Source organism: Enterobacter sp. 01-M-02-SI-ECC (assembly GCF_047530595.1).
Classification (GTDB): Bacteria; Pseudomonadota; Gammaproteobacteria; order Enterobacterales; family Enterobacteriaceae; genus Enterobacter; species Enterobacter cloacae_M.
The window spans coordinates 115,344-173,014 of record NZ_JBLKCZ010000003.1 but is presented as its reverse complement, the minus strand read 5'-3'; the positions used below and the strand labels follow the sequence as shown (position 1 = coordinate 173,014).

Genomic DNA, 57,671 nt, shown 5'->3' with positions numbered 1-57,671 from the left:
ATGGCCTGCGATGAGGTGCCGTCCGGGTATACCGTGCGGGTGATGCGGTCGGTCAGGCGATGCCAGTGATACTCCGTGCGGCGGCCCGCCGGGTCCGTCTCGCTGGTCATGCGGCCGTATTTGTCCCACGTGCTGCGGCGCATCGCACCGCCGGGCAGGATGACGTCGCAGAGCTCGCCGTCGCAGTAGAAAAACGTCGTCTGGTGGCCGTCGTAATCCGTGAAGCGCGCGACGTTGTCGTCGTCATCCACCAGCCAGTGCGCCTGCGCGCCGTCTTCGCGGGTCGCGCGGCGGGTGCCGTTATCAAAATCGTATTCGAACGTCAGCTGTTCGCCGCCGCTGTGGCGGAAGCCGACCACGCGCGGCAGGCCGTCAATCTCTCGCCAGCGGTATTCGCTCAGCAGGCCGTTGGCGTCCTCGTGGGCGCTCATCAGCCCGTCCTGCCAGCGGAAGCGTCGGCGCACGCTACCGCCCCGGCCGGTCACACAGACCAGCTGGCGCTGTTCATCATAAGCGTAACTGACCAGGCAGATCTCGTCATCCAGCCAGGCGCCGGTGAGCCTGTCGCGGTCATAGCGGCAGACCACGCGCTGGCCCGCGCCGTCGGTCAGGGCATGCAGGGTATTATCCGCGTTCCACTCGAAGAGGATATCGTTGCCGCAGGGTTCAGAGATGCGCTGGAGCAGCGACGGGGCGTCATCCCGCAGCGGCGCATAGTGCCAGCGCTCGCCGCTGACGTCATACACCGACCAGCTGTCGTCCTGGTGATGTTCAAGCCAGTTCTTTTCGCTTTCGCAGTAGGTGCGCAGCCCTTTCGGGACCTTCGGGAAGGCGACGTAATCGCCGGACGGCGCGCGCCACACCAGGCCGTCCTGATAAGGCTCCAGGCGGCTTTCCCAGAACAGGCTCCAGCTGCGGCCCAGCACGCTGTCGCCGGGGTTGCCGCTGCGCCAGTAGCGCTGCCAGCGCACCGGAAGACGGGAAGGCAGGACGAAGTCCAGCTCATCATCCCCGCTGAGAAACTTCTGTCCGCTGACGATATCCACCGGGCGGGCGATGATCCCCGCGGCCGCCACGCCGGTCATCAGCGTGCCGGCGCGACAGGCGATACGGGCCAGCTTGTTGATACCGGGGATTTTGCCCAGCAGCTTAGAGAGCGCCCCGACTTTGCCAGCGGCCCCGCCCCAGCCGCCGATAAGCCCGGCGAACAGCAGGGTAAGATCGGAGACTTTGTAGAGCCACTCGGGCACTTCAGACTGAATGGGCAGGGTTTGCTGCGGGTCGCCGCCGATAATGACGTTGTTCGAACCGGTCATCACCTTTGCGTCGCAGGTGGTGCGATCCCCGATGCGGGAGGCTGGCTGGCTGTTAATGGAGACGCGCTTAGAGCCTTCGGCCATCTGCTGCGAGCCGTCGTCAGAACAGTCGACGATGCTATCGGTGGCAAGCGCGGCGGGTTTACCGTTGATAAACACGTTCGGCGAGCCGGAGGTGATGACGCCTTTCTTCGTCATGCTGGATGCCCCGGCGTCCGCGATGCTGTCCCGGGCGGCGGTCGCCAGCTCCCCGGTATAATACCCCACGGCCAGGCTGGCGCCGACGAGCAGGACGCCCACGCCAAGACAGGATGCGCCGAGACCGGCAATAAACATGGCCCCTGCCAGAATGCCCCCGGCGGCGGCAATCAGGCCACCGACAATCGTTCCGGCAATCATCCCGGCCAGCGCACCGGAGTGGCCGATATCATCACCAACGCGTGCTGCTTCAAACATAACAACGGTCCCTGGTGTTAATGGTGGAAGCGGAAGCTCCTGAGAAGTTCGCCAAACAGCGCGCCGTCAGCATCGCCCGGCGCGCGGGTGCAGGTCATGGTGAAGACCAGGACTTTATCGCTGTTGGTATTAAAGACGGCCTGCTGCTGCCAGATGCGTTTCCCGTCGCGCAGGTAGCTGGCATGGACAATTTCACCCTGTGAAAGGTTGTCGCCAAGCGTAGCGGCGCTGCGCTCACCCTGCTTCCAGGCCTTGATGTGTTTTGCCATCAGGGCGAGCTGGCGATCGATATACGCGGCAAGCGCTTCGCCGGGATTGAGGGCATCGCGGGAGATGTTGAACGCCGGCGAATCCGCTGCAGGCGGCGCGAATACGTTGACGGTACGATCCTGATAACCCTCAGGAAAGGTGATCTGTCCTTCACTGAACAGGCACTGCGAATGTTGTTCTGACATTGAGCGGGTCCCACCACATTTTTTCAGAAGCGGTAAGTTTCGCATATGTGTTTAAGGCTGACTATCCCCAGATTATTGCCCCACCGCCACGCTCGCCGACAGCCCCGCCACCAGCTCAACGCCCTCCGGCAGCCTGTCGATATGAATGCGCACCGGTACGCGCTGCGCCAGCCGCACCCAGCTAAAGGTGGGCTCGACGTCGGGCAGGCCCAGCCCGCCCGCCTCATCGTTGCTGTCCCCGATCCCATGCCCGATGCTCTCCACGTGACCCGTGATGACCGGCTCGTAGCCCATCAGCACCACCTGCGCGGCATCCCCGACGCGAATATGGCGCAGCTTGGTCTCCTCAAAGTACCCCACCACCCAGAAGCTGTGCGCATCGACGATGGCGACCTTCGTCTCCCCCGCCGTCGCGTAGTCTCCGGGGCGAAGCCGCAGGTGCGTGACGTACCCCGAGACCGGCGCGCGCACGGTGGCGTGCGCCAGATTCAGCTCTGCCAGATCCAGCGCGGCCAGCGCGCCGTGATAATTGGCCGCCGCGACGTTCGCCGCGCTGCCGGTTTGCTGCAAATCCTCGCTCGAGATGGCGTTTTTAATCAGCGTGCGGCGATGGGCCGCGTCCTGGCGCATCAGCATCTCATGGCGTTTCGATTCCACATCAGCCTGCGCGCTGACCACCGCCAGCTTAAGCCAGCGCGGATCGATGGTGTAAAGCACATCGCCCCGGTTCACCCACTGGTTGTCCCGCACGGCTACGCTGATGACCGGCCCGGAGACGTCCGGCGCAATCTGCACCACGTCCGCCCGCACGCGGCCGTCGCGGGTCCACGGCGTTTGCGCGTAGTGTTTCCACATCATAAAGGCCAGAAGCGTGGCCGCCGCGACGACGCTCAACGTCAGCGCATAGCGAGCCAGTAAAGAGAGCAGTGATTTCATGACAATAACCCCAACGCGGTCAGGCCCTGCATCAGCAGGAAAAAGGTGACAATCCAGGTTGAAACATCCATCAGCGGGCGAAACGGCAAGCGCCGGTAGAGCCTGCTGAGAGAGAAAAGCGCGACGAGGCCCAGCGTGCAGACCAGCGCCGCGAGGGCGACCATCAGCAGCCCCGGAATAAAAACCCCGCCGAGATTGAGATCGTTAACCATGGTCTGGCCCCCGTAATGCACAGTGCAGATCCACCAGCCTGAAGACCAACTGGCGCGTATGCTCATCTGCCGCAGGCAGATTGCGCGCGATAAGGGCGGCAATGCGTTCGCGCAAGGCGTGGCGGTCCGCGGCGTTTATCCGATGAAAAAGCGCGTCAACCTCCCTGCCGGGCGGTGCGTCACTGCGGCGTAAATGCATGACAGACAGCCCCAGGCGCAGCGCGTGCAGCAGCCGATCGAGCGCCTGCTCCGGCGCGCGCGCGCTGCGCTGCAGGCGCGGCAGCAACAGGGCGGTTCGGTCCATCATCAGGTTGATCCAGTGCGTTTCATCAACCCGCAGCGTGCCCTTCACGCTGCGCCGAATGTCGCGCTGGCAGAGGTTCAGCAGACGCGTGATGGCGCCATCCGCCTGCACGGTTTGCAGCAGGCTCATGCTGATGACGGCAAAGCCGGTCGCGGCAAAGAGCGCAATGGCAGTGTTGGCCGCAACGGCGAAGTCTCCGCTGTAGTGCGCCCCCAGCTCGCACAGAATGGGCAGCGTCAGGGTGATCCCCATCGCCATAAACGTGGTGGGCGGGCGCGCCTGAAGCGACCCGGCCAGCAGATACGCCGGGGCAAGCACCGCCACCAGCACCGGGAAATCGCTCACCAGCGGGAGCAGCGCAAAGCTGTAGAACAGGCTAATGACCACGCCCCAGAACGAGCCAATGATGTATTTCACGATGTGCGGCGCCGGGGTATCGAAGCTGCCAAACAGCGTGCAGCAGACCCCCAGAATAGACACCGCCGTGCCGCCATCCGGCCACGCCGAGAAGATCCAGACCAGACAGCCGCTCAGGATGATGGCAAAAGCCCCCATCGCCGTGCGGGCGGCGGTAAGAGGATCGCGGTGGAAAACGTACCCTTTCGCCGCGCGGGTTTGCATCTCCCCAAATACGGGTTTTGCATGGTGGATGGCCCCGGAAAGACGTTCGCACTGCTGCAGAAGCGCGACCGCCTCCGAGAGGTAGCGGATAAAGCTGACCTGCAGCGCGTCGTCAAACGTCTGCGCCTGCGCGGCATACCGATCGATGAGAAGCGCACAGCGGAGCCGCAGCGCGTCTGCCGTACTGCTGGCATCAGCGCCTTCAGCGGCCAGCCAGGCCTGAACGTCGCCCAGCAATGCCAGCACGTCGGCGGGCAGGGTTTCGATCGCTGGCAGGCGATCGCGCAGTTCACAGTTGACGATAACCAGCCGCGCCAGCCGATCGTGAATCGCTTTTCTGGCCTGCCGCACCGGGGCTGAAAGGGCAAAATCATACGGAATATGGTGGCTGATGCCCTGCAGGAACTGCAGCGCCAGAGCCAGATGCAGGGGGCCGGAAGCCGCGTCGGGTTTGCCCGCTAAGGTGTCCGCCACCCGCCCTCGCGCGGCCTGTAGCGTCTGGGATAATTTAGTGTTGAACTGGCCTGATACGCGCGCGGGCAGCACGTAGCGGTGGATCAGCGCGGCGCAGAAAATCCCAATCGCGATCTCCTGCACGCGGACGATGGCGACGTTAAAAATGCCGCCGGGATCGGACACCGCCGGAAAACCAATCAGGCTCGCGGTGTAGCCCGCCAGCACAAAGGCGTACGCCCGGGGCGTGCGTTCCAGCAGGGATAGCCACAGGCAGAATACGATCCAGCCCGTCAGCACCACGCTGCACAGGACTGGCGTATTCGCGAAGGCAGGCACAATCACAACGGTCGCGCTGGCACCCGCCACGGTACCGGCCAGCCGGTAGAGGCTTCTGCTCAGCGATGCTCCGACCGACGTCTGCGACACGATGTAAACCGTAATAATGGCCCACGAGGGACGCTCAAGACCGATCGACAGCGCGAGGTAATAAGCCAGCATCGCCGCGGCAAAACTCTTCGCGGAATAGATCAGCGCGCCCGCATCGTTTCGCAGCGCGGCGGGGATGTGCACGTGAAGTGAGAAGATTTTATTCATGCCGGGATTATTACCGGCTTGCAGACCCGCTTAAATACTCTATTCTGTCAAAAAATACCTAAATGTTGCCATAATCGTGAAGCCTCAACCTGCTACTACGCTGTATGACCCCGACTCTACCGCCAGCCCGGCGGTGGCGCGTCATCTGGACTTCATGGACTACGCCGCGGAAGTGCCGGTGCATACCCACCGCAAGGGGCAGCTGATTATTGCCCGATACGGTGCGGTCAGCTGTTACGCGGAGAATGATATCTGGATTGTGCCGCCGGACTGCGCCGTCTGGATCCCCGGCGGGATCCCGCACAGCGCCAAAGCAACCTGGAACGCGCATCTCAACTATCTGTTTATTGAGCCCGGCGCGGCGGCGCTGCCGGAAAAATGCTGCACGCTGGCGATCTCGCCGCTGATTAAGGAGCTGGTCGATCGTCTGACGCGCGAAAGCGTGGATTATCCCGCCGACGGCCACGTCGCGAGGCTGACCCGGGTCACGCTTGACGAGCTCGCCAGCATGCCGCAGCAGAAGCTAAGCCTGCCGGTCTCAACCGATCCGAAAATTCGCGCCATGGCGGACGCGCTGGTCAGCTGCCCTGAGCACAGAAGCACCCTGAAGGAGTGGGCGAAACGGCTCGCCCTCAGCGAGCGCTCGTTTGCCCGCCTGATGCAGCGCGAAACCGGGCTGAGCTTCGGTCGATGGCGCCAGCAGCTGCATTTGATTATTGCCCTGCGGGAGCTGGCAAGCGGCGTGCCCGTCCAGAACGTGGCGACAACGCTCGGGTACGAATCGGTGAACGCGTTTATCACCATGTTCAGAAAAGCGATGGGCAGCACGCCCGCCCATTACTTTGCCGAACGGAAAAACAGTAACCGTTAACCCGGCCCCTCGCTCCCCGCCGCCAGCAGCGGTACCACCACGTCGCTGATGGGCACCGCAATGCCGTGTTTGCGGCCGTAGCGCTGGATGACGCCGTTGCGGATATCCCACTCCATCGGGCGATCCGCCTGACGGTCAGCCAGAATCGACGTACCCAGGTCCACGGGCGCGCGCTGAAAGTTCGCCAGAATCTCCTGCGCCACATCATCGTTCAGCTTCGCCCCTTCGGCGCGGGCGACGGCCAGCCCCTCGCGCAGGTAGGCCAGCGAAAGTTCGCTAATATCCTCGCGCCTGAACATTCCGGCGCGGCGATTGGCGAGCACCATCAGCCCGGCGACCGCGTTTTGCAGCAGCTTGCGCCAGGCGACGGTAGGGAAATCTGCCGAGAGCTCAACTTCACAGCGCGTTCCGTGAAGCGCCTGCACCACCCGCTGCGCCTGCGGTACGTCCGGCAGCGTCAGGCGCGGTTTGGCGCGCAGCCACACTGAGGCATCCGGCTCGCGCTGCGCCGGGAACCAGACTACCGACGGCAGCACCGTTGCGCCACTGACCAAAGGCTCAAGCTGCGCCTTCTGCTCTACGCCATTTTGCAGGGCGCAGACCACCGTATTTTCATCGCACAGCGCGCGCAGCCACCCGGCGCTGTCGGCGTTTTGCGTCGTTTTCACTGCGATAAACACGAGATCAACGGGACGCGTAATGGCCGTCGGGTCGGTTAGTACCGGACCGGGCACCACCGTTTCACCCTCATCGTGACGCAGGCGTAATTCCGGATGCGCGGTGCGTCCGCAGAGTAGCGGCGTGCGGCCAGCGTCATGCAGTACCGCGGCAACGGTGGTGCCAATCGCACCGGGACCAATCAGCGCAATGGTTGGATAGTCAGACATGAGTCACTCCCCTTTTGCTAAGCCTGCTATCAGTTATACCACCCTGAGACGAGTGCGCCACACCCGTTGTCTATACTCAACATTCACAGACAACGGAGTGCGCCATGCCTTTACCCGATTTTAAATCCTCTGAACCGTTCACCCTTGGCATCGAGCTCGAACTGCAGGTGGTTAACCCGCCGGGGTACGATCTCAGCCAGGACTCCTCCGCGCTCATCGCCGCCGTCAAAGACGACATCAAAGGCGGTGAAGTCAAACACGACATCACCGAAAGCATGCTCGAAATCGCCACCGGCGTGTGTCAGACCATCGATCAGGCGGCGGCACAGTTCTCAGTGATGCAGCAGAGCATCCTGCGCGCGGCGGCGGAGCAGCACATTCAGATCTGCGGCGGCGGGACGCATCCGTTCCAGAAGTGGCAGCGCCAGGAGGTGTGCGACGACGAGCGCTATAACGTCACGCTGGAGCGCTTTGGCTATCTGATTTTGCAGGCGACGGTGTTCGGTCAGCACGTTCACGTCGGCTGCCGGACCGGGGATGATGCCATTTACCTCCTTCACGGCCTGTCGCGCTTTGTGCCGCACTTTATTGCCCTGGCGGCCGCCTCGCCTTACATGCAGGGCACCGACACAAAGTTCTCCTCGTCGCGGCTCAATATCTTCTCCGGGTTCCCGGATAACGGACAGATGCCGTGGGTCAACAGCTGGCAGGAGTTCGAGGGGCTGTTCCGCCGCCTGAGTTCCACCAGCATGATCGACAGCATTAAGGATCTGCACTGGGACATCCGCCCCAGCCCGCACTTCGGCACCGTCGAGGTGAGGGTGATGGATACGCCGCTGACGCTCGGCCACGCCATTAACATCGCCGGGCTTATCCAGGCGACCTCGCACTGGCTGCTGACCGCGCGGCCCTATAAGCATCAGGAAAAAGATTTTCTGCTGTACCGCTTTAACCGTTTTCAGGCCTGTCGCTACGGGCTGGAGGGGATCCTGACGGACGTGCACACCGGCGAGCACAAAACCGTGGCGGAAGACATTGCGTGGCTGCTGGAGCAGGTTGCGCCGTCGGCCGAGAAGCTCGGCGCAACGAGCGCAATCAATGAAATTGCCCTGCTGTTAAAGCAGGGCAAGAGCGAGGCGCAGCGCATGCGGGAGTTTATCGCCGACGGTGGCTCGCTGATTTCTCTGGTTCAGAAGCACTGCGAGCTGTGGGCGACGAGTCCGTAAGTCCGTGGCCCCACTCGCGCAGGCGCTGGAACAGCACGAACAGCGCGGGGATAAACAGGATCCCCACCACGGTCGCCACCAGCATGCCGCTGAACACCGTGGTGCCGATGATGCGGCGGCTCTGGGCACCCGCCCCGGTCGCCAGCATCATGGGCAATACGCCGATAATGAACGACACGGCGGTCATCATCACCGCGCGGAAGCGGCGCGATGCCCCTTCCCGCGCGGCATCGACAATCGCCATTCCGTCCATGCGCCGCGCGCGGGCGAACTCCACGATCAGGATCGCGTTCTTGGCGGCAAGGGCTATCAACAGCACCAGACCAATCTGCACGTACACGTCGTTGGCGTAGCCCGCCAACCACAGCCAGACCAGCGCCCCGCCGATGGCGAAAAGCACCGAGAGCATCACGCTCGCCGGGAGCGTCCAGCTCTCGTACTGGGCAACGAGGAACAGCCACGCCATCACCACCGCCGCCAGCACAATCCATATCGCCTGATTGCCGGTCTGCTGCTCCTGATACGACATTCCGCTCCAGGCATAGTCGTACCCGGCTGGCAAGTTTTCCGCCAGAATCTCGCCCATCGCCGCCATCGCGGTGCTGCTGCTCACTCCTTCCGCCGCCGAGCCGCTCACCGACACGGACGGGAACTGGTTGTACTGCTGCAGGAACGGCGCGCCGACGGTCGGCGTAATGGTGACGAGGTTGCTCAGGCGCACCCGCTCGCCGCTGTTGCTGCGCACGAACAGCTCGCCGATCTGCTCGGCGCGCTCGCGCCACTGCATCTCGTTCTGCATCACTACGTGGTAGACGCGGTTGTTGACGCTGAAATCCCCGGCGCGCGTGCCGCCAAAGGCGGTTTGCAGGCTGCTGAAGATGCGCGACACCGGCACGTCGAGGCGCGCGGCGCGCTCGCGGTCAACGGTCAGCGTCAGCTGCGGCACGTTGCTGCTCCAGGTGGTGAACACGCGGCTCAGCTGCGGATGCTGGTTGGCTTTCGCCAGCACTTCACGCGTCACGCGCTCCAGCTCTGCCGGGCTCTGCCCCGCCTGCGCCTGGATGCGCAGGTCGAAGCCGGAGGCGTTGCCCAGCCCCGGCAGCGTCGGCGGCGCGAAGGTCATGATGGTCGCTTCCGGCAGGGCCAGCAGCTGGCGCTGCAGGGTACCCATCACCTCATCCAGCGGCGGACGCTCGCTCCAGTCTTTGAGCATGATGGAGATAAACCCGCCGTTGGAGGCGCTGGTGCCGTTGAGAATGTTAAATCCGGAGACCTGAATCACGTCTTCAACCGCCGGATTTTTAGCGATGAGTTCGCGTGCCGTGTTCATCACCGCTTCGGTGCGCTCCAGCGAGGCCGCCTCCGGCAGCTGAACGCTGGCAAAGAAGTAGCCCTGATCCTCCTGCGGCAGGAAGCTTTTAGGCATCGACGTAAAGCTGAACGCCACCACGGCCGCCGCGCCTGCGGTGGCCAGCAGCGCCAGCCACGGGCGAAGGTTGAAGATAGTCACGATGCGGGTGTAGACGCCACGCGTGGCCTCCAGCCCCCGGTTGAACCCACGGAAAATCGCCGCGGGCTGCGCCGGGCGCTGACGCAGCAGCATCGCGCACAGGGCGGGCGTCAGGGTCAGCGCCACCAGGCTTGAGAGCGTCACGGCCGTCGAGAGCGTCACCGCAAACTGGCGGTACAGCTCGCCGACAATCCCCGGCAGGAGCGCTACCGGCACAAACACCGCCAGCAGCACCAGCGTCGTGGCGATGACCGGCCCGGCGATCTGGCGCAGCGCCAGCGCGGTCGCCGCCGTGCGGCTCTGCCCTTCCGCCATCAGCGTTTCGACGCTCTCCACCACCACGATGGCGTCATCCACCACCATGGTCAGCGCCAGAATAATGGCAAACAGGCTGAGGGTGTTGGCGGAGTAGCCGAGCGTGTAGAGCACAGCGAAGGTGCCCACCAGCGATACCGGAATGGCGAGCGCGACAATCAGCGTCGCGCGCCAGCTTTGCAGGAACAGGGAAACGACCACCACAACCGCCAGCAGGGTGAGCGCCAGCGAGACGCCGATCTCTTTAATCGTGGCCGCAACAAATGAGGTGGTGTCGAATTTCACCTCGTAGACCAGGTCGTCCGGGAAGCGCGTCGAGAGGCGTTCCAGCTCCGCGCGCACCGCGTCGGCCGCGCGCAGCGCGTTGGCGGACGGCGTCGGGTAGATGCCGAGATAGGCGGAGTCGTGCCCGTTCAGCTGCGCGCCGGAGCTGTAGCTGCGCGAGCCGAGCTCGATGGTGGCGACGTCCTTCAGGCGCACCAGCTGGCCCATCTCGCCCGCGCGGATGATGATGTCGGCAAAGTCTTCGGCCTGGCTTAAGCGCCCCAGGCCGTTGATGGTCAGGGTCTGCTGCTGGCCGTTAAACACCGGCGGCGTGCCGACCTGGCCTGCCGCCCCCTGCACGTTCTGCTCGCGCAGCGCCTGCGCCACGTCGTCGGTGGTGACGTTCAGGGCGTTCATGCGGTCCGGACGCAGCCAGATGCGCATGCTGTAGTCGCGCGCGCCAAACATCTGAACCTGCCCGACGCCCGGCAGGCGGGACAGCGCCTCGCGCACCTGGGTGCTGGCGAAGTTGCTGACGAACAGCGGCGTATGGGTGTTGTTCGGTGAGTAAAGACTTACCCCCATCATCAGGTTGGTGGCGCGCTTGCGCACCTGCACGCCGTTTTGCTGCGCTTCGGTCGGGAGCTGCGCCACAGCCTGCGAGACGCGGTTCTGCACGTCGATGGCGGCGAGGTCCGGATTGGTGCCCGCCGCAAAGGTAATGTTCAGGCTGTACGAGCCTTCGTCCGAGCTGGTGGACTCCATGTAGAGCATGTGATCCACGCCGTTCAGCTGGGTCTCCAGCGGCGTGGCGATAGCCTCCGCCACGTCAGCCGAGCTGGCGCCTGGCCAGCTGGCAGACACATTCACCACCGGCGGCGCGATCTGCGGGTACTGCTCCACCGGGATAATCCTCAGCGCAATGGCCCCCACCAGGGAGATGACCAGCGCAGTCACCATCGCGAAGCGCGGGCGTTTGATGAAAAACGTCAGCATGATGGCTCCTTAATTCAGTATCTGGACGGCCGCGCCTGGCTGCACGCGCTGCGCGCCGTCAGTAATCGCTCGCTCACCGGACTTCACGCCGGAGGTAATCCGGAACTGCTGGCCGATCTGTCCGGCGATCTTCAGCGGCCGCATTTCGGCTTTTCCGTCGGCGTTAACCACCCAGGCAAAGAACCCGTCGCCGTTCTGCTGGACCGCGGCGGCGGGCAGGGTCAGAACCGGCTGCTCGCTGGCCGGGCGCAGCGTCACGTTCACGCTGCCGCCGGGCAACAGCTGATGGCGCGGGTTGGCAAACTCGGCGCGCAGCATCACGCTGGCGGTGCGCGGATCGATGCGGTTGTCCACTGAGGTGAGCTCGCCGCTGACGCGCTGGCCGTTGCTGTCAATGAACGCCTGCCAGGCCTGCTTCATGGCGCTGATATCCGCATGCCGTCCGGCTTTGGTGGCAAACGCCCCCTCTTCCAGCGCAAAGGCGATGCGGATGGGATCGAGCTGCACCACCTCCACCAGCACGCCGCTGGCAGGGCTGACCAGGCTGCCGACGTGGAACCGGCTGTGCCCCACGCGACCGTCGATCGGCGAGGTGATGCGGGTGTAGTTCAGAGTGACATTACGGGTTTCGAGCCGGGCTTTGGCCTGCTCCAGCGCGGCGCTCGCCACGTCCCGCTGCATGCGGGCGTTGTCCACGTCGTGACGGCTGATGGCGTTGCTGCTGCCCAGGCTTTCAAAGCGGGAAAGCTGCTGCTGCGCCTGGCGCAGCGTGGCTTCGGCGCTTCTTACCTCGGCCTGCGCCAGGCGCAGGGCGGCGCGCGGCTCGGCGTCGTCCAGCTCGAACAGCAGGTCGCCTTTTTTCACGTACTGCCCGTCGCGGAAGTGGATTTTGGCGATCGCGCCTTCGGTACGCGCGCGCAGCTCAACGGTGTGGATGGCTTCGATGCGGCCAGGGATCTGGCGCTCGGCGGCGTGGGCGGTCTGCTCCACGGTGGCGACGCGAACGGGGATGGCGGCGGCGAATACGGGTTGCAGGGTGCAGGCGAGAAGTGCGAACAGGAGTGGGAGTTTCATGGGAGTACCTCAGCGTTGTTTCTCCCCTCACCCCGGCCCTCTCCCACAGGGAGAGGGAGGGAACAGTCCCCTCTCCCTGTGGGAGAGGGTTAGGGTGAGGGCAAAAGGTTATGCAGCCTGACGGAACCTGCGGGTCAGTCGCTTCTCGACTTCGACGACGAAGAACATCACGCCCGCCACCGCCAGAGTCACAAACCAGTAGCGCAGCGGCAGCGCTTCGGTGCCGAACAACATCTGCATCAACGGCAGGTAGATAATCGCCGCCTGGAGCAGGAACAGCACGCCCGTCACCAGCCAGATCCCTTTATTCGCCAGCAGGCCGCGGTTCAGGGAGAACCCTTCGGTGTTGCGGCAGTTAATCATGTACACCCACTGGGCGCAGACCAGCATCTGCAGCAGCACGGTGCGGATGAACTCCGCGCTGTGGCCGCGCGGGGCCAGCCAGGCCTCCAGCGCAAAGGCGGCGATGGCAATCATGGTGCCGACGAAGGCCACGCGCCATACGGCGTAGGCGTCCATCACGTGCTGCCCGGTCTGACGCGGCGGACGGCGCATGATGTTGCGCTCGGCGGCCTCAAAGGCCAGGCCGAAGGAGAGCGTGGCGGAGGTGGCCATGTTCATCCACAGAATCAGCACCGGCGTCAGCGGAATGATGTTCCCCGCCAGCAGCGCAATCACAATCAGCAGACCCTGCGCGAGGTTGGTCGGCATGATGAACAGGATGGTCTTCTTCAGGTTGTCGTAAACGCGACGCCCCTCTTTCACCGCGCTGGCGATGGTGGCGAAGTTATCGTCCGTCAGGACCATGTCCGCCGCCTCTTTGGTCACTTCCGTGCCCTTGATGCCCATCGCGATGCCGACGTCAGCCTGACGCAGCGCCGGGGCATCGTTCACGCCGTCACCGGTCATGCCGACGATTTCGCCCTTGTCCTGCAGCGCTTTCACCAGGCGCAGCTTATGCTCCGGGCTGGTACGGGCGAAGATGTCATACTTCACCGCCGCTTCCGCCAGCGCGGCGTCGTCCATTTTCTCCAGCTCGTAGCCGGTGACCGCCTGCTCGCTGTTGGTGATCCCCAGCATCTGGCCGATGCTCATCGCCGTCTGCGGGTGATCCCCGGTGATCATCTTCACGCGGATCCCCGCCTGCTGGCAGGCGTTAATCGCATCAATGGCTTCCGGACGCGGCGGATCCATCATCCCGGCGATACCGAGGAAGATCAGGCCGTGGCTCAGGTCGTCGTGCGTAAGTTCCTGCTCACCGTTCGCCGGCTTGAACGCCGCGGCGACCATGCGCAGCCCCTGACGCGCATAGCGCTCCATCTCGCTTTCCCAGTACGCGCGGTTGAATGCTTCCACGCCATTGCGGGTCTGCTGCTCGGTGCACAGGGAGAAAATCACGTCCGGCGCGCCGGTGATAAGGATCTGCTCCTCACCGCCAATCTGGTAGTGGGTGCTCATGTACTTGTACTGCGAGTCGAACGGGATCTTGTTAACCAGCGTGGTCATGACCGGCTCAAGGCTGGCCTTCGCCGCCAGCACCTTCAGCGCGCCCTCGGTCGGCCCACCGGTGATGCCCCACAGGCCGCGCTCGTCCTGGATCAGCTGGCTGTCGTTACACAGGTCGATGGTGCGCAGGTACTGCTCCAGCACGGTGCCCGGCTGGATGTGGACCGGCTCATCGCTGCCTTCCAGGTAGATATTGCCTACCGGCTCGTAGCTGTTGCCGTCCACGCGGTAGCAGGCGTCAGCGGTGATAATGGCTTTGACCGTCATCTCGTTCATGGTCAGGGTGCCGGTTTTATCCGAGCAGACCACGGTCATCGCGCCCAGGGTTTCAACCGTCGGCAGCTTGCGGATAATTGCCCGCTTGCGCGCCATCGCCTGCACGCCCAGGGAGAGGATGATGGAGATAATCGCCGGCAGGCCTTCCGGCACGGAGGCCACCGCCAGGCTAATCAGGGAGAGCAGCAGCTCACCCATCGGGATCTCGCGGAACGCCAGGCTGAAGACAAACAGCGCGGCCATCATCGCCAGGATAATGGCGAAGATCGCTTTACCCAGCTTGTCCATCTGCACCAGCAGCGGCGTGCGGTGCTTTTCGATGCCCGCCATCATCTGGTTGATATGGCCAAGCTCCGTATCCTTACCGGTCGCGGTGACCACGCCTACGCCGCCGCCCGCGCTTACGGTCGTCCCGGAGAAGACCATATTGGTCCGATCGCCCAGCGGCAGTTCACCGCTCAGCGGATTAACGTGTTTATCCACCACGGTGGATTCACCGGTCAGAATCGCCTCTTCCACGCGTAAATTATGCGCTTCGATTAAACGCATATCCGCCGGAATACGATTTCCCGCGCGTAATACAATAATATCGCCCGGAACTATTTCAGTTGTGGGTATCGTTTCGTGGTTGCCGTTACGAATAACGCGCGCCTCGCTGGAGAGCATATTGCGAATACTCTTCAGGGATTTTTCCGCGTTGCTTTCCTGGATATGACCAATTAAGGCATTGATTACCGCCACGCCCAGAATAACCAGCGTATCAACCCAGTGGCCCATGATTGCCGTTAATACGGCGGCGGCCAGCAGGACATAAATCAGGACATCATTAAAATGGGCCAAAAAACGCAGCCAGGCAGGCTTGCCTTTTTTCTCCGGCAGCGCATTGGGGCCATGTTTTTGCAGACGCGCCTGCGCCTCTGCACGGTCCAGACCGCTGGCCTGGCTCTTCATGTGAGCAAGCACCTGCTCTGTGGTCTGCTGATATGCCAGCCCGCCGGAAGGCGGCACGTTTGGGGATAATTTTTTCTCGGTCATCGTATTTTTCCTTCAATATCCGGTGAAAAGAAGCCTGAATTCCTTTCGGGCATAAATAAATTCATTTTAAAGTCTTGCGGGTAAAATTGATCTACCGCAATATAATGACTTCTCGGTTATTCAAAACTGCTTAAAACTATTTTGATGAGCCAATTTTTACAAAATATTTCTAAACCAAATCTAAACGAGGAGGATCCATGTTTGGTATTTATCGCGGGCGTCGCCTGGCGTTATACATTATCGCAGCCATTGTTATTGCCACGTTAATTGGTTATAGCACTTATACATTTGTAAAATTATTTTCCTGATAAAGACGTTTATTTACATAACGCGATATTAATATAAATGCCGGGTCGTATTTTGTTATTTATTCGCTAAATAATATCTTCGTTTTATTCAATAACGCCTGAATCGCTGATATTGCTTTACGTTACAGGATGCCGGACAATGACATTTTTAACTGACGATTAACATTACGATGAAACACCCGTTAGAATCGCTGCTTACGGCAGGCGGCATTTTATTGCTGGCCCTGCTCTCCTGCCTGCTGTTACCCGCGCCGTCGCTGGGTCTGGTGCTGGCGCAGAAGCTGGTTCAGACCTTTCACATGGTCGATCTGAACCAGCTTTACACCATTCTGTTCTGCGTGTGGTTTTTACTGCTGGGTGCCATCGAATTCTTCGTCCTGCGTTTCGTCTGGCGCCGCTGGTTTTCACTGGCGTCGTAAGCCAATAAAAAAGCCGGGTGGCGACTTCGCCTTACCCGGCCTGTGATGGCAATTTTCCTGACCCGCCAGGGCGGAAAACAGCTCAGTGCGGCTGACTGTGGTTCTCCTTGCGGTACGCACCAGGCGGCTGGTTGAACGTCCGGGTGAAGATACGGGTAAACGTCTGCTGCGAGTCAAACCCGTAACGCAGGCAGATGTCGTACACCCGAGCGTCGGATTCACGCAGATCGCGCGCCGCCAGCAGCAGCTTGCGTTCACGGATATAGCGCCCCAGACTCTCCCCTTTGTACTGCATAAACAGCCGCTGCAGGTGCCACTTCGAGTAGCCCGCGTGGCGGGCAATCTCTTCTATACGTAATGGCTGGTGCAGATTGTCGTCGATCCATTCGACGATAGTGTCGATGACTTGAGCGGAAATGGTCATGCTGCTGTCCCCCTCTGCTTCTCGCTTAAACATTATTCCCACCACGCGCGAAAGGTTTGCGCGGTGTCACTCACCCGCACGGGCTCACCCAGTTCCGGCGTCAGCAGCCGATAATTTTTGTCCTTGCTGGCGCGCGCCAGCTGGATCAGCGGATCGTTCCAGGCGTGTTTCGCCAGCACGAAGCGTCCGTTATGCCCGGGCACCACGGCTTTCGCGTTCAGATCCACCGAGGCCTGCGCCGTTTCCTCCGGAAGCATGTGAATGTACTTCCAGTCCTGGTCGTACTGGCCGTTTTCCATGATGGCTAAGTCCACCTCGCCAAACTGCTCGCCGATGGCCTTAAAGTGCGGGCCGTAGCCGGAATCCCCGCTGTAATAAACCTTCTGCTCTGGCGTGACGAACATAAAGCTGCCCCACAGGGTTCGATCGCGCTTGATGCCGCGCCCGGAGAAGTGGCGCGCCGGCAGAACATGCACCGTCAGTTCATCGCTGATGCGCACCGACTGGTTCCAGTCGCGCTCGGCAATAATCTCTGGCTTCATCCCCCAGTAGCGAAGATGGGATCCCACGCCCAGCGGCGTCACCACGCGCTTCACCTTCGGCAGTAGCGCCCGGATGGTGGCGTAATCCAGATGATCGTAGTGATCGTGCGAGATAATCAGCAGGTCGATTTCCGGCATGCTTTCAGCGCGCCACGGATACTCCCCGGCAAAGGCTTTATTCAGAAACGAGAACGGCGCGGCATAGTTGCTGAGCACCGGGTCAATCAGGATGCGTTTGCCCGCGAGCTGCAGGTACCACGAGGAGTGGCCGAGCCACACCAGGGTGTCCTGCTCCAGCGGCAGGCTCGCAAGATCGGTTTTCACCAGCGGCAGCGGCTGGGCCGGTCGCGCGTTTTCGGTTTTTTTGGTCAGAAAATCCCACGTCGCGACCAGCATATTTTTGTCGCCGTTATAGCCCGGCGTCGGCAGCGTATTGTGGAATTTCCCGTCGCGATACTGGGGAGAGGCCTCCACTTCAGTGAGCTGCTCACCCTGCGGTGGCTGGCCGAATCCGGCATTCAGAACAAACGGTAAACTCGCAGCTGAAGCTATGATCATGATTAACACCACGCAGATGAAGAGAGGTTTTTTCATATCCAGACCCGAAAACGCGCCCCATCCGATAGTTTGCGCGGGGTAAACTTGATTATGAGTGAGTAAGCACTCATTATAGATATGATGATAAAGTCGTCAAGACGTTTTCGATCTTTGACATTCCGCGTTGCAGCGTGTCAAAGCACGTGTTTCAATCAGGGTTTTTATAATTGACAGGGGGAAAATTTAGTGGCACGTCCGAAGAGTGAAGATAAAAAACAGGCCTTACTGGAAGCCGCAACGGTGGCGTTTGCACAGTCAGGTATTGCCGCCTCAACGGCGTTAATTGCCCGCAAGGCGGGTGTCGCCGAAGGCACCCTGTTCCGCTACTTTGCTACCAAAGACGATCTGCTGAATGCCCTCTATCTGCACCTGAAGCAGGATCTCTGCCAGGCCATGCTGGCAAACCTCGATCGCACCATCACGCTGCCAAAAGAACATACCCGCAATATCTGGAACAGCTATGTGGACTGGGGTATTCGTAACCCCGTGGCCCATGCTGCTATCCGCCAGATTGGCGTCAGTGAAAAGCTGAGCGCCGAAACGGAACAGGCGGTGAAAGAGATGTTCCCGGAGCTGCATGAGCTCTGCCGCCGCTCGGTGCGTCAGGTGTTTATGTCTGATGAATTTAAAACGTTTGGCGATGCGCTTTTCTTATCGCTGGCCGAAAGCACGATGGAATTTGCCACCCGCGATCCGTCCCGCGCCGTTGAGTTTAAAGCGCTCGGCTTTGAGGTGATGTGGCGCGGGCTTGCCCAGGAAGAGAACGATGGACAGTAAAGCATTGCAGGAGCATGCAAAACGCGTGGCGCTGGAGCTGCCGTTCACCGAACACTGCTGGCCGTTCGGCCCCGAGTACGACGTGTTTAAGGTGGGTGGGAAAATTTTTATGCTGATGGCCACCGTACGCGGACGACCGCACGTCAGCCTCAAGTCAGACCCAGAAAAATCCTTGTTAAATCAGCAAATTTATCGCGGCGTTGAGCCGGGCTATCACCTCAATAAAAAACACTGGATTTCGCTTTACGGCACTGACGACATCACACCTGAACTGGTCGCCGACCTGATAGCGGATTCGTGGAATCTGGTGGTCGATAAGCTGCCGAAAAAAGACCAGAAGTGGATCCGGCCGGTCTGATTGTTCGTCTGAGACGAACAGATTAAGCGCTCGAATTGCACTTATCTTTTTCCGCGTCCCGCTGTAATCTGCTTTCCTTTCGCGCCCGCGAGCGGGCGAATTTCATCACCAGGAGTTGTTATGGATATCATTTCTGTCGCCCTGAAACGCCACTCTACCAAGGCGTTCGACCCAGCCAAAAAACTGACCGCAGAAGAAGCGGAGAAAATCAAAACCCTGCTGCAGTACAGCCCGTCCAGCACCAACTCCCAGCCGTGGCACTTCATTGTAGCCAGCACCGAGGAAGGAAAAGCGCGCGTGGCAAAATCCGCCGCGGGCACCTATGTGTTCAACGAACGTAAAATGCTGGATGCTTCCCACGTGGTAGTGTTCTGCGCGAAAACCGCGCTGGATGACGCCTGGCTGGAGCGCGTCGTGGATCAGGAAGAGGCCGATGGCCGTTTCAACACGCCGGAAGCCAAAGCCGCAAACCACAAGGGCCGCACCTATTTCGCCGACATGCACCGCGTGGATCTGAAAGATGACGACCAGTGGATGGCGAAGCAGGTTTACCTGAACGTCGGTAATTTCCTGCTGGGCGTAGGCGCGATGGGTCTGGACGCGGTACCGATTGAAGGTTTCGACGCCGCCATTCTCGACGAAGAATTTGGCCTGAAAGAGAAAGGCTTCACCAGCCTGGTGGTGGTGCCGGTTGGGCATCACAGCGTTGAAGATTTCAACGCAACGCTGCCGAAGTCTCGCCTGCCGCTGAGCACGATTCTGACCGAGTGCTGATCTCCTCTGGCACGCTGGGCTTCGGCGTGCCTGCTTTCAATACAGCATACTCTCAGGATTCTGAACCCTTTTCGCTTTTAGTTTGAGCACGCGTCAGACCATCATGCTATTGCCATAACGCCGCCTCTCTTTGAAGCGTATCACTCAGCGTGGAACATCAATGTCCGCTACCTAAGTTAGTCTTTATGTATAGATTCACCCCGTTACAAGTCAAATAATTTGTAACACTACAGAAATACTTACATCAGAATTTTTTCATATAATTTTATAATCATAAAATGTTTCCTTCCAGTTCAGATCAATCAGTTATTAACTCACACTATCCTAATTTATAAGCCTCATAAATATACCCGCTTATTTTCCCTCGTGCTTACGCTAATTATTTCACTCTTAAACATCATTAAGTAATACGCACTTTACATGAATTGTTACATGTCTATTTCTGGAAGCGAGATTCTGCATGTTTTTATGTGTGCCCATTTCGCATGAAAGGGAATGGGAAAAATTTTTCAAGGAATTACAAGGATAGATATATGAAAAAAAAAGATGCAGTGAGCACTCATTCTAATTCAAAGGTATTGCACGCCAAACTGGCACCAACCTGCTTTGCGACTATGTTTGCACTTGGCATGATCATGCCTGCTCAGGCAGCCATCGTGGCAGGTAATACCGATAAACCGCTTATCCATACGGATGCAAGCGGCGCAACCATCGTAGATATCAACAAGGCGAGCGCTGGTGGGGTTTCCCATAACGTTTATTCCGAATTTAACGTCGACAGCAAAGGCGTGATCCTTAACAACAGCGGCACAGTAACCAACACCCAATTAGCTGGTCAGATCGATGGCAACGCTAATATGGCCAGCGGCAGCGCTAAGGTGATCCTAAACGAAGTGCGCTCATCCGATCCGAGCCAGCTGAACGGCATGGTCGAAGTGGCAGGCCAATCCGCCCAGGTGATTATCGCCAACCCATCAGGCATCACCTGTGACGGTTGCGGATTTATCAATACCAACCACGCTACACTGACTACCGGTACTGCCACATACGATAACAAGGGTAATGTTAACGGTCTTGATGTAAGCAAAGGTCAGGTGACCATCACCGGTAAAGGGATGGATACCCGCTCTACGCAGTACACCGACATTATTGCCCGTTCAGTGAAAGTCAATGCGAAACTTCAGGCTAACGAACTGAACATCATAACGGGTAACAACCGCATCGATAAAAATGGTCATGTGCAGAAGAAGTATGACAGCAGCAATACCCCTGACGTAGCGCTGGATGTCTCTGCTCTGGGCTCCATGTATGCGAATAAAATTTTTATGGAAGGCACAGAAACCGGCGTTGGCGTACATATCGATCATGCTGACCTGACGGCATCCGACGCGTTGTCAATTAACGTTGATGGTGTGGTCGAAAACAACGGTGGACATATCAGCGGTAAAAATGCAGCTACCGTAATGGGTGGTGATGTCCTGAACCATAATGGTCAAATTACCTCAGAGGGTATGGTGTCCGTTGCCGCAGACCACACGCTGGACAACACTACCGGTGTCATTAAAGCTGCAAAGGTCAATCTATCCGGCAAAGATACCGTTAACAACCATGGCTCCATCCAGGGCAGCCAGAATACCTTTATTATCGCTGACTCGCTGGACAATAGCGACGGTGAAATTATCAGCAATGGTGATTTGACTATCAGCCGCGCCTCCTGGAATTACAACGCGCAGGGCGTGAATAATACCCATGGCCGCATTAATGCTAAGGGGGCCCTCAATATTGACGCTGCCAGCCTTAACAACTCCACTGGCCGCGTAGAAACCGATGGTGCGATGACAATCAATGTCGACACGCTGACGAACGATAATGGTCTTATCTCCGCAGGGGACGGCTGGAACATGATCAGCGCCTCCATGCTGAATAACGATAACGGCGTGATTCAGGCTGTGGGATCTGACAGCCAGATTCAGGTGAGCGGCAACAACATGCTCTCTAACCGCAATGGATTAATCCACAGCAACGGCTATGTTTCAATTAATGGTGCGCTGGATAATATGTCCGGAACCATCACTGCCGATAAAGACCTCTTTATGTACGGCACGTCCTACTATTCTGACCTTGCCAGTAAGATGGAAGCTGCCGGCAATATCGACATGACCGTGACCGGCACGTTCCAGAACGCCGGAACCGTTAAGGCGGGTCAGAATATGATGTTAAACATCGGTTCTACTGGCTGGTATAGCTATGGCGGTCCCGCGCAGAACAGCGGTTCCATCTCGGCTGAGGGCCGCCTGGCGCTGCAGATGAACAGCAGTCTGTTCGACAACAGCGGCGACATTACCGCTAATCAGATGGATCTTCAACTGGCAGACTTGTCTAACAGCGGTTCGATCGCCAGCAAGAATGATATCAATCTGAACACCACGAGCCTGGAAAACCGGGGTAAGGGCGTGATGAGCGCCGACCATAACATCAGCGTCACCACCTCTTATCTAATGACTGATGCAGGTAGCCAGATCAACGCTGGTTCTGATGCCACGCTGTTCGTGATGAACAACCTGGACAACAATGGTGATATCCGTGCGGCACATGACATTAATCTCAACGTAATGGGCAGCTACGGCTGGTCTCAAGGTACCGCGTATAACTTCGGAACGATGAAGGCGGGTAATAAACTAAACGCACAGATGGAGCAGGTAACACTCATCAACGGGGGAACGCTGTCCGCTGATAACGGTATTACTCTGATCAGTAACTACCTGACTAACAGTGGTAACATCACTAGCACAAGTGATATTACGTTGAATACAGCCAACGGCGTTAACAACGAAGCCAGCGGTAATATTACCGGCAATCGCGTGTACACCACAGGCTACGTCAATAATATGGGCGTTATTAACGAGACCGGTGCAGCAAATCAAGGTACAGATAATAACACTGCTGATGACATCAATACCAACCCAGGTTCGAATGCCACTGCGAATAATAGTGGAAATACCACAATTAAGCCAAATGGTACCCCTGAAGGTAATGGTGTTTGGGAAAACGGAGTTGTCTATCAACCTGGTGATAAGTATTACGGCCATGTTGTTCAGGATATTATTTATTATCCTGGCGGCTATTTCATCACTATCGCAGCGTAATTCCATTTAAATGATAAAGCCTCACACCTTCGTGAGGCTTTATTCCCAAACTATGTTTCTGTGATGGGTATTTCCGGAAATTTTAAATTATAATGAAAATTTATCAAGCGGCTCTCAGCTTCCTTTTTTTGTCCTTATGCTTAATGCAATCCTCTCTACTTCATGCCGAACCAGCAACAATACAGCAGCAGGACCAAGCCCGACACGAACAACTCGCCCCTCCGGGTAAGCTGCTGCTTACAGCTGAAAGCACATCTCATGGCGACGCTCTTGTTCTTCCGAAAGAGTCTGTTTGCTACGACATTCTCCATGTGAGGATCGACAATACGGAGTCGCTTCCAAACTGGCTCACCTTTCGCGATTTTATTCGTCAGGCTGAGAATAACTGTATCGGCGTGAAAGGAATTAAAGCCATATATACAGCCGTGCAGAATCGATTAATATCCCACGGATTTATTACTACCCGTGTATTAATACCGGAGCAAAATTTGCTTAAGGGAACGTTAACCCTGCGAATTCTGCCTGGACGTGTCAGTGATGTCATTATTCAGGATCAAAGTGGGCTCCCCGTTCATCGCTGGAATAACGTCCCGCAAGGGGCGGGCGACCTCCTCGATTTACGCGGTCTGGAACAGGGGCTGGAAAACCTGCAGCGTATTCCCGGTTCGCAGGCGAGTATTCGTCTGGTGCCGGGGGAAAATCCCGGCGATAGCCGCGTAGAGATCAAGCGCGACCAGCGTAAAGTCTGGCGACTGGGCAGCTGGTTTGATGATTCTGGTAGTAAATATACCGGACGGTATCAGGGCGGACTGGTACTGTATTTGGATAACCCCACCTCGCTCAACGATATGTTTTATGTAGCGTATGGCGGCGGTTTCAAAAATGAAAACGGCAAGCGTAACGATAATACCTCGGCGTTTTACTCCGTTCCCTGGGGATACTGGGCGCTGGAACTTTATGCCAGCCAGTACAGAACGACGCAGACTATCCATAGCGGTGATTTTGATTACCGGTACAGTAGCGATCAAAAGTTAATGACCGCCGCGCTTAACCGCGTGGTTTACCGCAGCGCGAGCCAGAAAACCACGCTGGGCTTTAAAGGGATCAAGCGTGATACCCGCTACGATCTTAACGACATGGAAGTGGAGGTTCAGCACCGGGACACCAGCAGTTGGCTGCTTAGCCTGGAACACTTAGCCTATCTTCCATTTGGTCAACTTACGGCAAGCTTAGGTTATCAACATGCCGCACCGTGGTTTGGTGAAGAAGCCGATGCTGAAGAGGTAGTGGGCAATGCCGACGCGCAGGCGCGCATCATTACGCTGAGCGCAGACGGTAGTTTCCCTTTCAAACTGGGCAAGTTCGCCCTCAGCTATGAACCGCATTTCAAACAACAGACCACTCCGGACAGGCTTACCCAGCCCGATAAGTTCACCATCGGCAACCGCTGGACGGTACGCGGCTTTGACGGAGAGTCCTCATTGTATGCCGACAAAGGCTGGTATCTACGTAATGATATCAATCTGAATCTGCCGGTATGGGGAATGCAGCCGTATATTGGCGCAGACTACGGCGAAGTCAGCGGCTCAGAAAATGATTACTGGAGCGGGGCCCACATTCTCGGTGCGGCCGCAGGCGTGCGCGGGGTGAAAGGACACGTGGGATATGACCTTTTTGCAGGTGTGCCATTGGTAAAACCGGATGAGATGCATACCAGTCCCGTCACGCTTGGGTTTTCGGTACAATGGCAGTACTAAGAGCACAGTGAAATAGTCCCCCTCGGGCGATGAGTATTATGACCGACTTTTCTCTGCCAGCCACGCCATCGCCCGCTCCCCCGCTTCATCCACCGGGAGATACACCAGCAGCCGCGAGCCGTTTCGCGGCGCGGAATACCAGTACATCTGCTGCAGCGTAAAATCCCCCAGCTCGGGATGGGTAAACAGCTTGAGCTGGTTCTCCACGCCGCGCACGTCGTTGCGCTGGTGCCACAGGGTTTTAAACTCTTCGGATACCGCAAAGAAGCGCGCCAGTTTGGCCTCCCACAGCGGGTCGCCCCGGTGTTCGGCCATCGCCGCCCGGAAATAGGAGACAAAGATGGGCAGCACGTCGTCGCGCCTGCCGAGGCGCGCGCGCCACGCAGGATGCGTGAGGAACAAATAAATACAGTTGCGGTCTTCGGGAGGAATGTCATTGAAATCGACGCCCATCAGATGCCCGAAGCTGTCGTTCCAGGCCACGATATCGAAGTTCGGTTTCTGAATGCTGGCGGGTTTCGGCATCAGCGTATCCAGCAGGCGGCGCGTGCCTTCGCTGATGCCCTCGCAGCAGACCGCCTGCGGCGCTTCGCCCGGCGGTAACCCCGCTAACAGAAACAGGTGTCGGGCCTCGGTAGGGGTGCACTGCAGCGCTTTTGCCACAGCGGCCATCACCGCGCTGGACGGATTGACGTCCCTGCCCTGCTCCAGCCAGGTGTACCAGGTCACGCCCACGTCCGCGAGCATCGCCACCTCTTCCCGGCGCAGACCCGGCGTGCGGCGGCGACCGCTGCGCGGCAGGCCGAGACGCTGCGGATCGAGGCTTTCACGTCGTGCGCGCAAAAATGCCCCCAGCTGTTTTCGGGTGTCATCCTGAAGTGAGACGACGGGTTCAGACATCAAGGCCATAAATCCCCCTGCATGGTAGTGCCAGTACCAGTATAAGCAAGAACTGGTACCCGTTTATCAGATGGTTGATGCTACGACCATCTGTTGAATGACGCAATGGAGTTACCATGAATACGTCAGTTGTTTCACCGGGCCGCGCTGGCCTGATATTGCTGCTAACCGGCCAGATGCTGCCGATGATTGATACCTCAATCACCAACGTCGCGCTGGACGCCATCACCCATTCGCTGAACGCCACCGCCACCGAGCTGGAGCTGATTGTCGCCCTCTACGGCGTGGCCTTCGCCGTCTGCCTCGCGCTAGGCAGCAAGCTGGGGGATAACTTTGGCCGTCGGCGTCTGTTCATGTGGGGCGTCGCGAGCTTTGGCCTGGCCTCGCTGCTCTGCGGGATGGCGGGGAACATTGAACAGCTGCTGGCCGCGCGCATCGTTCAGGGGGCGGGAGCCGCACTGATCGTGCCGCAAATTCTTGCCACGCTGCACGTGACGCTGAAAGGTACGGCGCACGCTAAGGCCATCAGCCTGTTTGGCGGCATCGGTGGGATTGCGTTTATCGTCGGGCAAATGGGCGGCGGCTGGCTGGTGTCGGCGGATATCGCCGGGCTGGGCTGGCGTAACGCCTTCTTTATCAACGTGCCGATCTGTCTGGTGGTGCTGGCGCTGAGCCGCCATTTCGTACCGGAAACCCGTCGCGAGACGCCGTCACGCATCGACTGGCCGGGCACCCTGCTGCTGGCGATCATTCTTTGCTGCCTGCTGTTCCCGATGGCGCTCGGCCCACAGTGGCACTGGTCGTGGCCGCTGAAGGTTATGCTTCTCGCCATTATTCCGCTGGGCTGGCTGACGGCGCTGAATGCGCGCAAAAAGGAGCGTGAGAATGCCCACCCGCTGATCCCGCCGCGCCTGCTGCAGCTTCGCAGCGTTCGCTTTGGCATTCTGATTGCGATGCTCTTTTTCAGCGTCTGGTCCGGGTTTATGTTCTGTATGGCGCTCACCATGCAAACCGGTCTGGGGATGGCACCGTGGCAGTCCGGAAACAGTTTTATCGCGCTGGGCGTAACCTACTTTATTTCGGCGTGGTTCGCGCCGAGGCTGATTGCTCGCTACAGCACCAGTACCATTCTGCTGACCGGTCTGGCGATCCAGATTGCCGGCCTGCTGGCGCTGATCGCCACGTTCCGCGTCTGGGGAATGGAGAATACTGCCCTGACGCTGGCGCCCGCGACCGGGCTGGTCGGCTACGGGCAGGCGCTGATCGTGAACAGCTTCTACCGCATCGGGATGCGCGATATTCAGCCTGACGACGCGGGAGCCGCGAGCGCCATTCTCAGCACGCTGCAGCAGGCCGCGCTGGGGCTTGGCCCGGCCATTTTCGGCGCGATTTTGCTCCACGCGCTGCAGAACCATCACGGGGATTACACCCAGGCGGTGAACGTCTTCCTGATGGTGGAAACGGCGATGATGGTGGTGCTCGCCCTGGCGACGCTGTGCATCCGCCATCGCCTGTGCCTGCCGGTGGTAAAGGTCTGGCAGGCCACCAAATAAGCCCGTGAATTTGCATAATAGATCCGCAGCCGCCATTATGGGGCTGCATCAATACAGGAGACGTTATGCAGGAATTAATTGCTCAGGTTGAAGAGTTAGGCATTGAAATTAATCACACCACCTCTTTAGTGATTATCTTTGGTATTATTTTTCTTACCGCCATCATCGTTCATTTTATTCTGCACAAAGTGGTGCTTCGCGCTTTCGAAAAACGCGCGCAGGCCAGCAGCCATTTGTGGCTGCAGATCATCACCCAGAATAAATTATTTCACCGTCTGGCCTTCACCCTTCAGGGGATAATCGTCAACGTTCAGGCGGTGCTGTGGCTGCAAAAAGGCAGCGAAGCGGCGGAAATTCTCACGACATGCGCAAAGCTGTGGGTCATGGTGTATGCCCTGCTCTCCTTCTTCTCGCTGCTGGACGTGATTTTTAATCTGTCGCAGAAAATGGCCACCGCATCACAGCTGCCGCTGAAGGGGATCTTCCAGGGCATCAAGCTGGTGAGCGCCATCCTGGTGGGGATACTGATTATCTCTCTGCTGATCGGCCAGTCCCCGGCGATTCTGATCAGCGGTCTGGGCGCCATGGCCGCCGTTCTGATGCTGGTGTTTAAAGACCCGATACTCGGTCTTGTGGCGGGGATTCAGCTTTCCGCCAACGATATGCTCAAGCTCGGCGACTGGCTGGAGATGCCGAAATACGGTGCCAACGGCACGGTGACGGACATCGGTCTGACCACCGTTAAAGTACGCAACTTCGATAATACGATTACAACCATTCCGACGTGGGCCCTGGTCTCCGACGCCTTTATCAACTGGAGCGGCATGTCGGCCTCCGGCGGGCGACGCATTAAGCGCAGCCTGAATATTGATACCACCAGCATTCATTTTCTCGACGAGCAGGAACAGCAGAAACTCATTCAGGCGAAGCTGCTGAAGCCCTATCTGGCCGCGCGACATGAGGAAATTAGTCTGTGGAATCAGAAGAACGGTGAAGGGGAGTCGGTATTAAATCTGCGTAAGATGACCAATATTGGTACCTTCCGCGCCTACCTGAATGAATATCTGCGCAACCATCCGCGTATTCGCAAAGATATGACGCTGATGGTGCGCCAGCTAGCGCCTGATGCGAATGGTTTGCCGATTGAAATATACGCCTTCACCAACACGGTGGTCTGGGCAGAATATGAGGAGATTCAGGCCGACATCTTCGACCATATTTTCGCGGTGGTGGATGAATTTGGGCTGCGTATTCACCAGTCCCCGACCGGGAACGATATTCGCTCGTTGACCCTACAGCATCGGTAAGGTGGGTTGCCGGGCGTGAAGGCAGGTGCAGTCTGGTGCCCTCACCCCGGCCCTCACCCACAGGGAGAGGGAGAGGGAGAAAACCGCGCTACTTTTTGCGGGAAAGCTTAAACGCCACAAAGAGGAAGATAACCCACACCGGCAGCAGCATCGCCGAAAGGCGCATCTCATCCATGGTGCACATCAGCACCAGAATCAGCCCCAGGAAAGCGATACAGATATAGTTCCCCGCCGGATAGAGCAGCGCTTTGAACTGCGTATCGCGTCCCTTGCGGCGCATCGCGGCGCGAAAGCGCAGGTGCGCCAGGCAAATCATGATCCAGTTCAGCAGCAGCGTAGCGACAACCAGCGCCATCAGCAGGCCAAAGGCCTCTTTCGGCAGCAGATAGTTAATCAGCACCACCAGCGAGGTGATAGCACCAGAAAGGAACAAGGAATTCACCGGCACGCCGCGACGGCTGACGCGGGTGAGGAACTTCGGCGCGTTGCCCTGCACGGAGAGGCCGAACAGCATGCGGCTGTTGGAGTAAACGCCGCTGTTATAGACCGACAGAGACGCCACCAGAATGACGAAGTTCAGCGCCGAGGCCACCACGTTGCTGTTCAGATCGTGGAAAATCATCACGAACGGGCTGCTGTCGGACTTCACTTCCACCCACGGATAGAGCGCCAGCAGCACCACCAGCGAGCCGATGTAGAACAGCAGAATCCGGTACACCACCTGGTTGACCGCTTTTGGAATGCTTTTATGCGGGTCGCGTGCTTCCGCGGCGGTAATGCCAATCAGCTCTAATCCTCCGAAGGAGAACATGATCACCGCCAGGGAGAGAATCAGCCCTTTCCAGCCGGTGGCGAGGAAGCCGCCGTGCTGCCACAGGTTGTCGATCGTGGCGCGCTCGCCGCCGTGGCCGGAGAACAGCAGCCACAGGCCAAAGCCGATCATCCCGATAATCGCCAGCACCTTGATCAGCGCAAACCAGAACTCGGTTTCGCCATACAGGCGCACGTTGACGAGGTTAACGGCGTTAATAATGATGAAGAAGGCCGCCGCCCAGATCCACGTCGGGACGTCCGGCAGCCAGTACTGCATGTAAATGCCTGCGGCGGTCAGCTCTGCCATCCCCACCAGCACGAACATCACCCAGTAGTTCCAGCCGGAGAGGAAGCCTGCAAACGGGCCCCAGTATTTATAAGCAAAGTGCGCGAAGGAGCCTGAAACCGGCTCTTCAACAACCATCTCGCCAAGCTGGCGCATGATCAGGAAGGCGATAATCCCGGCGATACCGTAACCCAGCAGCACCGCCGGACCAGCCATCTGAATAGCGGGGCCGATGCCGAGAAACAGCCCGGTACCGATCGCGCCGCCAAGGGCAATTAACTGAATATGTCGATTTTGCAAACCACGTTGCAGCGTCGGATTCTGATCCGACGAGGCTTCAGCGCTACCATGGCCTGAAGCGGATGACGCGTCTTTCACGTCCTACCCCTGTCTCTTTTTTAGAAGGGGCACGTTTTAACACTTCATGCTGGAGGTAGCAAGGGATTGGGGCATCCCTGCCCCGGATAACGAGATGGAACGCTTAAAACGCGTAGCCAACCGAGACCTTAAAGGTGCGCGGTTCGCCCTGCGTAATATAGGTACCGGAATCGTCCACGCTGGCCCAGTAGTTTTCATTGGTGACGTTGTCGATGCCCGCGCGAACCGTCATCTGGTTTTCATTGCGGTTCACCGCGAAGCGATAGCGCACTCCCAGATCCAGCGTGGTGTAGCTGTCCAGCTTTTTGGTGTTTGCCAGGTCAGCGTACTGCGCGCCGGAATGGTTCACGCGGGCGGTGGCGGTCAGGCCGTCAACCGGCTTGATATCGTACTCTGCACCCAGCACGGCGTAAAAGTTCGGAATCCCGATCGCATCGTTACCCTGATTCACGCCATTTTTGGTTTTGGTCAGCTCGGCCTGCAGCCAGGTGGCGCTGGCGTTCAGGCGCATCCCCAGCGCGGGCTCGCCGAAGACGTTCAGCTCCACGCCACGGTTTCGCTGCTCGGCATCCAGGCCGTAATGGCCGCTGTCGTCGAGGATCGCCGACGGCATTTTGATCTCAAACAGCGCAAGCGATCCGCCCACGCGGCCGAAGTCCGCCTTCACGCCCACTTCGTTCTGCTTAGAGTGAACGATACCGGTGCTCTGGCCGTAGTTGGTGGCGGTGTTAGGTGCAGTTTTGCCCGGCTGCAGCGCTTCGGTGTGGTTTGCATAGAGGGAAATCTCCTCCCACGGCTTGTAGACCACGCCGTAGGTGGGCATCCAGCGGCTGCCGTCGAAGCCGTCCGCCGCGTTTTCCGCACCGGTAACTTTGTTATATCCGCGAACGACCACTTTCTGATGGCGGGCGCCTGCGGTGAACAGCAGCTTGTCGTCCAGCACGCCCAGCGTATCGCTAAGCAGCCAGCCCTGGGTACGCGTGCGCCCGCTGGTCAGCGGATCGCTGTACTTCCCGCCAGAGCCGTTCAGGTTGGTGCTGTCCGGCATATCGACGCCGGTGTTGTGGTAGATGTTGGTGGTCGGATTATCCTTCGCCGCCGACATTTTCCACGCGATTTTTTCGTTTTTGGTCATCGCCGAATAGCCAACGTTGACCTTGTGCGAGACGAAGCCCGTAGTGAAGTTACCGCGAACGCCCGCCATGCCGCTGACGGAATCGCTGATGCGGTTGGTATCAAGACGGCTGACCGTTGCCTTGCCGCTTTTATCCACCAGCTTCGGCGCGCTGTAGATGCCTTCCTCGTGCGCGTGCTGCGCGCCAAGACCGGTATAGGCCGTCCAGCCGTCGGTGATGTCGTACTCGCTGCGCCACATCCCAAATTCGTTTTCGATATTGCTGTAGGCCCACTTCTGCGAGAAGTTACGATCGTTTTTCGGCGGCTCGGGAACGAAATCCACCGCAGAAATATTGACGCTGGTCGGGCTGCCATGGAAGGTTTTCTTCTGATAGCCCAGATCCAGCGAGGTGCGGAAGCGGTCGCCAGCGTAATCCAGGCCCGTAGAGAGCAGCGTGGTGCGGCGGCGGTCATTCGGTATGCCGGTTTCCCCTTCGCGATGAACCAGGTTCACCCGCGCGCCGAACTGGTCGCTGTCGCCGTAGCGACGGCCCGCATCAAGCGTAGTTCCAATCTGGGAATCCGAGGTGTAGTCCACGCCGACTTTGGCCTGCGGGAGTTCGCCCGCGTGTTTTGGCTCAAGGTTGATCATCCCGCCCACGCCGGAGCTTGCCGCGCCGTTCATCAGCGAGTTGGCCCCTTTGAAGATCTCGATGCGGTCAACCATCTGGGTATCCACCACCTGGCGCGGCAGCACGCCGGACAGACCGCCAAATGTCATGTCGTCGCCGTCGAACTTCAGGCCGCGGATGCGGTAGGTCTCCGCGCTGTTGCCGAACCCCTGAACGAACTGCACCCCCGCGTCGTTCGCGACGACATCGGCAATGGTTTTCGCCTGCTGATCTTCCACCAGCTTCGAGGTGTAGCTGATGATGTTGAACGGCACGTCCATGGCGTTCTGCTGGCCCAGCATCCCCATGCGCCCGCCGTTCGCCACCTGTCCGTCAAGGAAGGCCGGTACCAGCTGGTCGCCGCCGGGTTTGAAATCGCTGGCTGGTGCAGCCTGGACAACGAGGGTGTCCTCTTTTTGATCGTCCGCCGCAATGGCGGAATGTGTCGCCGCGCCAACGGCGAGCGCCAGCAGCGTTTTGTGCATGATGGTGTTGTTCATCGTTAACTCATTTTAAAGTGCGCGCAAAAATGACCCGTTGTCGGGCCTTAGAATATGTTGAATGCAATGCAAATGAGAACTATACGCATTATCCATGCATTGGCAAGCGTAACCGCGTTCATGAGGAGAATTGGCGAGATAAGAGGGGGAACGGCCACCCCGCTTCGGGGGTGGCTGCAATGACGTTATTTTTTCTTGTAGATATTGGCCGTGCCGTGAATTTTATTGTTGGTGTTCCCTGACGTGAGCACCAGAACATCCGCGCCTTTCTTATCGGCTTTCTCAATCAGTTCTTTTTTCGCATCATCCACCGAAACTTCATTCGAGGTGTTTACCGTACCGATTTTTTTATATTGAGATGCAACTTTTTTGAACTCGCTTTTAGTAAGTAGCTGTGCAGCAAAAGCATTGGTCGTAAACAGTAACGCCGTTCCCAACAAAATAGCAGTCGTCTTTTTCATAACCTTTTTCCTTGAGATTAATCAGCAATTACGAAAAACCTCACGCAGTGTGGTGAGGTTTTATGAGCATGGTAGAGAATCTCAGGAATTGCCATACGTTCGGGAAAAATCTTTTATAACAACCCGTTGCATGAAATTACTAACGAATATTAAGAATATTCGAATACCCGCGCGGTGCCAGCAATATCAACGCGTACCGCCGTGCCCGGGTTCCATCCTGGCTGGCTTACGGTCTTCAGAATCACCGGCTGCTGCTGTCCGGCCAATCCCAGGGTGAGCGTCGACAGCTGGCCGGTGAAGTCCACGTCGAGAATCGAGATCGGACTTTCATGCGCTGCACATGCCGTCACGCGTAATTGTTCAGGGCGCATCATTACCCTGCCCTGTCCTGTCGCATGCGCGTTGTCCGTCGGCACTTCACCCAGCGCGCACACGGCATACCCGGCAGCGAGCTGAGCAGGCAGGATCACGGCATCGCCAAGAAACAGCGCCGTCTCTTCGTCAACGGGACGGGTGTAAACGTCATAAGGCGTACCGACCTGCGTGAAGCGCCCGGAGCGCATGACGGCAACCTGCGTGGCAAAGGACAACGCTTCGTTCTGATCGTGGGTGACCAGAATCGAGGCCACGCCCGCTTCGGCCAGCAGATCGGCCGTTGCCTTACGCGTCGTGGCGCGCAGGCCGGTATCCAGAGCCGAGAACGGTTCATCCAGCAGCATCAGTGAAGGCCGCTGGGCCAGCGCACGGGCAAGGGCCACGCGCTGCTGCTGTCCGCCGGAAATCTCGTGGGGCCAGTGCGTTGCGAGCTGCCTGTCCAGAGAAACCATCTCCATCAGCGCCGCAACGCGCTGGCGCTTCTCATGGCGGGTGCCGTCCAGCCCCCATGCAATGTTGTCTGCCACGTTGAGGTGCGGGAACAGCGCGCCCTCCTGAGGCACAAAACCGATCCGGCGCAGGTGGGCGGGAACAAAACTGTTTTCATCGAACAGCGTTCTCCCCTGCATGACAATGCGCCCGGTGTCAGGCGTTTCGAACCCGGCAAGAATACGCAGCAGCGTGGTTTTCCCCGACCCGGACGGCCCGACAATCGCCGTCCTGCTCCCCGGCGCCACGCTCAGGTTTAAGCTGTCGAGCACCTGCACATCAGAAAACGATTTAGAAATGGCGGTTAATTCAAGCATGTCATAGCCCTGCAATTTTTTTCGACTGCATATAGAGAATGGCGGTCAGCGGGAGTGAAATTAGGATCATCAGCATCGCGTAAGGCGCGGCGGCAATATAGTCAATTTCACTGGTCAGCGCCCAGAATCCGGTGGAGAGCGTGCGCGTGCCCAGCGGAGAGAGCAGCAGCGTGGCGGTCAACTCGTTGCTGACGCCGAGGAAAACCAGCGCGGCACCCGCCGCCGCGCCCGGCGCGGCCAGCCGCATCGTCACGCTCCAGAGCGCCTTCGCGGGCGTGCTGCCCAGGCTGCGCGCCACGTTTTCCAGCTCAACCGGCGCCTGCGCAATCCCCGCCCGCAGGTTGATGAGCGCGCGGGGCATAAACATCAGCAGGTAGGCAAGGAACAGGGTAATTTCCGTCTGGTAAATGGGACGGGCGTAATGAATGGTGACGGTGACCAGCGCCAGCGCCGTGACGATGCCCGGCAGCGAGCTGGTGATATAGATGCACCCTTCAAGCATCCGGAAGATGCGGTGCGGATAGCGGATACCCAGCCACGCGATGGGGATCACGCACGCGGTCGTCAGAAGCGCACCGCCCACGCCGAGCATCAGCGTCTGGCGCAGCGAATGCCAGAGATCGGCACTCATCCAGTTTTGTACGCCGCCGAGCCAAATCCAGCGACACAGGACAACTAGCGGCACGCCCAGCGCCAGAACGATTAGCACGATGAAGAACAGCTGGCCCAGCGCGGCAGCCGCAGGCGTAAGCGGCCAGCGTTTCTGTTCACGCGCTGCCCCGGCGCCAATGCGCGCGTAGCGTGCTTTTCCGCGCGTCACGCCCTCCAGCATTAATATAGCCAGACAGCACAAGGCCAGCACGCCCGCCAGCATGTTCGCCGCCGGGCCGCTGAAGGTAGACTGGAACTGGTCATAAATTGCCGTGGTGAAGGTATCAAAGCGGATCATCACGTACAGGCCATATTCCGCCAGCAGGTGCAGCGCCACCAGCAGCGCGCCGCCGCAGATAGCCAGCTTGAGCTGGGGCAGCACCACGCGGAAAAAGACCCGCCACGGCGGCGTACCCAGCGAAGCGGCGACATCTTCAAGCGTCGGGTCAAGGCGACGCAGCACCGCCGCAACCGGCATATAGATAAACGGATAGTAGGCAAGTACGGAGAGGAACACGCCCGCGGAGAGCCCGTGCATGGACGGGACAGCGCTCACCCAGGCATAGCTTTGCACAAACGCGGGGATCGCCAGCGGGGCGACCGCCAGTGCGGACCAGATCCCTCGCCCGGCAAGCTGCGTGCGCTCCGTGAGCCAGGCGATTGCCACGCCCGTCACGATACACAGCGGAACCGCTAAAGCCGTCAGCCACAGCGTGTTGCTGAGCAGCTCAGCAACACGCTGGCGAAACACCAGCGCCTTAATGGTTTCCCAGCCGGTCTCAATGCCAATGGCAATGATAAAACCCAGAGGCAGAAGCGCCATTAATGAAAACAACACAGCTAACGCCACCATCGGCAGTGCAGGACGCCTGCGGGCAGGCTCCTGCACTCTGTTTTTTCCGATGTCGAGACTCAGACCAGACATAAGACGTTCACTTTACTCTCAGGATCACAGCAGGCCGGCTTGCGTCATCAGCTCGATAACTTTTTTACTGTTAAGCGTCGAAGGTTCAACTTTCGGTGCATCAAGATCTTTTAGCGGGACCAGTTTTGGGTTTGAGGCCGCGTTCACGCCCACCGCATACTCAAAGGCGTTGTTGGTACGCAGGCTTTCCTGACCTTCTTTACCGGTAATGTATTTGATGAAGGCCTGCGCCTGCGCTTTATGCTTGCTGGATGCCAGCACGCCGCCGCCGGAGAGGCTCACAAACGCGCCCGGATCCTGGTGTTTGAAGTAGTAGAGCTGGGTGTTTTTGCTGTTTTCACCGGTTTTGGACTGATCGACAAAACGGTAGTAGTGATAAATCACGCCGCCATCAATCTGACCGGCATTGACCGCTTTCATCACGGTGCTGTTGCCTTTATAGGCAACGAAATTGGCTTTCATCGCCTTGAGCCATTCCAGCGTGGCCTTCTCGCCTTTCAGCGCCAGCATCGCGCTCACGATGGCCTGGAAATCCGCGCCTGACGGTGATGCCGCCCAGCGGCCTTTCCACTCGGGCTTTGCCAGATCCATCAGCGATTTAGGCAGCTGCTGTTCGTTCAGTTTTTCCGGGTTATACACAAACACCGTGCTGCGGGCCGCGATGCCAATCCAGCGGCCGTGCGCCGGACGATATTCTGCCGGTACCTGCTTCAGGGTGTCTGCATCCAGCGGCGCAAACAGGTTGGCATTATCCACCAGCACCATTGAAGGCGAGTTTTCCGTCAGGAACACGTCTGCCGGTGACGCGCTGCCTTCCTGAACCAGCTGGTTACCCAGCTCGCTGTCATCGCCATTACGAAGAGTGACTTTAATACCGGTTTCTTTAGTAAAACCGTCCACCCACGACTTCACCAGGTTTTCGTGCTGCGCGTTATAAACAACGATACCTTCGCTGTTATCGGCCGCAACCGATTGTGTAGAAAGGAAAAGTGATGAAGACAACAAGGCAAGCGAGAAGCAGGACAGCAGGCGAGAATTCATGAACATATCCTTAATAGACCAACGGGATTAACGACTCATAGCTTTGTGGGACAGGATTAAAGCATACAACAACGCTAATGATAATTAGTATCAATCCAGTTTAGGCGTAAAAGTGTAAAATTTCTTTTTAGAAGATTTTAGAATGATAAAAATCCAAATTTTAATGAGAGATAATTTTTAGATTAAGAAAACCTTAAGCCTGCCTGTAATGAAATTCATTAGCCTTCTATTCATTATGACGCGAAGGTAAATCAGTTATTCATGCGCCCGTTATATATAAAAAGCCCCAGTATTTCGGGGCTTTTTATGCTTATCCGGAAGTAGCCCAATTTATAAGGCTACTATTTTAAAACGCATCACATCGCTGCGTGAGAGGCATACATCGGATAGGTGAAGAACAATAAATGCACGCAGTTCAGCCCAAAATGGAATAACGTTGCAACCCAGAGCCTGCCGCTCCACATCCACGCCAGGCCGTAAATAATGCCGGAGAGGCTGGCAAAAATAATCAGTAGTAAACCGCCGCTATAATGCATCAGCCCAAAGATGACTGAGGCAATCAACAGCGCTACAACAGGATGAACGATCCGGGACAAGCGTTGCTGCAGGTAGCCTCTGAACAAGGCTTCCTCGGCCAAAGAGACGAAAAAAATATTCGCAAGGGCAAATTGAGCGAACCATTCTGGCGCATGCGGCTCAATTCTCAGCCCACCTAATGCAACAGCCAGAAGTAACAGCGCGGGTATCGCAAGAATCAATATTCCCCATCCAACCTTGCCCGCTTTATAGAGGGGTTTTGCTACGAATAACGTTGGCATGCACGTGATTAAAAAGAACGGCACCACTGCCTTGTCCATATTAAAGTACATACTGAACGGTATGCTTTGCGGACCAACGACGACAGCATCCAGCACCCTGGGGTTATGAAAACCCGGGATCACATGTAAAACCAGCGCAACGGCGATGGCCACGCACAGGCCTTCGACCAGATATGTATATTTATTATTTTTATTCCGTAGCCATTCAACAGCAGACCAGCCAACAACGATTGATGCAATAACCAGCAGCGCCGGGGCGTCAAGAATACTCTGTTTCCAGCCGAGAAATGCCGTTAATCCCAGCAGCAGGTAAGCCAGGCTTTTATTAAGAGAGAGTGCGGCAAGCGAAGTTGCGAGTAGATACCACATAAATGTCCTTCATGACCGGTAAATTTTAGGGGTGATGTCCCAAATATGTCCCACAATGGAAATCAGGAGGATGTGAAGGAGGCATAACTCTATGAAATTAAATGGCACGCCCTGTAGGATTCGAACCTACGACCTACGGCTTAGAAGGCCGTTGCTCTATCCAACTGAGCTAAGGGCGCACTGAGAAGTGTGTACTTCGCGGTGGTGAAACGCGAAGAATTATACGGTCAATGGCAGGTGAGTCAATGCCTTTTCCGTTTTCAGAGTCAATTACCGCTAGTCGATTGTAAATACGGCTATTTTCTCAACATTTTGTCCTGTTTCACCGTAAAATTTAGCGCTGCGAAAAGGCTTAGTTGCATTTAAGTAACGCCTGCTGTTTTCCCGAACGTCAGCTCGTCACACTAGAGTCAGGTATCCCGGCCGCCTGGAGGCTGACAGACAACAGGACAATGGAGTGACAGCGCAAAACCTGATCGATACGCCCCCCCGGTTACAGTACATATCTCAGGACATCGTCGGCATTAAGCTTGAGCCCATCGTCGCCCTTACCTCATTGCGTCAGGTTGGCGTCGAGGTACTTAGCGTTCTGGCCGACACGCGGCACAGTGAGGACTTTTTTTGCGATCGGCCCGCAGACTGGTCGATAACGCTGCTTGAAGCGCAGCTTGCCACGTTAAAAAATACGCCGCACGGTCATAACCTTTTTATTAATCTGCCGATAACCGTTCTGACAGAGCCCACGTCTTTTCAGCGACTTATAAGATTATCCTGCGTGCCGCTCAATATTGAGTTTGTCGACCCCGCGTCCATTTTGGCGCTTTCCGTCGCACAGAAGCAGTTCGTGGTTCAGAATCTCCATCAGTTGAGCAGACGAGGGCACGCAATCTGGCTGGACGACATTGATGACGTCTTAGTGCAGTCGTTTTTATCCTTTCGACTCCCGTTAAGCGGCATCAAAATAGATAAGGAAGCATTCTGGCGTTTACGCGACACCCCTGAGTTGAGGCAACTGGTTTCCCTTTGCTTTCAGCTTGCCGGGAAAGTGCTTATTGAAGGTATTGAGACTGAACGCGATCGTACCTGGGCACTGCAGGCAGGCGCAGACCTCGGCCAGGGATATTACTGGCCGTCCTGGACATGGCCGGAGGATTAAAAAGCCATTTCCAGGAGGGAGACCATGCGAATGACAGTGCGCCGTTACCGGCGGCGGCGTACAGGAAGTGATGCACTGGGATTTACGCGCTCACCTTTTGCTCCCCCCTTTTTCGACCGGCTCGAATTTTTGAGCCAGTCTATCAGCCAGCCCCGCAAAACCGACGCCCCGTTTATCCTTCTGGTGACGGAGGATCACTACCTGCGCACCGGTTTTCTCAACGCGCAGTTTCCCCTGAGCAGCTGCTGCGACTACGCCACGCTGGACGACGCCCTTATCGCTCAAACGCAGTGGCCTTCAGCCCGCCTGGTCGTGGATATTGAAAGCCGGTCCACGGGGCTTCTGGAGAAACTGGATCAGTTGAGACGGCATAGCCTGTTTCCTCCGTTCCTGACGCCCTGGCTGCTGGTCCGGGCCGATAATTATGATACCCGCCTCTTCTGCAAAGCGGCAGGTCCCTTTCATGTGCTCGAACGTCAGCTGAACGCCGCTGCGCTCCAGCACAGCCTGCTGGATCCCCTCCCTCCGCCGGGTACCGAGAAAGACTGGTTCTCGCGCAACGAATGGCCCATCCTGCAGGAGCTTTCCCGGGGCAAGACATTGCGTCAGATTGCCCTTATGCAAAATCGCCCCTATAGCCGCATTATCTATCGTCTCAGCTGTATCCTGCTGAAGCTGGGGCTAAGCCATCGCCAGGAATTGCTCCATCTTCTTAATAACCTCTCAGACTGCACGTTTTCACTCACGTCCTAACCCCTTATTTCCTAAAGCGGTTTAAGAATTTACTTACCACCATCGTTGCAAAAATGTTAATTTTTAACAAAAAAATCGAATTTATAACTATTCCTAATTTATGGATGTGAACCTTGTGAAATGCCACAGATTAACGAAACGGCAGCACTTTCCTCCATCCGTTAAGTGAATGAAGAAGGCGTTAACAGGATGATAATGATGTAAAAACAAGCAACTTAGCGACAACTGCCAGGAGGAAAAAGCGAAGCGGATAGCATGTTCTCCTGTACAGGAGATGCGGGCCTTCGGGTAAACCTGGGCGCTTTCAGATGAAGGTCTGACGGCCTGCGAGGGCAATTTTTAACCTCACCTTTGCGGGTTTGTCCCTTTAAAAGAGGTGTATTTTTGTTAATAATTAATCAACATACAGAGATATCTGTTATTTTTTGTTATTACATAAAGATGAAAATATGCGGTAAATGAGATAACAGGACATTTCCGCTAATTTTAAAAAAATAGCGATTCAGATCCAGAAGATAATACAAACCAATACCCTCATATTAATTTACAGGGTTTTCGGAAAAAACTTACCCTGTATAATAAGATGCGTATCAAATATGAATAAGAAAAACCTTTTTGCCAACACCAGCCTAATGAGATGACCGCGCTGAGGCATAGTTCTTTTCATTACGTAAACAAGGATGCTTTCGCTCTTTCCAGGGAAATACTACGGTATAGGGATCTGCACATTATATCCTTCCGGCATTTCGAGAGTTTTACCAAACTCTGCATAACGCTTTTAACAATCTGAGGCATTAAAAATGAAACCGGCATCCGTTATCATTATGGACGAACATCCTATCGTCAGAATGTCGATAGAAGTCCTGCTACAGAAAAATAAGAATATCACAGTCAAGCTCAAGTCTGGCGATAGCCATGAAGTCCTTGACTGTATCCGCAATCACCCTATCGATCTGGTGATCCTTGACATTGAACTCACGGGCACGGATGCTTTCGCTTTACTTAAGAGAATCAGAAACTTAAACAAGAACATTAAGGTTTTGTTCCTCTCGTCTAAATCAGAGTTATTTTACGCGGGTCGCGCCATTCGCGCCGGGGCAAATGGCTTCGTCAGTAAACGAAAAGATTTGGGTGAGATCTACAACGCCGTAGAAATGATCCTGATGGGCTATTCCTTTTTCCCGTCAGAAACCCTGAACTTTATAAACCACCTGGGTTCCGGGAAAGGGATGGCAGTAGATATGCCATTATCGAATCGCGAGGTCACGGTATTACGGTATCTGGCGAATGGATTATCCAACAAGGAAATTGCTGAACAGCTGCTATTAAGCAACAAGACCATTAGCGCACATAAATCCAATATTTATTCCAAGCTGGGTGTACAAAGCATCGTGGAATTAATTGATTACGCTAAAGCCCACGAGCTGCTATAACCTGAATTCACTCCCCGCAGCTTATCTGAGCTGCAGGGAGTGCGGTCAGTGCTAATTATAATTAATCATGAAGGTGGCATCCGCATCGGCCCGTCCGGGCTGAGGGTTATCGGCAGTGGCAATATAATTGGCATAAAATGACAGAATCGCATTTCCCTGCGCATCAACCGAGACCGGCTGGCTGGCCTGCTGAAGCGCCAGGCGAGTTTTATCCGCATCCCTGATCTCAACGGCGACATGGCTTGCTGTACTGGCGTCATTCAGCGCCAGCAGGCCGCTATTGCTCCCGTCGGCTTTACCCGAAAACGTAATGGACGCCGCGCCCGGCGGGCAGCCGGTCAGCTTCAGCGTAAACGGCATAGGCTGCGTGCGGCTCCCGGTGGTGCTGAGCTGTTTCGTGGGCCAGGTGCCCAGCGGGACGGCCTTGTCGCTGTCGCTGCCCTCGGCAACGCAGGTAAAATCGACGATATTGCCGTAAAGCCGAATGTTAATCTCGCCCAGGGCGGTGTCCGCCTGAGCCTGTGTGCAAAGCGCAAAGAGCGCCACGGTGATAAAACGGATCCCGTTTCGCATATCGGCTCCTTAGTCGTAATCCACGCGCAAATACCCGCGCGAGGTGAAGCGCCCTTCCGCTGGCTTATTGCCCGTCACGCTCACCGGCCATACCCGGATCCCCACCTGCGCCTGCGCGCTGTCGTCAAGGCGGAACGGAATTTTGCTCGTCAGGTTGTTGGGCGTCAGCGGCACCCCGCTCTCGTTGGCAATGATGAACCCCACGTCCGGGTTATCCGACACCAGCACATTATCAGAGACTTTTTCCGCCTCGACGCGCATCGTCAGCATGGCGTTCGCCTCCACGTTGGTGCATTTGATGGCGATGGTTTTGCTTTGCGATGAGACGCCTTCCGGCTTGTTACCCACGCCCGCCTTGCTGAACAAAGAGGCGCCGATGTCGCCGAAATCAAACTCCACCACGTTACCGGCATTAATGGCGCAGCTTTGCGGCACCTGAATGGTTCCGCTGTAGCTAATGGTATAGACCGGCGTGGTGAGCGGATCGGAAGAAGTCGTGGTGACGTAAACGCGGAACATGGTGGCACGCGGGATCACCACCATGTTGATAAAACGCCGGGTAACCTTAAGACGGAAGACCAGGCTGGAGTCCTGAACGCCAAACGGTTTGTTTTTTGAAACGTTAGGATGGCTCCCCATCTGGATATAGCTTTTGGGCGGATAAAACGCGCCAGCATAGCTGTCGGTGATTTTCATCGCCCCGTCCAGATAGTCGTTAAGCTTCAGATATTGATAGCCATCGCTCGTTCCCGTTACCGGATAATCGGTGACATAGCTGCGCTTGGTGGTATTTCCGGTCGTCCCCTTCGGGCAGACGGCATTCACCCCGACCCACTGCGTCTTCTCGTTGAGCGTCACCACTTGCCCAATGTGATTGTTCGAGCTGTTGAATTTATCCGTCAGGTCGTAATGCACCTCCGTCGGTACGCCTTTTTCATTGACGCACACGGTGGCTAACGCGTTTGTCGCGGGCAGTAACGCCAGAAGCGACAAGGCAAAGAGTTGGGTTTTATTCACAGCGAATCCCCTTCAGTGTGATTGCCTGTTGCAGGCTCTGTTCAGACAAGCTGTAAGGTGCGCGACACTGGGACTGCGCCCCGTCGCCCCACTGGATCAGCAGTTCACCTTCCAGCGGCAGCCCACTCAGGTAAATTTGCCCGTCATCCCCCACCATGCTGGTGACGCCGCTTTTGGTCTCACGCACCACCGCGCCGAACGGCACGGGCTGGTTGCCGCGCGTTACCGTCAGCAGGGCGCGCACGCCAATGCGGGTATCAAAGCTGGCGCGTACCAGCGCGCCTTTAGTCGGCACCACGCTGCTCACGTTGTTTTCGATATCGGTGTTGTTGCTCATGGTGTTGGTATCCAGCGCCACGCGGTTGTAGCGATAGACGGTGGCATACGGCATCACCGCGTAGCCTCGCCAGTCGGTTTTCACGCCGGTCTGGTTTTCAATACTGACGCCCGATGCCCCCGGCGCTTTGATCAGCACGTTGGTGTCGCCCAGCGGCTGGCTGAAGGTCACGCCGTCGGCGTGGCCGACCACCCCGCCGGAGAGCTGCCAGTTGAGATCGTGCTGGTCGCGGGAATAGTTGTAGCCCACGCCCAGCGTGCCGTAGGTCGCCTGCCAGTTGGCGCTGGCGCTTCCGCTTGCGCCGTTGGTGCTGGCGTGTCCCTGGGTCACGCTGTAGTTCAGGTTGCGGTCCTCCAGCAGCGTTCCGCTGACGCCGGTTTGCCAACTTGTGTCGCCATCGCTGTTTCGACTGGCGGATGCCGTAGCGTAGGCGCGGTCAATCGCGCTGTCCCGGCGATAGCCCTGGCGGGTAAAGAGGCTGAACGGCACGGAGACGTTAAACGACGCGATCCGATCGGTACCGTCTATCCCCACGGATTTGTTCCACGACCACGAGACGGAGTAGTTGATCCCCTTCACGCCGCCCGCGTAGCCCAGCTGGTACCAGAGGTTCGTCTCGTCTGTTCCCCAGTAGGTCTGCTCGCTGCCGGAGATATAGACCGAGCCGTAGTCCCCGAGAGACTGAGAAACGTTGAGCTGGAAACGGCCTTTTTTATTCCACGTCAGGTTGTGATAGCTCTGCACGTCCGGCACATCGTTATCGTTCTGGCTATCGGCATACTGATAGCCCTCCATTGAGCGCCAGGCGACATCGTCGAGGGTGTAAAACCCTTTTGTGGAGTAGCGGTAGCCCAGCAGCTGGAAGTTGGTGCCGAAGCCGTTAAGGGATTTCGCGTAGAGGAAGCGCAGAGACTGGCCTTCATGCTTGCTGTCGTCCGCGAGCTGGCTGCGGGCGTGGGTGATATCGAGCGAGACCGCGCCCCAGTCGCCCAGGTTTTTTCCGGCCCCTACGGCCACCGCGGTATAGCGTGACGCCAGCTGCGTACCGCCGTAGAGCGTGTAACCGTTGGCAAGACCGGTAATCAGGGTGCCCTGAGTGAAGAACGGCGTATCCTGCTCGCTGTTACCGCTGCGGTAATCCCCGGCAACGAGATCATACTTCCAGCGCCCTTCACGCTGCAGAAGCGGGACGGTGGAGTACGGCACGGTATAGCGCTGCTGGGTACCGTCTTTCTCTTCGACCGTGACTTCCAGGTCACCGCTTGAGGAGGTCGGGTTAAGATCGGTAATCGCAAATGCGCCCGGCTGCACATAGCTTTGATAGATAACGTAGCCGTTCTGGCGAACTACCACTTTTGCTGGCGTACGGGCAATCCCGCGCACGGTCGGCGCGTAGCCCTGCAGGCTGTCCGGGTACATGCTGTCAGACGAGAAGAGCCGCCCGCCGCGAAAACCCATGCTGTCGAAGACGTCATTCCCGGTATTGCTGTCGCCCAGCACCAGTTCGCTTTTAAGCGGGATGACGGTGCGCTGCGCCCAGGTGCCGATATTCTGCCACTCGCTGTGCCGCTGCCCGTTATTCTGCGTGTACCGCCATGCGCCGTTGTTACGTAAACGCCAGGCGCCATAGTTCAACCCGCTCTGCAGGTTCAGATAATAGCTGTCGTCTTCGCTTCCCCGGTTACCGGTGAAGCTGTAGTTCACCAGCGCGGCGGGAATGCCTTCATCCCACTGTTCAGGCGGAATGTAGCCCCGGGCGCTGTTTTGCAACGCCACCTGCGGCAGGCTGACGTCCAGACGCTGGGAGGCAAAGTTGAATACCGTTTCGCTGCCGGGTATGGCCGTGGTCAACGGAACGCAGGTGTCGCCCTGTACCTTAGCCAGCTCGGGAAACGCCGCGACGTTGACGCCAAAGCGATCGAGCATCGCGCGCGTAATGCAGGCCGACAAACCGCCCGCCACCGGCGGCGTGTTCTCGGCCTGCTCAAAACGCACGTCCTGGGTACCGATAAACTCATCGTTACGCCAGATATCCACGCGATAAACGCCGGGTGCCTGCTGGTGTCCTTGTTCAAAACGCGACAAATCCGCCACGCTGGCGGTGTCGTCGGACAAGAAGGCCGGGTTGAAATAACTTTCGCTCCAGCCAGCCTGCGGCCAGAGCGCAGCCATCAGCGCCAGCGCAACCGGGCAGTAACGTCTCTGGTGCTTTTTCATCGCCCTGACTCTGCTCACAGGTTGACGCTACGCGCCGGAGTGATGGCACCGTAGTCATTCACGCTCTGCCAGGAAAGCGTGCCGCTAGCACCGGCTGGCAGCACCTGCTGTGCCGAGCTTTTCGGCGCAACCATCAGGTTTTCCAGCGTCTGCCCGCCCATCTTCAGATTGACGAGGGTGATGTAATACGGGGAAGCGTTGCTGACCTTGAGATGGCTGCCCGCGCGCTCAAACCGCAGCTGGGAAAGCGCCTCTTCCGGCTGCATCGCCAGGTTGTTCGGGCGCACAAACAGCTTGATGCGTGAGAGGATCGCCAGCTGCAGCACGTTATTGTTTTCCGTTTTCGCTTTGTTCACCGACGGGATCGCCTTCACGTTCATGTAAAAGAGCGATTCACGATCGGCTGGCAGCGCTGGCCCGGCGTAAATAATACGCAGCGTGTTTTCACTGTTCGGCTCGCTGACAAACAGGGGGGGAGTGACGGCAAAGGTTTTTTCTTTTTGCCCGCTCGCATTTTCGATCCACGCGTTAATTAAATAGCGTTCCTGTTTGTTGCTGTTGGTGATCGCCAGCGACGTTTGCTTCGCCTCTGCGGGATAAATAACGCGCGTGGCCCCCAGCGCAATACCGCCGGAAGCATTTGCGCAGGCAGAAACCATCATCAAAATAAACGATAAAAAAAGTCCTGGTTTAATTAGGGTATTCATCACAACCGTACCTTTAATAATGTGTTCGCAGGTGTTATGGATAAATCAACGTAAACCAGACATCCGACTGAATTTTGCCTGGCTCGAGGTGTTCGGAAATAGCCCGATAGCGGGCGCTAAAATGGAACGCGAGCTCGCGGGTATCGATCGGCAGCCAGCTGACGGCCGTGGCGTTTGGGATAATCTGACGCTGCTGTTCGTCAAAGAGCGCTAGCCCCACGCCGCTGCTGACGGGCGTTTCACCCGGCCGCGATGTCGCCAGAAAGACCTGCGGATCTTCTGCGGGCGTCACGCCCTGAAACTGGATCCCCACGGTGCGCGAAACATCAACGCTGCAGTCCAGCAGCCGCACGGTAAAAGGCACGTTAACCGTGGAAAAACTGCCCACACCGGAAAATGAATTGGTTCGGTACTGCCCCATGTCGATGCGCATATTCTGGCTGTCGGGCGCCACGGCACAGCCGCCGTTCACCAGTTCACCCCGGATATGAACCTTGCCACCTTCGATCACCACGGTATGCGCCGATGCCGGGCAAGCCATCGCAAGGGTTAACAGCAGTAGTGTTCCAGTCCTTGTCATCCTTCGTTCCTGGCATTTGCGTATGACGGGCCTCGTCCCTGAGGCCTGAACATCCCTGTGCGGAGGAATTACTCGTATTTCATTACGAAGGTGGCGTCAGCGTTCGCCTGGCCTGGCTCAGTGGTGGCAGCCGTTGATTTGTAACGCGCGGTGAACTTCAGGGTGTTGGTCCCTTCGATCAGCGTCTGCGCAGCAGAGAAGGTCGCGCCGTCTGGGGTCAGAACGCTGGATTTGCTGTCGAGGATCTCGATACCCACGCCTTTCGCGGTGTTGTCGTTGTTACCGGAGGTCACGGCCAGCAGGGTTTTGTCGGTTGGGTCGATCTGACCGGTGAACGCAACAGCGGCAGTTTTGGCAACCAGCGGATCGCAATCATTCAGTTCAATGTTGAATGGAATATTAGAGGTGGTGTCGCCCACTTTGGTAAATTTCGCGGTACGATACTGGCCCAGATTAACGGTCTGCTCGGAAGAATCAGTATTTACTGAACAAGCCGCATTAACCAGCTCACCTTTAAAATGTACGGTACCGCCATTAACGGAAACCGGCGCAGCAGGATCTGCTGCATTTGCGGCACCTGCAACCAGGGCCAAAGTAGCAATAACAGTAGAAGCAATGTTGCTGAGTTTCATGTCTATTCCTTTAAAATGTAAATAACCCTTCCCGCGAATAATCGGGAATAAGAAATACGTTCAATTGATTAATTGAAAGCTTATTTCGGAGGAGACAAAGTAGCTCAGGACGCGTTTTTTAAATATGTCAAAACGCTGCCATTTCGCCAGGTCACATCCTAATACCGCCTAAGAAATTGACCATCCCCTAAGAAGGGTTTTTGCGTCTCCCTGATAAAAACGCGTAAAGGGTGACTGACAGCGACGCTCGCTTCTGACAAAATACACGCCATCCCCCCTTTCAAACGTTACAGACGGAATCTTCTCTCTGATGGCAGCAAAGATTATTGACGGTAAAACGATTGCGCAGCAGGTGCGCTCTGAGGTCGCGGAAAAAGTGAAGGCGCGTAAAGCTGCCGGAAAACGCGCCCCCGGGCTGGCCGTTGTGCTGGTTGGCAGCAACCCGGCATCGCAGATTTATGTCGGCAGCAAGCGCAAAGCGTGTGAAGAGGTGGGCTTCGTCTCCCGCTCTTACGATTTGCCGGAAACCACCAGCGAAGCAGAGCTGCTGGAACTTATTGACACCCTGAATGCCGACAAAGAGATCGACGGTATTCTGGTTCAGCTGCCGCTGCCGGCGGGTATCGACAACGTGAAGGTGCTGGAGCGTATCGCACCGGATAAAGACGTGGACGGTTTCCATCCGTACAACGTTGGCCGTCTGTGCCAGCGCGCGCCGCGTCTGCGCCCGTGCACGCCGCGCGGCATTGTGACGCTGCTGGAGCGCTATAACATCGACACCTACGGTCTGAACGCCGTGGTTATCGGTGCGTCCAACATCGTGGGCCGCCCGATGAGCATGGAGCTGCTGCTGGCGGGCTGCACCACCACCGTGACCCACCGCTTCACCAAAAACCTGCGTCACCACGTCGAGAACGCCGATCTGCTGATCGTCGCGGTCGGCAAGCCGGGCTTTATTCCGGGCGAGTGGATCAAAGAGGGCGCGATTGTCGTGGACGTTGGGATTAACCGTCTGGAAAACGGAAAAGTGGTCGGCGACGTGGTGTACGAAGATGCCGCGGCGCGCGCCTCATACATTACGCCAGTCCCGGGCGGCGTGGGCCCGATGACCGTAGCAACGCTGATTCAGAACACGCTGCAGGCGTGCGAAGAGTACCACGACGTAGAGGAAGCATAAGATGGCCACATTTTCATTAGGCAAACACCCGCACGTTGAGCTGTGCGATCTGCTGAAGCTGGAAGGCTGGAGCGAAAGCGGCGCGCAGGCGAAAATCGTTATCGCCGACGGGCGGGTTTTAGTCGACGGCGTGGTAGAAACGCGCAAGCGCTGCAAGATTGTCGCGGGTCAGACCGTGAGCTTTGAAGGACAGAGCGTAACCGTTACGGCCTGAGCCGTCTGATGCCCTCATCCCAACCCTCTCCCACAGGGAGAGGGAATATTAAATCCCCTCACACCCATCGCGGTTATTTATCGATCAACTTCAAATAATCACTATTTCATCTGTTGAAATATGAAAATTCTGTTGCGCGTTTTTCACTCTTTGCCCACGATAAGTATAACGTTCTACTAAAACGTTATACTTACAATAACAGCGCCAAAAAAGCGCTACTCGGGGGAAATCAGCATGAGTCTGATATCAGGGTTTGTTAAATCGCTGTCTAAGTTATCGATGATTGGTCGCGCCTTAATGCTGCCAATTTCACTGCTTCCCGCTGCGGGCCTGCTGCTGGCCTTCGGCGATAAGTTCCATCTGCCGCTGATGATGAACGCGGGCGGGGTTATCTTTGATAACCTGCCGATGCTGTTTGCCATTGGTTCTGCCGTGGGCCTGGCGTCAGAATCCGGTATTGCGGCGCTGTCTGCGGCGGTGTCGGTGTTTGTCACGAATATCACCATCAGCACCGTGCTGAGCATCACGCCGGAAATGGCCTCCCAGGGAGGGAAATACGCCATGGTCGTCGGCATCCCGACGCTGCAGATGGGCGTCTTCGGCGGCCTGATCTGCGGTATTCTCGCGGCCTGGTGCTATAACCGCTTCCACACCATGCAGCTGCCGGAGTTCCTGGGCTTTTTCTCCGGCAAGCGCTTCGTGGCCATTGCAACGGCGTTCCTCTCGTTCCTGATGGGTCTGCTGCTGCCGTACGTGTGGCAGCATATCCAGGCCGGTATCGACGCGCTCTCCGTGGTGGTTAACGGCGATAATCAGGCGGCGTCGACCTTTATCTTCGGTCTGGTAGAGCGCGCGCTGATCCCGCTCGGCCTGCACCACATCTGGTATCCGTCCTTCTGGTATTCGTTCGGGGATTACACCACCCAGGCAGGACAGGTGATCCACGGCGACCAGACCATCTGGTTCAAGATGCTGGAAGAAGGAGTGAAATCCTTCAGCAGCGACACCTACCAGAATGCCGGTAAATTCATGCAGGGCGAATTCCCGCTGATGCTGTTCGCGCTGCCCGCCGCGTGCCTGGCGATGTATCACGAAGCCCATACGAAGAATAAGAAAATCGCGGCCGGTATTCTGTTCTCCGCGGCGCTGACCTGCTTCCTGACGGGGATCACCGAACCGGTCGAGTTTACCTTTATCTTCGTGGCGCCGATCCTGTACGTCTTTAACGCCATCATGGCGGGCCTGGCCTACATGACCATGTATCTTCTGCATGCGCATATCGCCAAGTCGTTCTCGGCGGGCTTTATCGACTATCTGTCATTCGGGATCCTGCCGTCCTTTAACGGCTACAAGACCAACTTCCTGAATGCGATTATCATCGGCATTCCAATGGGCCTGATTTATTACTTCACGTTCCGCTTTGTGATCCGTCGTTTCGACGTGAAAACGCCGGGCCGCACTGAAGTGACCGCCAACGCGGATGATAAGTCTGATTCAGAACTCGCGACCGAGATCATTACCCTGCTGGGCGGGGCGCATAACATCGACTCCGTCGGCTCGTGTATCACCCGCCTTCGCCTGGAAGTGGCAAAAAGCGAGGTGGTCGATAAGGACGGCCTGAACGGACTCGGCGCGCGCGGCGTGGTCTTCGTCGGCGACAACGGTATTCAGGTGATTTTCGGTGCCAGAGCACAGTTTATCGCCCAGACCATGTCCACCATGATCGGCAAATAATAAGATGCCTGAACGACGCGTCTCCTGTAGTCTGGGAGACGCATTGTCGTATCTGACTGATAATCGGTGAATTTCAGGGAGCGGTTTTGAAGAAAGTCAGCATTATTGATGTCGCAAAGCACGCGGGCGTGTCGGTCTCAACCGTCTCGCTGGTTTTGCGCCAGAAAGGGAAAATCTCAGAGGCAACGATCGAGAAGGTCAACGCTGCCATCAATACGCTGGGCTATGTTCATAACGTTGCCGCTGCCAATCTCCGCGCCAATACGTCCAATCTGATTGGCCTGATCCTCCGTGACTTTAGCGACAGTTTCTCCATCAAGGTGATGGCGAGCATCGTCCAGGATCTTGAAAAACAGGGGTATATGGTTTTTCTCGGCCAGCCCCAGAACGACCATGACCATCTTGAGCGCTGCCTGCTGTCGTTTAAGCAGCAGGGCGTCGCCGGGGTTATCTATCTGGCCTCCGATACCCGCACGTCTACCCTGCCGGAGCAGATTCGCCGCTGCCCGCTGCCGCTGGTGGTGGTCTCGCAGTCGCTGCTGGATGAAAAATGCAATCTGGTGATGCGCGATAACCGTCAGGCGGCAAATCTGGCGGTGCGTTATCTTATCGAGCGCGGCCATCGCAATATCGCCTACATTGGCGGACGTGAAGGCTGCCTTATTCGCGAACAGCGCCTGCTCGGTTTTCGCAGCGCGATGACGCAGAACGGGCTGGTCTGGCGCGATGAATATTCTCCGGCCTGCAGCGATGACACCCTGGCTGCGGGTTTCGCCACCCGCCAGCTGCTGGAAAAAAACAACACCATCACCGCCCTCCTCTGCCACTCTCCGGATGCCATGATCGGCTCCATCTCCGGTATTCATCAGGTGGGACGAACGGTGGGTAAAGATGTGTTTCTGACGCAGCAGGTCGCGCTGGTCGGTTTCGAAGATATGCTCCACGTTAACCTCACCTCGCCGTCATTCACCTACGTGTCGTCCGCCAGCGAAGAGACCGGGCGTCAGGCTGCCGGGCTGATTATTCGTACGCTGAAGGAGCCGACGCTGCAAACCCAGCGCATTACGCTTTCCGGGCAGCTTATCGCACGCGAGTCGGCGTAAAAATAAGAATTTGACGCGGATCTGCCGGCGCGGGATTGCTGCTATATTTCCATGATTTGCCATGGATAATCGCAATGCCTACCGTTATTACGCACGCTGCTGTTCCGCTTTGTCTGGGCTTAGGCCTCGGAACCAAAGTGATTCCTCCCCGCCTGCTGTTTGCCGGAATTGTCCTCGCCATGCTGCCGGATGCCGACGTGCTGGCGTTCAAGTTCGGCGTCGCGTACGGCAATGTTTTCGGCCATCGCGGCTTTACCCACTCCCTGCTGTTCGCCTTTGTGGTGCCGATACTCTGCGTGCTGATTGGCCGACGATGGTTCCGGGCCAGCCTGGCGCGGTGCTGGCTGTTTTTAACCGTGTCTTTGCTGTCGCACAGCCTGCTGGATTCGATTACCACGGGCGGGAAAGGCGTCGGCTGGCTGTGGCCGTGGTCAGATGAACGCTTCTTTGCGCCGTGGCAGGTCATTAAGGTCGCGCCGTTTGCGCTGTCGCGCTATACCACGCCGTACGGGCATCAGGTGATCGTGTCAGAACTGCTGTGGGTGTGGCTGCCGGGAGTCGTGCTGATGGGGTTGCTGTGGTGGAGGAAACGTGCGCGCTGATGCCCTCACCCCGGCCCTCTCCCACGGGGAGAGGGAGAAAACCTAATAATTCCCTCTCCAGCGGGGAGAGGGAGAAAACCTAACAATTCCCTCTCCCTGCGGGAGAGGGTTAGGGTGAGGGGAAAATTACTTACGGCGCCAGGTGGTGCCCTGCGGGCCATCTTCCAGAATGATGCCCATCTCGGTCAGACGGTTGCGCGCCGCATCTGCCGCCGCCCAGTCTTTTGCCTGACGCGCTTCCAGACGCGCTTTGATCAACGCTTCAATTTCCGCCACTTCACCGTCGTCCGCCTGCGCACCGCTCTGCAGGAACGCGTCCGGATCCTGCTCCAGCAGGCCGAGCACGGAGGAGAGCTTACGCAGATGGGATGCCAGCGCATTCGCCGCGGCCATATCTTCTGACTTCAGGCGGTTTACTTCGCGCGCCATGTCGAACAGCACGGAGTACGCTTCCGGGGTGTTGAAGTCGTCGTTCATCACCTCAACAAAGCGGGCTTCGAACGCTTCGCCGCCAGCAGCAGGAACAGACCTGTCGGTACCGCGCAGCGCGGTATACAGACGCTCCAGCGCCGAGCGTGCCTGTTTCAGGTTCTCTTCGCTGTAGTTCAGCTGGCTGCGATAGTGGCCGGACATCAGGAAGTAGCGCACGGTTTCCGCATCGTAATACTTCAGCACGTCGCGCACGGTGAAGAAGTTACCCAGCGATTTAGACATTTTCTCGCGGTCAACCATTACCATCCCGGAGTGCATCCAGTAGTTAACGTACTCGCCGCCGTGGGCGCAGGTGGACTGCGCGATTTCATTTTCATGGTGCGGGAACATCAGGTCCGAACCGCCGCCGTGAATATCGAAGTGCTTGCCCAGCTGTTTGCAGTTCATCGCGGAACATTCAATGTGCCAGCCCGGACGGCCTTCGCCCCACGGGGATGGCCAGCTTGGCTCGCCCTCTTTGGACATTTTCCACAGTACGAAGTCCATCGGGTTACGCTTCACGTCAACTACGTCAACGCGCGCCCCGGCCTGCAGCTGATCCAGATCCTGACGGGAAAGCGCACCGTAGGTTGGGTCCGTCGGCACGGAGAACATCACGTCACCGTTGTCCGCAACGTACGCGTGGCCGCGTGCGATCAGCTTTTCGGTGATCTCAATAATTTCGTGAATGTGGTGGGTCGCGCGCGGCTCGCTGTCCGGGCGCTGAATATTCAGGGCGTCAAAATCTTTATGCATCTCGACGATCATGCGATCGACCAGCGCAACGAAGCTTTCGCCGTTTTCATTTGCGCGCTTGATGATTTTGTCGTCGATGTCGGTGATGTTACGCACGTATTTAAGGGTATAGCCCAGAAAACGCAGGTAGCGTGACACCACGTCAAAAGCGACAAAGGTACGGCCATGGCCAATGTGACAGAGATCGTAAACCGTAATACCACACACGTACATGCCGACTTCCCCGGCATGGATAGGTTTAAATTCCTCTTTCTGGCGCGTCATTGTATTAAAGATTTTTAACATCGAAGATTCCATGTAAACACGTGTGTGGTTGAAAACCGGCTATTCTACCCGTAATTCAAACCCGAAGCAGCACACAATGCAAGGTGATCGCATCCTGTGGTTATGCTATAACAAGCCCCTATAGATGACCCGAACGCGGGTCGACGTACCACAATAACGGAACAGGATGCAAAAATGGTTACTTTCCACACTAATCATGGCGATATCGTAATCAAAACCTTTGATGACAAAGCGCCTGAAACAGTTAAAAACTTCCTGGACTACTGCCGCGAAGGTTTCTACAACAACACCATTTTCCACCGCGTGATCAACGGCTTTATGATCCAGGGCGGCGGTTTTGAACCTGGCATGAACCAGAAAGAGACCAAAGAAGCGATCAAAAACGAAGCGAACAACGGTCTGAAAAACACCCGCGGTACGCTGGCAATGGCCCGTACTCAGGCTCCGCACTCTGCCACCGCGCAGTTCTTCATCAACGTGGCTGATAACGACTTCCTGAACTTCTCCGGCGAAAGCCTGCAGGGTTGGGGCTACTGCGTATTCGCAGAAGTGGTTGAAGGTATGGACGTGGTTGACAAGATCAAAGCCGTCGCTACTGGCCGCAGCGGTATGCACCAGGACGTTCCTAAAGAAGACGTTGTGATTACAAGCGTGACCGTCAGCGAGTAATTCGTGGCGACACTCTTTATTGCGGATCTGCATCTGCAAACAGAAGAACCGGCGATAACCGCCGGTTTTCTGCGTTTTTTACGTGGTGAAGCGAAAAGCGCCGATGCGCTGTACATCCTGGGCGACCTCTTTGAAGCCTGGATTGGCGACGACGACCCTAACCCGCTGCACCGTGAAATGGCAGCCGCCATTCACGCCCTCGTGGATTCCGGCGTTCCCTGCTACTTCATTCACGGCAACCGTGATTTCCTGCTCGGCAAGCGCTACGCCCGCGAAAGCGGCATGACGCTGCTGCCGGAAGAGCAGGTGCTCGATCTCTATGGCCGCAGGGTCCTGATCATGCACGGAGACACGCTCTGCACCGACGATACTGGCTACCTGGCATTTCGCGCCAAAGTCCACACCCCGTGGATCCAAAAGGTGTTCCTTGCGCTGCCGCTGTTTATCCGCAACCGCATCGCAGCCAGAATGCGCGCGGGCAGTAAAGCCGCCAACAGCAGCAAATCCATGACCATCATGGACGTGAACCCGCAGGCCGTGGTGAGCGTGATGGAAAAGCATGGCGTTCAGTGGTTGATCCACGGTCATACGCACCGTCCTGACGTCCATTCCCTTATCGCCAACGGCGAAGCGGCCCATCGCGTGGTGTTGGGTGCCTGGCACACCGAAGGCTCCATGGTCAAAGTCACGCCAGAGGGCGTGGAGCTGATCGCGTTTCCGTTCTAACCCCTCACACTATCATTCTATTTTTTTGAACAATATCGGCAAATTGTTTCGATTTTAATCAGCCCGTGGTCGGCTTATTATTTATCACATCAGGGCAACACGCCCTATCCCAGATAAAATACTTAAGGAATACGACCATGAAATCCATCAAAACTTTCGTTGCAGTTGCCGCTCTTTCCCTGGTTTCTTTCGGTTCTTTCGCTCAAAGCGTGAGCGCAACCGCCTCTACCCTTGACCGCGCAGAAGCGAAAATTGCCGCGCAGGCCGCCGAGCAGAATGCCTCTTATAAAATCACGAGCGCGAAGGTCAACAACCGCGTGTACATGACCGCAGAACTGACTAAATAAAAACCCTGATTGCCGTGCCGCCAGCTACGACGTGCGACAGCGACAATACGATGAGGAAGGAACAGAGAATGAAAAACATCAGCATCGTAAGTACCCTGCTGCTGGCAGTCGTGGTGTCCACAGGCGCACAGGCCGCGGAGAATCGCTTCTCCGTGCCAAAATCAGGCTCGAATGCCGACACCAGCATGGTAAATCATATCGATGTCAGCCGCGCGTTCGACAACGAGAACCTGTCCGCAGGGGATCTTCAGTAACATCACACAAAAGACCGCCATCGTGCGGTCTTTTTTGTTATCGCTTTCTCGCCATAACTGCTCACCTTTTAACCGCGCAACCGTTTTCCTTGCCCGTATAACATGCTATTCTCTGTGCCCTCGAAAGCAGTGTGTTTCGCACCACAGGAGTTTTAAGACGCATGTCTTCCCGCAATAATCCGGCGCGTGTCGCCATCGTGATGGGGTCCAAAAGCGACTGGGCTACCATGCAGTTCGCCGCCGAAATCTTTGAAATCCTGAATGTTCCGCACCACGTTGAAGTGGTCTCCGCGCACCGTACACCGGACAAACTGTTCAGCTTCGCCGAAAGCGCCGAAGAGAACGGTTATGAGGTGATCGTTGCCGGTGCGGGCGGCGCAGCACATCTGCCAGGCATGATTGCCGCCAAAACCCTGGTGCCGGTACTGGGCGTTCCGGTCCAAAGCGCCGCGTTAAGCGGTGTGGATAGCCTCTACTCCATCGTCCAGATGCCGCGCGGTATTCCTGTCGGCACGCTGGCGATTGGTAAAGCGGGTGCTGCCAATGCCGCCCTGCTGGCGGCGCAAATTCTTGCGACGCACGATAAAGCATTACACCAGCGTCTGGCGGAGTGGCGTAAAGCCCAGACCGACGAGGTGCTGGACAATCCGGACCCGCGGGGTGCGGCATGAAGCAGGTTTGCGTCCTCGGTAACGGCCAGCTAGGCCGCATGCTGCGTCAGGCCGGTGAGCCGCTGGGTATTGCCGTCTGGCCCGTCGGGCTGGACGCCGAACCGGAAGCCGTACCGTTCCACCAGAGCGTGATCACCGCCGAGATCGAACGCTGGCCGGAAACGGCTCTGACCCGCGAGCTGGCGCGTCATAACGCCTTCGTTAACCGCGACGTGTTCCCGATCATCGCCGACCGTCTGACGCAAAAGCAGCTGTTCGACAAGCTCGGTCTGCCGACCGCGCCGTGGCAGCTCCTGTCCGATAAAAGCGAGTGGAATGACGTTTTCGCGATGCTGGGCGAGCTGGCAATCGTGAAGCGCCGCGTGGGCGGTTACGACGGCCGCGGCCAGTGGCGCCTGCGTGCAGATGAAACGGCAGAACTGCCGGACGACTGCTACGGCGAGTGCATCGTTGAGCAGGGCATCAACTTTAGCGGTGAAGTGTCGCTGGTTGGCGCGCGCGGGCACGACGGGCATACCGTCTTTTATCCGCTGACGCATAACCTGCATCAGGACGGCATTCTGCGCACCAGCGTCGCCTTCCCGCACGCCAATGCTGACCAGCAGGCGCAGGCGGAAGATATGCTCTCTGCCATCATGCACGAACTTGGGTATGTGGGCGTCATGGCGATGGAGTGCTTTATCACCCCGTCCGGTCTGCTGATCAACGAACTTGCGCCGCGCGTGCACAACAGCGGGCACTGGACGCAAAACGGCGCGTCCATCAGCCAGTTCGAGCTGCACCTGCGCGCGATCGTCGACCTGCCGCTGCCGCAGCCGGTGGTGAACAGCCCGTCGGTGATGATCAACCTGATCGGCACCGATCTGAACTACGACTGGCTGAAGCTGCCGCTCGTGCATCTGCACTGGTATGACAAAGAGGTCCGCGCGGGTCGTAAGGTCGGTCACCTGAACCTGAACGACAGCGACACGGGCCGCCTGAGCGCCACCCTGGAAGCCATGATCCCGCTCCTGCCGCCGGAATATGCGAGCGGTATTGTCTGGGCACAGTCAAAGCTCAAGTAAGACATCTGCGCCGGGGAGTTGACCTTCCCCTTCCCCGGCGTACAATCCCCGCCCATTGCTGCTGAGTTTTCTTCTGGAATAACCATGAACGATGGAACGGACTATCGCGCGATCCTCGCGTCTGATACCCCTTTAATCGACGTTCGCGCGCCGATCGAATTTGCCCAGGGCGCGATGCCTGCGGCGATCAACCTGCCCTTAATGAACGACGACGAGCGCGCCGCCGTCGGCACCTGCTATAAGCGCCAGGGCCCCGAAGCCGCGCTGGCGCTCGGCCATCAGCTGGTGAGCGGCGAGACGCGTGAGGCACGCATCAACGCCTGGCGCGAGGCCAGCCTTGGCCATCCTGAGGGCTTTCTCTGCTGCGCGCGCGGCGGCCAGCGCTCGCATATCTCTCAGGCCTGGCTGAAAGAGGCGGGCATCGACTACCCGCTGATCCGCGGCGGCTATAAGGCCCTGCGTCAGACGGCGATTCAGGTGACCATCGAGCAGTCACAAAAGCCGATGGTGCTTATTGGCGGCTGTACCGGAAACGGTAAAACCCTGCTGGTGAAGCAGCATGCGCAGGGTATCGATCTGGAAGGGCTGGCGCACCATCGCGGTTCGTCGTTTGGCCGCACGCTCACGCCGCAGCTTTCCCAGGCGAGCTTTGAAAATCACCTTGCGGCTGAGCTCCTGAAAAAAGACGCCGCGCGCTGGGTGCTGGAAGATGAAGGCCGGATGATTGGCTCCAACCATCTGCCGGAGTGCCTGCGCGACCGCATGGTTGAAGCCCCTATCGTTGTCGTCGAAGACCCGTTTGACGTCCGTC

Annotated in this window: 51 protein-coding genes and 1 tRNA gene (2 of these 52 cut by a window edge); 25 read left to right on the top strand and 27 right to left on the bottom strand. The window is 57.4% G+C overall.

Annotated features, from left to right (window positions below):
- The 5 genes from ACMWLG_RS06470 to ACMWLG_RS06450 form a co-directional block, all read right to left on the bottom strand.
- On the bottom strand, nt 1–1,772 hold the 5' end (the start) of the coding sequence (locus ACMWLG_RS06470; protein WP_045401986.1) for an RHS repeat-associated core domain-containing protein. 2,485 nt of this gene lie to the left of the window's left edge; the window shows 1,772 of its 4,257 coding nt (coding positions 1–1,772); the start codon lies at nt 1,770–1,772; the stop codon falls past the left edge of the window.
- 17 nt (nt 1,773–1,789) lie between these two features.
- Nucleotides 1,790–2,227, bottom strand: coding sequence for a DcrB-related protein (locus tag ACMWLG_RS06465; protein WP_023619098.1), 438 nt, complete (start codon nt 2,225–2,227; stop codon nt 1,790–1,792).
- Nucleotides 2,228–2,299: 72 nt separating this feature from the next.
- On the bottom strand, nt 2,300–3,163 hold the full coding sequence (locus ACMWLG_RS06460; RefSeq protein WP_045401980.1) for an HlyD family secretion protein: 864 nt from the start codon (nt 3,161–3,163) through the stop codon (nt 2,300–2,302).
- Nucleotides 3,160–3,375, bottom strand: coding sequence for a DUF1656 domain-containing protein (locus ACMWLG_RS06455; RefSeq protein WP_045401979.1), 216 nt, complete (start codon nt 3,373–3,375; stop codon nt 3,160–3,162). Before ACMWLG_RS06455 ends, ACMWLG_RS06460 begins: the two co-directional genes overlap by 4 nt.
- Nucleotides 3,368–5,350, bottom strand: a complete 1,983-nt coding sequence (locus ACMWLG_RS06450; protein ID WP_045401975.1) for an FUSC family protein — start codon at nt 5,348–5,350, stop codon at nt 3,368–3,370. Before ACMWLG_RS06450 ends, ACMWLG_RS06455 begins: the two co-directional genes overlap by 8 nt.
- Nucleotides 5,351–5,426: 76 nt before the next feature.
- On the opposite strand from ACMWLG_RS06450, the gene ACMWLG_RS06445 reads away from it, so the two are divergent.
- Complete coding sequence (locus tag ACMWLG_RS06445) at nt 5,427–6,221, top strand: AraC family transcriptional regulator (protein ID WP_045620353.1); 795 nt, start codon at nt 5,427–5,429, stop codon at nt 6,219–6,221.
- Here the strand turns inward: ACMWLG_RS06445 and ACMWLG_RS06440 are convergent.
- The gene (locus ACMWLG_RS06440) at nt 6,218–7,108 is read right to left on the bottom strand and encodes an oxidoreductase (protein ID WP_045401969.1); all 891 of its coding nucleotides are present in this window, start codon (nt 7,106–7,108) and stop codon (nt 6,218–6,220) included. The genes ACMWLG_RS06445 and ACMWLG_RS06440 overlap by 4 nt on opposite strands.
- 104 nt (nt 7,109–7,212) lie before the next feature.
- Here ACMWLG_RS06440 and ACMWLG_RS06435 point away from each other — a divergent pair, with 104 nt between their 5' ends.
- Nucleotides 7,213–8,334 (top strand): YbdK family carboxylate-amine ligase, encoded by a 1,122-nt coding sequence (locus tag ACMWLG_RS06435; RefSeq protein WP_045401965.1) that lies wholly within the window; start codon nt 7,213–7,215, stop codon nt 8,332–8,334.
- On the opposite strand, the gene ACMWLG_RS06430 is transcribed toward ACMWLG_RS06435, so the two are convergent.
- The 3 genes from ACMWLG_RS06430 to ACMWLG_RS06420 all read right to left on the bottom strand — a co-directional run bounded on the left by ACMWLG_RS06430 (nt 8,264) and on the right by ACMWLG_RS06420 (nt 15,310).
- Nucleotides 8,264–11,419, bottom strand: a complete 3,156-nt coding sequence (locus tag ACMWLG_RS06430; RefSeq protein ID WP_045401961.1) for an efflux RND transporter permease subunit — start codon at nt 11,417–11,419, stop codon at nt 8,264–8,266. The two genes, ACMWLG_RS06435 and ACMWLG_RS06430, sit on opposite strands and share 71 nt — an antisense overlap.
- 9 nt (nt 11,420–11,428) lie before the next feature.
- Entirely contained in the window at nt 11,429–12,493 is a 1,065-nt protein-coding gene (locus ACMWLG_RS06425; RefSeq protein WP_045401959.1) for an efflux RND transporter periplasmic adaptor subunit, read from the bottom strand.
- Between the two features lie 108 nt (nt 12,494–12,601).
- Nucleotides 12,602–15,310, bottom strand: a complete 2,709-nt coding sequence (locus ACMWLG_RS06420; RefSeq protein WP_045401956.1) for a cation-transporting P-type ATPase — start codon at nt 15,308–15,310, stop codon at nt 12,602–12,604.
- A 478-nt stretch (nt 15,311–15,788) separates the two neighbouring features.
- Between ACMWLG_RS06420 and ACMWLG_RS06415 the strand changes: the two genes are divergently transcribed.
- Nucleotides 15,789–16,037 (top strand): DUF1158 domain-containing protein, encoded by a 249-nt coding sequence (locus ACMWLG_RS06415; protein ID WP_013097677.1) that lies wholly within the window; start codon nt 15,789–15,791, stop codon nt 16,035–16,037.
- 82 nt (nt 16,038–16,119) lie between these two features.
- On the opposite strand, the gene ACMWLG_RS06410 is transcribed toward ACMWLG_RS06415, so the two are convergent.
- On the bottom strand, nt 16,120–16,461 hold the full coding sequence (locus tag ACMWLG_RS06410) for a RamA family antibiotic efflux transcriptional regulator (protein ID WP_032668308.1): 342 nt from the start codon (nt 16,459–16,461) through the stop codon (nt 16,120–16,122).
- A 32-nt stretch (nt 16,462–16,493) separates the two neighbouring features.
- Complete coding sequence (locus ACMWLG_RS06405) at nt 16,494–17,597, bottom strand: MBL fold metallo-hydrolase (protein WP_045401954.1); 1,104 nt, start codon at nt 17,595–17,597, stop codon at nt 16,494–16,496.
- 189 nt (nt 17,598–17,786) lie between these two features.
- Between ACMWLG_RS06405 and ACMWLG_RS06400 the strand changes: the two genes are divergently transcribed.
- From ACMWLG_RS06400 to ACMWLG_RS06380, 5 genes are all read left to right on the top strand, one after another.
- Nucleotides 17,787–18,377 (top strand): TetR/AcrR family transcriptional regulator, encoded by a 591-nt coding sequence (locus tag ACMWLG_RS06400; protein ID WP_045620354.1) that lies wholly within the window; start codon nt 17,787–17,789, stop codon nt 18,375–18,377.
- A complete protein-coding gene (locus ACMWLG_RS06395) occupies nt 18,367–18,735 on the top strand; it encodes an MmcQ/YjbR family DNA-binding protein (RefSeq protein WP_023310662.1) in 369 nt (122 codons plus the stop codon). The genes ACMWLG_RS06400 and ACMWLG_RS06395 overlap by 11 nt, the downstream gene beginning before the upstream one ends.
- Nucleotides 18,736–18,855: 120 nt before the next feature.
- A complete protein-coding gene (nfsB, locus tag ACMWLG_RS06390; RefSeq protein ID WP_045620355.1) occupies nt 18,856–19,509 on the top strand; it encodes an oxygen-insensitive NAD(P)H nitroreductase in 654 nt (217 codons plus the stop codon).
- Between the two features lie 533 nt (nt 19,510–20,042).
- Entirely contained in the window at nt 20,043–22,655 is a 2,613-nt protein-coding gene (locus ACMWLG_RS06385) for a filamentous hemagglutinin N-terminal domain-containing protein (protein WP_045620356.1), read from the top strand.
- Between the two features lie 92 nt (nt 22,656–22,747).
- Complete coding sequence (locus tag ACMWLG_RS06380) at nt 22,748–24,412, top strand: ShlB/FhaC/HecB family hemolysin secretion/activation protein (protein WP_080298634.1); 1,665 nt, start codon at nt 22,748–22,750, stop codon at nt 24,410–24,412.
- 36 nt (nt 24,413–24,448) lie between these two features.
- On the opposite strand, the gene ACMWLG_RS06375 is transcribed toward ACMWLG_RS06380, so the two are convergent.
- On the bottom strand, nt 24,449–25,321 hold the full coding sequence (locus ACMWLG_RS06375; protein ID WP_045400818.1) for a helix-turn-helix transcriptional regulator: 873 nt from the start codon (nt 25,319–25,321) through the stop codon (nt 24,449–24,451).
- A gap of 107 nt (nt 25,322–25,428) precedes the next feature.
- Between ACMWLG_RS06375 and ACMWLG_RS06370 the strand changes: the two genes are divergently transcribed.
- Both ACMWLG_RS06370 and ACMWLG_RS06365 read left to right on the top strand, forming a co-directional pair.
- Nucleotides 25,429–26,865 carry an MFS transporter gene (locus ACMWLG_RS06370; protein ID WP_045400815.1) on the top strand — a complete coding sequence of 479 codons (1,437 nt, stop codon included), beginning with the start codon at nt 25,429–25,431 and terminating at the stop codon, nt 26,863–26,865.
- Between the two features lie 65 nt (nt 26,866–26,930).
- Nucleotides 26,931–28,172 carry a mechanosensitive ion channel family protein gene (locus ACMWLG_RS06365; RefSeq protein WP_033144837.1) on the top strand — a complete coding sequence of 414 codons (1,242 nt, stop codon included), beginning with the start codon at nt 26,931–26,933 and terminating at the stop codon, nt 28,170–28,172.
- 88 nt (nt 28,173–28,260) lie between these two features.
- On the opposite strand, the gene pheP is transcribed toward ACMWLG_RS06365, so the two are convergent.
- The 8 genes from pheP to ACMWLG_RS06325 all read right to left on the bottom strand — a co-directional run bounded on the left by pheP (nt 28,261) and on the right by ACMWLG_RS06325 (nt 37,561).
- Nucleotides 28,261–29,649: a phenylalanine transporter gene (gene pheP / locus ACMWLG_RS06360; protein WP_045400812.1), complete on the bottom strand. Its 1,389-nt coding sequence runs from the start codon at nt 29,647–29,649 to the stop codon at nt 28,261–28,263.
- Between the two features lie 103 nt (nt 29,650–29,752).
- Nucleotides 29,753–31,936: a TonB-dependent receptor gene (locus ACMWLG_RS06355; RefSeq protein ID WP_045400809.1), complete on the bottom strand. Its 2,184-nt coding sequence runs from the start codon at nt 31,934–31,936 to the stop codon at nt 29,753–29,755.
- A 185-nt stretch (nt 31,937–32,121) separates the two neighbouring features.
- On the bottom strand, nt 32,122–32,397 hold the full coding sequence (yahO, locus tag ACMWLG_RS06350; RefSeq protein ID WP_023310654.1) for a DUF1471 family periplasmic protein YahO: 276 nt from the start codon (nt 32,395–32,397) through the stop codon (nt 32,122–32,124).
- A 149-nt stretch (nt 32,398–32,546) separates the two neighbouring features.
- Complete coding sequence (locus tag ACMWLG_RS06345; protein WP_045400806.1) at nt 32,547–33,578, bottom strand: ABC transporter ATP-binding protein; 1,032 nt, start codon at nt 33,576–33,578, stop codon at nt 32,547–32,549.
- Between the two features lies 1 nt (nt 33,579).
- Nucleotides 33,580–35,154, bottom strand: coding sequence for an ABC transporter permease (locus tag ACMWLG_RS06340; protein ID WP_045400804.1), 1,575 nt, complete (start codon nt 35,152–35,154; stop codon nt 33,580–33,582).
- A gap of 24 nt (nt 35,155–35,178) precedes the next feature.
- A complete protein-coding gene (locus ACMWLG_RS06335) occupies nt 35,179–36,195 on the bottom strand; it encodes an iron ABC transporter substrate-binding protein (protein ID WP_045400802.1) in 1,017 nt (338 codons plus the stop codon).
- Between the two features lie 356 nt (nt 36,196–36,551).
- On the bottom strand, nt 36,552–37,382 hold the full coding sequence (locus ACMWLG_RS06330) for a CPBP family intramembrane glutamic endopeptidase (RefSeq protein ID WP_045400799.1): 831 nt from the start codon (nt 37,380–37,382) through the stop codon (nt 36,552–36,554).
- 102 nt (nt 37,383–37,484) lie between these two features.
- Nucleotides 37,485–37,561 (bottom strand) — tRNA-Arg (locus ACMWLG_RS06325).
- A 278-nt stretch (nt 37,562–37,839) separates the two neighbouring features.
- On the opposite strand from ACMWLG_RS06325, the gene ACMWLG_RS06320 reads away from it, so the two are divergent.
- The 3 genes from ACMWLG_RS06320 (at nt 37,840) to fimZ (ending at nt 40,724) form a co-directional block, all read left to right on the top strand.
- On the top strand, nt 37,840–38,538 hold the full coding sequence (locus tag ACMWLG_RS06320; protein ID WP_045400794.1) for an EAL domain-containing protein: 699 nt from the start codon (nt 37,840–37,842) through the stop codon (nt 38,536–38,538).
- A 24-nt stretch (nt 38,539–38,562) separates the two neighbouring features.
- Nucleotides 38,563–39,291: a helix-turn-helix transcriptional regulator gene (locus ACMWLG_RS06315; RefSeq protein WP_045400791.1), complete on the top strand. Its 729-nt coding sequence runs from the start codon at nt 38,563–38,565 to the stop codon at nt 39,289–39,291.
- A gap of 800 nt (nt 39,292–40,091) precedes the next feature.
- Nucleotides 40,092–40,724 carry a fimbria biosynthesis transcriptional regulator FimZ gene (gene fimZ / locus ACMWLG_RS06310; protein ID WP_033144828.1) on the top strand — a complete coding sequence of 211 codons (633 nt, stop codon included), beginning with the start codon at nt 40,092–40,094 and terminating at the stop codon, nt 40,722–40,724.
- 51 nt (nt 40,725–40,775) lie between these two features.
- Here the strand turns inward: fimZ and sfmF are convergent, their stop codons facing one another.
- From sfmF to fimA, 6 genes are all read right to left on the bottom strand, one after another.
- Nucleotides 40,776–41,297 carry a fimbria assembly protein gene (gene sfmF / locus ACMWLG_RS06305; RefSeq protein ID WP_045620360.1) on the bottom strand — a complete coding sequence of 174 codons (522 nt, stop codon included), beginning with the start codon at nt 41,295–41,297 and terminating at the stop codon, nt 40,776–40,778.
- 9 nt (nt 41,298–41,306) lie between these two features.
- Nucleotides 41,307–42,314, bottom strand: a complete 1,008-nt coding sequence (gene fimH, locus ACMWLG_RS06300) for a type 1 fimbria D-mannose specific adhesin FimH (protein ID WP_045400785.1) — start codon at nt 42,312–42,314, stop codon at nt 41,307–41,309.
- Nucleotides 42,307–44,868, bottom strand: a complete 2,562-nt coding sequence (locus tag ACMWLG_RS06295) for a fimbrial biogenesis usher protein (RefSeq protein WP_045400782.1) — start codon at nt 44,866–44,868, stop codon at nt 42,307–42,309. The genes fimH and ACMWLG_RS06295 overlap by 8 nt, the downstream gene beginning before the upstream one ends.
- Before the next feature lie 14 nt (nt 44,869–44,882).
- Nucleotides 44,883–45,575, bottom strand: coding sequence for a type 1 fimbria chaperone FimC (fimC, locus tag ACMWLG_RS06290; protein WP_023310643.1), 693 nt, complete (start codon nt 45,573–45,575; stop codon nt 44,883–44,885).
- Nucleotides 45,576–45,609: 34 nt separating this feature from the next.
- Nucleotides 45,610–46,155, bottom strand: coding sequence for a type 1 fimbrial protein subunit FimI (gene fimI / locus ACMWLG_RS06285; protein WP_045400779.1), 546 nt, complete (start codon nt 46,153–46,155; stop codon nt 45,610–45,612).
- Between the two features lie 68 nt (nt 46,156–46,223).
- Nucleotides 46,224–46,787, bottom strand: a complete 564-nt coding sequence (gene fimA, locus ACMWLG_RS06280) for a type 1 fimbrial major subunit FimA (protein ID WP_023310641.1) — start codon at nt 46,785–46,787, stop codon at nt 46,224–46,226.
- 310 nt (nt 46,788–47,097) lie between these two features.
- Here fimA and folD point away from each other — a divergent pair, with 310 nt between their 5' ends.
- The 5 genes from folD to ACMWLG_RS06255 all read left to right on the top strand — a co-directional run bounded on the left by folD (nt 47,098) and on the right by ACMWLG_RS06255 (nt 51,617).
- Entirely contained in the window at nt 47,098–47,964 is an 867-nt protein-coding gene (folD, locus tag ACMWLG_RS06275) for a bifunctional methylenetetrahydrofolate dehydrogenase/methenyltetrahydrofolate cyclohydrolase FolD (RefSeq protein WP_028012225.1), read from the top strand.
- A gap of 1 nt (nt 47,965) precedes the next feature.
- Nucleotides 47,966–48,178, top strand: a complete 213-nt coding sequence (gene ybcJ / locus ACMWLG_RS06270; RefSeq protein WP_045356450.1) for a ribosome-associated protein YbcJ — start codon at nt 47,966–47,968, stop codon at nt 48,176–48,178.
- A 234-nt stretch (nt 48,179–48,412) separates the two neighbouring features.
- A complete protein-coding gene (locus tag ACMWLG_RS06265) occupies nt 48,413–49,912 on the top strand; it encodes a PTS transporter subunit EIIC (RefSeq protein ID WP_045400775.1) in 1,500 nt (499 codons plus the stop codon).
- 86 nt (nt 49,913–49,998) lie between these two features.
- Nucleotides 49,999–51,015, top strand: a complete 1,017-nt coding sequence (malI, locus tag ACMWLG_RS06260) for a Mal regulon transcriptional regulator MalI (RefSeq protein ID WP_023310638.1) — start codon at nt 49,999–50,001, stop codon at nt 51,013–51,015.
- A 74-nt stretch (nt 51,016–51,089) separates the two neighbouring features.
- Complete coding sequence (locus ACMWLG_RS06255; RefSeq protein ID WP_045400772.1) at nt 51,090–51,617, top strand: metal-dependent hydrolase; 528 nt, start codon at nt 51,090–51,092, stop codon at nt 51,615–51,617.
- 126 nt (nt 51,618–51,743) lie between these two features.
- On the opposite strand, the gene cysS is transcribed toward ACMWLG_RS06255, so the two are convergent.
- Entirely contained in the window at nt 51,744–53,129 is a 1,386-nt protein-coding gene (gene cysS, locus ACMWLG_RS06250; protein WP_045400770.1) for a cysteine--tRNA ligase, read from the bottom strand.
- A 174-nt stretch (nt 53,130–53,303) separates the two neighbouring features.
- On the opposite strand from cysS, the gene ppiB reads away from it, so the two are divergent.
- The 7 genes from ppiB to mnmH form a co-directional block, all read left to right on the top strand.
- The gene (gene ppiB, locus ACMWLG_RS06245; protein WP_023310635.1) at nt 53,304–53,798 is read left to right on the top strand and encodes a peptidylprolyl isomerase B; all 495 of its coding nucleotides are present in this window, start codon (nt 53,304–53,306) and stop codon (nt 53,796–53,798) included.
- A 3-nt stretch (nt 53,799–53,801) separates the two neighbouring features.
- Nucleotides 53,802–54,524: a UDP-2,3-diacylglucosamine diphosphatase gene (lpxH, locus tag ACMWLG_RS06240; RefSeq protein ID WP_045400768.1), complete on the top strand. Its 723-nt coding sequence runs from the start codon at nt 53,802–53,804 to the stop codon at nt 54,522–54,524.
- A gap of 137 nt (nt 54,525–54,661) precedes the next feature.
- Nucleotides 54,662–54,871: a YdgH/BhsA/McbA-like domain containing protein gene (locus tag ACMWLG_RS06235; protein WP_023310633.1), complete on the top strand. Its 210-nt coding sequence runs from the start codon at nt 54,662–54,664 to the stop codon at nt 54,869–54,871.
- A 68-nt stretch (nt 54,872–54,939) separates the two neighbouring features.
- Nucleotides 54,940–55,125 (top strand): hypothetical protein, encoded by a 186-nt coding sequence (locus tag ACMWLG_RS06230; protein WP_029741050.1) that lies wholly within the window; start codon nt 54,940–54,942, stop codon nt 55,123–55,125.
- Between the two features lie 161 nt (nt 55,126–55,286).
- On the top strand, nt 55,287–55,796 hold the full coding sequence (purE, locus tag ACMWLG_RS06225) for a 5-(carboxyamino)imidazole ribonucleotide mutase (RefSeq protein WP_023310631.1): 510 nt from the start codon (nt 55,287–55,289) through the stop codon (nt 55,794–55,796).
- Nucleotides 55,793–56,860 (top strand): 5-(carboxyamino)imidazole ribonucleotide synthase, encoded by a 1,068-nt coding sequence (gene purK / locus ACMWLG_RS06220; protein WP_045400765.1) that lies wholly within the window; start codon nt 55,793–55,795, stop codon nt 56,858–56,860. The genes purE and purK overlap by 4 nt, the downstream gene beginning before the upstream one ends.
- An 84-nt stretch (nt 56,861–56,944) precedes the next feature.
- Nucleotides 56,945–57,671, top strand: the 5' portion of a protein-coding gene (gene mnmH / locus ACMWLG_RS06215) for a tRNA 2-selenouridine(34) synthase MnmH (protein WP_045400763.1). It continues 344 nt past the right edge of the window; only the first 727 of its 1,071 coding nucleotides appear in the window; the start codon lies at nt 56,945–56,947; its stop codon lies off the right edge, out of view.

Bases quoted from the DNA above. Each gene is read 5' to 3' on its own strand.
- ACMWLG_RS06465 (WP_023619098.1), bottom strand. From the start codon at position 2,227: ATGTCAGAACAACATTCGCAGTGCCTGTTCAGTGAAGGACAGATCACC.
- ACMWLG_RS06460 (WP_045401980.1), bottom strand. From the start codon at position 3,163: ATGAAATCACTGCTCTCTTTACTGGCTCGCTATGCGCTGACGTTGAGC.
- ACMWLG_RS06455 (WP_045401979.1), bottom strand. From the start codon at position 3,375: ATGGTTAACGATCTCAATCTCGGCGGGGTTTTTATTCCGGGGCTGCTG.
- ACMWLG_RS06450 (WP_045401975.1), bottom strand. From the start codon at position 5,350: ATGAATAAAATCTTCTCACTTCACGTGCACATCCCCGCCGCGCTGCGA.
- ACMWLG_RS06440 (WP_045401969.1), bottom strand. From the start codon at position 7,108: ATGTCTGACTATCCAACCATTGCGCTGATTGGTCCCGGTGCGATTGGC.
- ACMWLG_RS06435 (WP_045401965.1), top strand. From the start codon at position 7,213: ATGCCTTTACCCGATTTTAAATCCTCTGAACCGTTCACCCTTGGCATC.
- ACMWLG_RS06430 (WP_045401961.1), bottom strand. From the start codon at position 11,419: ATGCTGACGTTTTTCATCAAACGCCCGCGCTTCGCGATGGTGACTGCG.
- ACMWLG_RS06425 (WP_045401959.1), bottom strand. From the start codon at position 12,493: ATGAAACTCCCACTCCTGTTCGCACTTCTCGCCTGCACCCTGCAACCC.
- ACMWLG_RS06420 (WP_045401956.1), bottom strand. From the start codon at position 15,310: ATGACCGAGAAAAAATTATCCCCAAACGTGCCGCCTTCCGGCGGGCTG.
- ACMWLG_RS06415 (WP_013097677.1), top strand. From the start codon at position 15,789: ATGAAACACCCGTTAGAATCGCTGCTTACGGCAGGCGGCATTTTATTG.
- ACMWLG_RS06410 (WP_032668308.1), bottom strand. From the start codon at position 16,461: ATGACCATTTCCGCTCAAGTCATCGACACTATCGTCGAATGGATCGAC.
- ACMWLG_RS06405 (WP_045401954.1), bottom strand. From the start codon at position 17,597: ATGAAAAAACCTCTCTTCATCTGCGTGGTGTTAATCATGATCATAGCT.
- ACMWLG_RS06395 (WP_023310662.1), top strand. From the start codon at position 18,367: ATGGACAGTAAAGCATTGCAGGAGCATGCAAAACGCGTGGCGCTGGAG.
- nfsB (WP_045620355.1), top strand. From the start codon at position 18,856: ATGGATATCATTTCTGTCGCCCTGAAACGCCACTCTACCAAGGCGTTC.
- ACMWLG_RS06385 (WP_045620356.1), top strand. From the start codon at position 20,043: ATGAAAAAAAAAGATGCAGTGAGCACTCATTCTAATTCAAAGGTATTG.
- ACMWLG_RS06380 (WP_080298634.1), top strand. From the start codon at position 22,748: ATGAAAATTTATCAAGCGGCTCTCAGCTTCCTTTTTTTGTCCTTATGC.
- ACMWLG_RS06375 (WP_045400818.1), bottom strand. From the start codon at position 25,321: ATGGCCTTGATGTCTGAACCCGTCGTCTCACTTCAGGATGACACCCGA.
- ACMWLG_RS06370 (WP_045400815.1), top strand. From the start codon at position 25,429: ATGAATACGTCAGTTGTTTCACCGGGCCGCGCTGGCCTGATATTGCTG.
- ACMWLG_RS06365 (WP_033144837.1), top strand. From the start codon at position 26,931: ATGCAGGAATTAATTGCTCAGGTTGAAGAGTTAGGCATTGAAATTAAT.
- ACMWLG_RS06355 (WP_045400809.1), bottom strand. From the start codon at position 31,936: ATGAACAACACCATCATGCACAAAACGCTGCTGGCGCTCGCCGTTGGC.
- yahO (WP_023310654.1), bottom strand. From the start codon at position 32,397: ATGAAAAAGACGACTGCTATTTTGTTGGGAACGGCGTTACTGTTTACG.
- ACMWLG_RS06345 (WP_045400806.1), bottom strand. From the start codon at position 33,578: ATGCTTGAATTAACCGCCATTTCTAAATCGTTTTCTGATGTGCAGGTG.
- ACMWLG_RS06340 (WP_045400804.1), bottom strand. From the start codon at position 35,154: ATGTCTGGTCTGAGTCTCGACATCGGAAAAAACAGAGTGCAGGAGCCT.
- ACMWLG_RS06335 (WP_045400802.1), bottom strand. From the start codon at position 36,195: ATGAATTCTCGCCTGCTGTCCTGCTTCTCGCTTGCCTTGTTGTCTTCA.
- ACMWLG_RS06330 (WP_045400799.1), bottom strand. From the start codon at position 37,382: ATGTGGTATCTACTCGCAACTTCGCTTGCCGCACTCTCTCTTAATAAA.
- ACMWLG_RS06315 (WP_045400791.1), top strand. From the start codon at position 38,563: ATGCGAATGACAGTGCGCCGTTACCGGCGGCGGCGTACAGGAAGTGAT.
- fimZ (WP_033144828.1), top strand. From the start codon at position 40,092: ATGAAACCGGCATCCGTTATCATTATGGACGAACATCCTATCGTCAGA.
- sfmF (WP_045620360.1), bottom strand. From the start codon at position 41,297: ATGCGAAACGGGATCCGTTTTATCACCGTGGCGCTCTTTGCGCTTTGC.
- ACMWLG_RS06295 (WP_045400782.1), bottom strand. From the start codon at position 44,868: ATGAAAAAGCACCAGAGACGTTACTGCCCGGTTGCGCTGGCGCTGATG.
- fimC (WP_023310643.1), bottom strand. From the start codon at position 45,575: ATGAATACCCTAATTAAACCAGGACTTTTTTTATCGTTTATTTTGATG.
- fimI (WP_045400779.1), bottom strand. From the start codon at position 46,155: ATGACAAGGACTGGAACACTACTGCTGTTAACCCTTGCGATGGCTTGC.
- fimA (WP_023310641.1), bottom strand. From the start codon at position 46,787: ATGAAACTCAGCAACATTGCTTCTACTGTTATTGCTACTTTGGCCCTG.
- folD (WP_028012225.1), top strand. From the start codon at position 47,098: ATGGCAGCAAAGATTATTGACGGTAAAACGATTGCGCAGCAGGTGCGC.
- ybcJ (WP_045356450.1), top strand. From the start codon at position 47,966: ATGGCCACATTTTCATTAGGCAAACACCCGCACGTTGAGCTGTGCGAT.
- ACMWLG_RS06265 (WP_045400775.1), top strand. From the start codon at position 48,413: ATGAGTCTGATATCAGGGTTTGTTAAATCGCTGTCTAAGTTATCGATG.
- ACMWLG_RS06255 (WP_045400772.1), top strand. From the start codon at position 51,090: ATGCCTACCGTTATTACGCACGCTGCTGTTCCGCTTTGTCTGGGCTTA.
- cysS (WP_045400770.1), bottom strand. From the start codon at position 53,129: ATGTTAAAAATCTTTAATACAATGACGCGCCAGAAAGAGGAATTTAAA.
- ppiB (WP_023310635.1), top strand. From the start codon at position 53,304: ATGGTTACTTTCCACACTAATCATGGCGATATCGTAATCAAAACCTTT.
- ACMWLG_RS06235 (WP_023310633.1), top strand. From the start codon at position 54,662: ATGAAATCCATCAAAACTTTCGTTGCAGTTGCCGCTCTTTCCCTGGTT.
- ACMWLG_RS06230 (WP_029741050.1), top strand. From the start codon at position 54,940: ATGAAAAACATCAGCATCGTAAGTACCCTGCTGCTGGCAGTCGTGGTG.
- purE (WP_023310631.1), top strand. From the start codon at position 55,287: ATGTCTTCCCGCAATAATCCGGCGCGTGTCGCCATCGTGATGGGGTCC.
- purK (WP_045400765.1), top strand. From the start codon at position 55,793: ATGAAGCAGGTTTGCGTCCTCGGTAACGGCCAGCTAGGCCGCATGCTG.